General features: G+C 55.1%; 75 protein-coding genes (2 of these 75 only partly in view). 3 read left to right on the top strand and 72 right to left on the bottom strand.

What is annotated here, in order from left to right:
• From NE623_RS01945 to NE623_RS02190, 51 genes are all read right to left on the bottom strand, one after another.
• Positions 1-660: the 5' portion of a DUF7698 family protein gene (locus NE623_RS01945; protein WP_256270888.1), read on the bottom strand. Its footprint begins 90 nt before the window's first position; 660 of the gene's 750 nt are visible here — the first part of the coding sequence; the start codon lies at positions 658-660; its stop codon lies off the left edge, out of view.
• Positions 661-792: 132 nt separating this feature from the next.
• Positions 793-921, bottom strand: coding sequence for a hypothetical protein (locus NE623_RS01950; protein ID WP_256270887.1), 129 nt, complete (start codon positions 919-921; stop codon positions 793-795).
• Positions 922-1,285: 364 nt separating this feature from the next.
• On the bottom strand, positions 1,286-1,765 hold the full coding sequence (locus NE623_RS01955) for a hypothetical protein (protein WP_256270886.1): 480 nt from the start codon (positions 1,763-1,765) through the stop codon (positions 1,286-1,288).
• Positions 1,762-1,956 carry a hypothetical protein gene (locus NE623_RS01960; RefSeq protein WP_256270885.1) on the bottom strand — a complete coding sequence of 65 codons (195 nt, stop codon included), beginning with the start codon at positions 1,954-1,956 and terminating at the stop codon, positions 1,762-1,764. Before NE623_RS01960 ends, NE623_RS01955 begins: the two co-directional genes overlap by 4 nt.
• Positions 1,957-2,560: 604 nt before the next feature.
• Complete coding sequence (locus tag NE623_RS01965; protein WP_256270884.1) at positions 2,561-2,995, bottom strand: phage holin; 435 nt, start codon at positions 2,993-2,995, stop codon at positions 2,561-2,563.
• On the bottom strand, positions 2,985-3,287 hold the full coding sequence (locus NE623_RS01970) for a hypothetical protein (protein ID WP_256270883.1): 303 nt from the start codon (positions 3,285-3,287) through the stop codon (positions 2,985-2,987). The genes NE623_RS01965 and NE623_RS01970 overlap by 11 nt, the downstream gene beginning before the upstream one ends.
• Before the next feature lie 13 nt (positions 3,288-3,300).
• Positions 3,301-4,308, bottom strand: a complete 1,008-nt coding sequence (locus NE623_RS01975; protein ID WP_256270882.1) for a peptidoglycan recognition protein family protein — start codon at positions 4,306-4,308, stop codon at positions 3,301-3,303.
• Positions 4,309-4,444: 136 nt separating this feature from the next.
• Positions 4,445-4,618 carry a hypothetical protein gene (locus NE623_RS01980; protein WP_256270881.1) on the bottom strand — a complete coding sequence of 58 codons (174 nt, stop codon included), beginning with the start codon at positions 4,616-4,618 and terminating at the stop codon, positions 4,445-4,447.
• A gap of 23 nt (positions 4,619-4,641) precedes the next feature.
• A complete protein-coding gene (locus NE623_RS01985; protein ID WP_256270880.1) occupies positions 4,642-4,815 on the bottom strand; it encodes a CD1375 family protein in 174 nt (57 codons plus the stop codon).
• Between the two features lie 12 nt (positions 4,816-4,827).
• On the bottom strand, positions 4,828-5,193 hold the full coding sequence (locus NE623_RS01990) for a hypothetical protein (RefSeq protein WP_256270879.1): 366 nt from the start codon (positions 5,191-5,193) through the stop codon (positions 4,828-4,830).
• Positions 5,190-6,419 carry a reverse transcriptase domain-containing protein gene (locus NE623_RS01995; RefSeq protein WP_256270878.1) on the bottom strand — a complete coding sequence of 410 codons (1,230 nt, stop codon included), beginning with the start codon at positions 6,417-6,419 and terminating at the stop codon, positions 5,190-5,192. The genes NE623_RS01990 and NE623_RS01995 overlap by 4 nt, the downstream gene beginning before the upstream one ends.
• A gap of 458 nt (positions 6,420-6,877) precedes the next feature.
• Positions 6,878-8,611: a hypothetical protein gene (locus tag NE623_RS02000; protein WP_256270877.1), complete on the bottom strand. Its 1,734-nt coding sequence runs from the start codon at positions 8,609-8,611 to the stop codon at positions 6,878-6,880.
• Positions 8,612-8,615: 4 nt separating this feature from the next.
• Positions 8,616-8,876, bottom strand: coding sequence for a hypothetical protein (locus NE623_RS02005; protein WP_256270876.1), 261 nt, complete (start codon positions 8,874-8,876; stop codon positions 8,616-8,618).
• 12 nt (positions 8,877-8,888) lie between these two features.
• Positions 8,889-9,065, bottom strand: coding sequence for a hypothetical protein (locus tag NE623_RS02010; protein ID WP_256270875.1), 177 nt, complete (start codon positions 9,063-9,065; stop codon positions 8,889-8,891).
• Between the two features lie 12 nt (positions 9,066-9,077).
• Positions 9,078-9,530 carry a hypothetical protein gene (locus NE623_RS02015; protein ID WP_256270874.1) on the bottom strand — a complete coding sequence of 151 codons (453 nt, stop codon included), beginning with the start codon at positions 9,528-9,530 and terminating at the stop codon, positions 9,078-9,080.
• Between the two features lie 31 nt (positions 9,531-9,561).
• Entirely contained in the window at positions 9,562-9,753 is a 192-nt protein-coding gene (locus tag NE623_RS02020) for a hypothetical protein (RefSeq protein ID WP_256270873.1), read from the bottom strand.
• A 12-nt stretch (positions 9,754-9,765) separates the two neighbouring features.
• Positions 9,766-10,668: a hypothetical protein gene (locus NE623_RS02025; RefSeq protein WP_256270872.1), complete on the bottom strand. Its 903-nt coding sequence runs from the start codon at positions 10,666-10,668 to the stop codon at positions 9,766-9,768.
• Positions 10,658-12,004, bottom strand: coding sequence for a radical SAM protein (locus tag NE623_RS02030; RefSeq protein ID WP_256270871.1), 1,347 nt, complete (start codon positions 12,002-12,004; stop codon positions 10,658-10,660). Before NE623_RS02030 ends, NE623_RS02025 begins: the two co-directional genes overlap by 11 nt.
• Complete coding sequence (locus NE623_RS02035; RefSeq protein ID WP_256270870.1) at positions 11,973-12,326, bottom strand: hypothetical protein; 354 nt, start codon at positions 12,324-12,326, stop codon at positions 11,973-11,975. The genes NE623_RS02030 and NE623_RS02035 overlap by 32 nt, the downstream gene beginning before the upstream one ends.
• Positions 12,319-12,870, bottom strand: a complete 552-nt coding sequence (locus NE623_RS02040; RefSeq protein WP_256270869.1) for a hypothetical protein — start codon at positions 12,868-12,870, stop codon at positions 12,319-12,321. The genes NE623_RS02035 and NE623_RS02040 overlap by 8 nt, the downstream gene beginning before the upstream one ends.
• A 12-nt stretch (positions 12,871-12,882) precedes the next feature.
• Entirely contained in the window at positions 12,883-13,854 is a 972-nt protein-coding gene (locus NE623_RS14845; RefSeq protein WP_370866662.1) for a hypothetical protein, read from the bottom strand.
• Positions 13,855-13,858: 4 nt separating this feature from the next.
• A complete protein-coding gene (locus NE623_RS02045; protein WP_256270868.1) occupies positions 13,859-15,010 on the bottom strand; it encodes a hypothetical protein in 1,152 nt (383 codons plus the stop codon).
• A gap of 14 nt (positions 15,011-15,024) precedes the next feature.
• A complete protein-coding gene (locus NE623_RS02050) occupies positions 15,025-15,600 on the bottom strand; it encodes a DUF2612 domain-containing protein (protein WP_256270867.1) in 576 nt (191 codons plus the stop codon).
• Entirely contained in the window at positions 15,590-15,841 is a 252-nt protein-coding gene (locus tag NE623_RS02055; RefSeq protein ID WP_256270866.1) for a hypothetical protein, read from the bottom strand. Before NE623_RS02055 ends, NE623_RS02050 begins: the two co-directional genes overlap by 11 nt.
• The gene (locus NE623_RS02060; RefSeq protein WP_256270865.1) at positions 15,834-17,360 is read right to left on the bottom strand and encodes a hypothetical protein; all 1,527 of its coding nucleotides are present in this window, start codon (positions 17,358-17,360) and stop codon (positions 15,834-15,836) included. Before NE623_RS02060 ends, NE623_RS02055 begins: the two co-directional genes overlap by 8 nt.
• Positions 17,357-17,710 carry a hypothetical protein gene (locus NE623_RS02065; protein ID WP_256270864.1) on the bottom strand — a complete coding sequence of 118 codons (354 nt, stop codon included), beginning with the start codon at positions 17,708-17,710 and terminating at the stop codon, positions 17,357-17,359. The genes NE623_RS02060 and NE623_RS02065 overlap by 4 nt, the downstream gene beginning before the upstream one ends.
• A gap of 4 nt (positions 17,711-17,714) precedes the next feature.
• Positions 17,715-18,671, bottom strand: a complete 957-nt coding sequence (locus tag NE623_RS02070) for a Gp138 family membrane-puncturing spike protein (RefSeq protein ID WP_256270863.1) — start codon at positions 18,669-18,671, stop codon at positions 17,715-17,717.
• The gene (locus tag NE623_RS02075) at positions 18,671-19,558 is read right to left on the bottom strand and encodes a hypothetical protein (protein ID WP_256270862.1); all 888 of its coding nucleotides are present in this window, start codon (positions 19,556-19,558) and stop codon (positions 18,671-18,673) included. Before NE623_RS02075 ends, NE623_RS02070 begins: the two co-directional genes overlap by 1 nt.
• Positions 19,555-19,881 carry a phage baseplate plug family protein gene (locus tag NE623_RS02080; protein WP_256270861.1) on the bottom strand — a complete coding sequence of 109 codons (327 nt, stop codon included), beginning with the start codon at positions 19,879-19,881 and terminating at the stop codon, positions 19,555-19,557. The genes NE623_RS02075 and NE623_RS02080 overlap by 4 nt, the downstream gene beginning before the upstream one ends.
• Positions 19,882-19,891: 10 nt before the next feature.
• Positions 19,892-20,485 carry a phage baseplate protein gene (locus NE623_RS02085; protein WP_256270860.1) on the bottom strand — a complete coding sequence of 198 codons (594 nt, stop codon included), beginning with the start codon at positions 20,483-20,485 and terminating at the stop codon, positions 19,892-19,894.
• Between the two features lie 6 nt (positions 20,486-20,491).
• Positions 20,492-22,537 (bottom strand): tape measure protein, encoded by a 2,046-nt coding sequence (locus tag NE623_RS02090; RefSeq protein WP_256270859.1) that lies wholly within the window; start codon positions 22,535-22,537, stop codon positions 20,492-20,494.
• A 7-nt stretch (positions 22,538-22,544) separates the two neighbouring features.
• Positions 22,545-22,691, bottom strand: coding sequence for a hypothetical protein (locus NE623_RS02095; RefSeq protein ID WP_256270858.1), 147 nt, complete (start codon positions 22,689-22,691; stop codon positions 22,545-22,547).
• 8 nt (positions 22,692-22,699) lie between these two features.
• The gene (locus NE623_RS02100) at positions 22,700-23,266 is read right to left on the bottom strand and encodes a phage tail assembly chaperone (RefSeq protein ID WP_256270857.1); all 567 of its coding nucleotides are present in this window, start codon (positions 23,264-23,266) and stop codon (positions 22,700-22,702) included.
• A 12-nt stretch (positions 23,267-23,278) separates the two neighbouring features.
• A complete protein-coding gene (locus NE623_RS02105) occupies positions 23,279-23,704 on the bottom strand; it encodes a phage protein (RefSeq protein WP_256270856.1) in 426 nt (141 codons plus the stop codon).
• A 14-nt stretch (positions 23,705-23,718) separates the two neighbouring features.
• Entirely contained in the window at positions 23,719-24,786 is a 1,068-nt protein-coding gene (locus NE623_RS02110) for a DUF3383 family protein (RefSeq protein ID WP_256270855.1), read from the bottom strand.
• Between the two features lie 5 nt (positions 24,787-24,791).
• Positions 24,792-25,379 (bottom strand): phage neck terminator protein, encoded by a 588-nt coding sequence (locus tag NE623_RS02115; RefSeq protein WP_256270854.1) that lies wholly within the window; start codon positions 25,377-25,379, stop codon positions 24,792-24,794.
• Between the two features lie 3 nt (positions 25,380-25,382).
• Entirely contained in the window at positions 25,383-25,730 is a 348-nt protein-coding gene (locus NE623_RS02120; protein ID WP_256270853.1) for a hypothetical protein, read from the bottom strand.
• Positions 25,730-26,218, bottom strand: a complete 489-nt coding sequence (locus NE623_RS02125; protein ID WP_256270852.1) for a hypothetical protein — start codon at positions 26,216-26,218, stop codon at positions 25,730-25,732. Before NE623_RS02125 ends, NE623_RS02120 begins: the two co-directional genes overlap by 1 nt.
• An 18-nt stretch (positions 26,219-26,236) precedes the next feature.
• Positions 26,237-26,641, bottom strand: coding sequence for a DUF4054 domain-containing protein (locus NE623_RS02130; RefSeq protein ID WP_256270850.1), 405 nt, complete (start codon positions 26,639-26,641; stop codon positions 26,237-26,239).
• A gap of 3 nt (positions 26,642-26,644) precedes the next feature.
• Complete coding sequence (locus NE623_RS02135) at positions 26,645-27,007, bottom strand: hypothetical protein (RefSeq protein WP_256270849.1); 363 nt, start codon at positions 27,005-27,007, stop codon at positions 26,645-26,647.
• A 15-nt stretch (positions 27,008-27,022) separates the two neighbouring features.
• Complete coding sequence (locus NE623_RS02140) at positions 27,023-28,042, bottom strand: DUF2184 domain-containing protein (protein WP_256270848.1); 1,020 nt, start codon at positions 28,040-28,042, stop codon at positions 27,023-27,025.
• A gap of 14 nt (positions 28,043-28,056) precedes the next feature.
• Positions 28,057-28,554 carry a structural cement protein Gp24 gene (locus tag NE623_RS02145; RefSeq protein ID WP_256270847.1) on the bottom strand — a complete coding sequence of 166 codons (498 nt, stop codon included), beginning with the start codon at positions 28,552-28,554 and terminating at the stop codon, positions 28,057-28,059.
• Complete coding sequence (locus NE623_RS02150) at positions 28,554-29,993, bottom strand: DUF2213 domain-containing protein (protein ID WP_256270846.1); 1,440 nt, start codon at positions 29,991-29,993, stop codon at positions 28,554-28,556. The genes NE623_RS02145 and NE623_RS02150 overlap by 1 nt, the downstream gene beginning before the upstream one ends.
• A 37-nt stretch (positions 29,994-30,030) precedes the next feature.
• Entirely contained in the window at positions 30,031-30,939 is a 909-nt protein-coding gene (locus NE623_RS02155) for a phage head morphogenesis protein (RefSeq protein WP_256270845.1), read from the bottom strand.
• The gene (locus tag NE623_RS02160) at positions 30,932-32,935 is read right to left on the bottom strand and encodes a phage portal protein (RefSeq protein ID WP_256270844.1); all 2,004 of its coding nucleotides are present in this window, start codon (positions 32,933-32,935) and stop codon (positions 30,932-30,934) included. Before NE623_RS02160 ends, NE623_RS02155 begins: the two co-directional genes overlap by 8 nt.
• Positions 32,936-32,946: 11 nt before the next feature.
• Entirely contained in the window at positions 32,947-34,335 is a 1,389-nt protein-coding gene (terL, locus tag NE623_RS02165) for a phage terminase large subunit (RefSeq protein WP_256270843.1), read from the bottom strand.
• Entirely contained in the window at positions 34,316-34,798 is a 483-nt protein-coding gene (locus NE623_RS02170) for a helix-turn-helix domain-containing protein (RefSeq protein WP_256270842.1), read from the bottom strand. Before NE623_RS02170 ends, terL begins: the two co-directional genes overlap by 20 nt.
• Positions 34,799-34,802: 4 nt before the next feature.
• Positions 34,803-35,705 carry a ParB N-terminal domain-containing protein gene (locus NE623_RS02175; protein WP_256270841.1) on the bottom strand — a complete coding sequence of 301 codons (903 nt, stop codon included), beginning with the start codon at positions 35,703-35,705 and terminating at the stop codon, positions 34,803-34,805.
• Complete coding sequence (locus NE623_RS02180; RefSeq protein ID WP_256270840.1) at positions 35,672-37,072, bottom strand: putative antirestriction adenine methyltransferase; 1,401 nt, start codon at positions 37,070-37,072, stop codon at positions 35,672-35,674. Before NE623_RS02180 ends, NE623_RS02175 begins: the two co-directional genes overlap by 34 nt.
• A 193-nt stretch (positions 37,073-37,265) precedes the next feature.
• The gene (locus NE623_RS02185) at positions 37,266-37,748 is read right to left on the bottom strand and encodes a DUF488 domain-containing protein (RefSeq protein ID WP_256270839.1); all 483 of its coding nucleotides are present in this window, start codon (positions 37,746-37,748) and stop codon (positions 37,266-37,268) included.
• Positions 37,738-37,983: a hypothetical protein gene (locus NE623_RS02190; protein ID WP_256270838.1), complete on the bottom strand. Its 246-nt coding sequence runs from the start codon at positions 37,981-37,983 to the stop codon at positions 37,738-37,740. The genes NE623_RS02185 and NE623_RS02190 overlap by 11 nt, the downstream gene beginning before the upstream one ends.
• Before the next feature lie 507 nt (positions 37,984-38,490).
• Between NE623_RS02190 and NE623_RS02195 the strand changes: the two genes are divergently transcribed.
• Positions 38,491-39,597 carry a hypothetical protein gene (locus NE623_RS02195; protein WP_256270837.1) on the top strand — a complete coding sequence of 369 codons (1,107 nt, stop codon included), beginning with the start codon at positions 38,491-38,493 and terminating at the stop codon, positions 39,595-39,597.
• A gap of 68 nt (positions 39,598-39,665) precedes the next feature.
• Here NE623_RS02195 and NE623_RS02200 read toward each other — a convergent pair whose 3' ends face one another.
• The 14 genes from NE623_RS02200 to NE623_RS02265 form a co-directional block, all read right to left on the bottom strand.
• Positions 39,666-40,271 (bottom strand): hypothetical protein, encoded by a 606-nt coding sequence (locus NE623_RS02200; RefSeq protein WP_256270836.1) that lies wholly within the window; start codon positions 40,269-40,271, stop codon positions 39,666-39,668.
• Positions 40,272-40,313: 42 nt separating this feature from the next.
• Entirely contained in the window at positions 40,314-40,619 is a 306-nt protein-coding gene (locus tag NE623_RS02205) for a hypothetical protein (protein WP_256270835.1), read from the bottom strand.
• Complete coding sequence (locus NE623_RS02210) at positions 40,600-40,794, bottom strand: hypothetical protein (RefSeq protein WP_256270834.1); 195 nt, start codon at positions 40,792-40,794, stop codon at positions 40,600-40,602. The genes NE623_RS02205 and NE623_RS02210 overlap by 20 nt, the downstream gene beginning before the upstream one ends.
• A 2-nt stretch (positions 40,795-40,796) precedes the next feature.
• The gene (locus tag NE623_RS02215; RefSeq protein WP_256270833.1) at positions 40,797-41,594 is read right to left on the bottom strand and encodes a hypothetical protein; all 798 of its coding nucleotides are present in this window, start codon (positions 41,592-41,594) and stop codon (positions 40,797-40,799) included.
• Between the two features lie 104 nt (positions 41,595-41,698).
• On the bottom strand, positions 41,699-42,157 hold the full coding sequence (locus tag NE623_RS02220; protein ID WP_256270832.1) for a RusA family crossover junction endodeoxyribonuclease: 459 nt from the start codon (positions 42,155-42,157) through the stop codon (positions 41,699-41,701).
• On the bottom strand, positions 42,135-42,308 hold the full coding sequence (locus NE623_RS02225; RefSeq protein WP_256270831.1) for a hypothetical protein: 174 nt from the start codon (positions 42,306-42,308) through the stop codon (positions 42,135-42,137). Before NE623_RS02225 ends, NE623_RS02220 begins: the two co-directional genes overlap by 23 nt.
• Entirely contained in the window at positions 42,305-42,991 is a 687-nt protein-coding gene (locus NE623_RS02230) for a hypothetical protein (protein ID WP_256270830.1), read from the bottom strand. Before NE623_RS02230 ends, NE623_RS02225 begins: the two co-directional genes overlap by 4 nt.
• Positions 42,992-43,022: 31 nt before the next feature.
• On the bottom strand, positions 43,023-43,946 hold the full coding sequence (gene bet / locus NE623_RS02235; protein WP_256270829.1) for a phage recombination protein Bet: 924 nt from the start codon (positions 43,944-43,946) through the stop codon (positions 43,023-43,025).
• A 3-nt stretch (positions 43,947-43,949) separates the two neighbouring features.
• The gene (locus NE623_RS02240; RefSeq protein ID WP_256270828.1) at positions 43,950-44,690 is read right to left on the bottom strand and encodes a hypothetical protein; all 741 of its coding nucleotides are present in this window, start codon (positions 44,688-44,690) and stop codon (positions 43,950-43,952) included.
• Between the two features lie 10 nt (positions 44,691-44,700).
• The gene (locus NE623_RS02245) at positions 44,701-45,342 is read right to left on the bottom strand and encodes a hypothetical protein (protein ID WP_256270827.1); all 642 of its coding nucleotides are present in this window, start codon (positions 45,340-45,342) and stop codon (positions 44,701-44,703) included.
• On the bottom strand, positions 45,335-45,496 hold the full coding sequence (locus NE623_RS02250; RefSeq protein ID WP_256270826.1) for a hypothetical protein: 162 nt from the start codon (positions 45,494-45,496) through the stop codon (positions 45,335-45,337). Before NE623_RS02250 ends, NE623_RS02245 begins: the two co-directional genes overlap by 8 nt.
• A 55-nt stretch (positions 45,497-45,551) precedes the next feature.
• Positions 45,552-45,842, bottom strand: coding sequence for a hypothetical protein (locus NE623_RS02255; protein ID WP_256270825.1), 291 nt, complete (start codon positions 45,840-45,842; stop codon positions 45,552-45,554).
• A 135-nt stretch (positions 45,843-45,977) separates the two neighbouring features.
• The gene (locus NE623_RS02260) at positions 45,978-46,466 is read right to left on the bottom strand and encodes a helix-turn-helix domain-containing protein (RefSeq protein ID WP_256270824.1); all 489 of its coding nucleotides are present in this window, start codon (positions 46,464-46,466) and stop codon (positions 45,978-45,980) included.
• Positions 46,447-46,743 (bottom strand): helix-turn-helix domain-containing protein, encoded by a 297-nt coding sequence (locus NE623_RS02265; protein ID WP_256270823.1) that lies wholly within the window; start codon positions 46,741-46,743, stop codon positions 46,447-46,449. Before NE623_RS02265 ends, NE623_RS02260 begins: the two co-directional genes overlap by 20 nt.
• 143 nt (positions 46,744-46,886) lie before the next feature.
• Here NE623_RS02265 and NE623_RS02270 point away from each other — a divergent pair, with 143 nt between their 5' ends.
• Together NE623_RS02270 and NE623_RS02275 are read left to right on the top strand one after the other, a co-directional pair.
• Positions 46,887-47,288, top strand: coding sequence for a helix-turn-helix domain-containing protein (locus tag NE623_RS02270; RefSeq protein WP_256270822.1), 402 nt, complete (start codon positions 46,887-46,889; stop codon positions 47,286-47,288).
• 38 nt (positions 47,289-47,326) lie between these two features.
• Complete coding sequence (locus NE623_RS02275; RefSeq protein ID WP_256270821.1) at positions 47,327-49,048, top strand: recombinase family protein; 1,722 nt, start codon at positions 47,327-47,329, stop codon at positions 49,046-49,048.
• Positions 49,049-49,240: 192 nt separating this feature from the next.
• Here NE623_RS02275 and NE623_RS02280 read toward each other — a convergent pair whose 3' ends face one another.
• The 7 genes in view from NE623_RS02280 to NE623_RS02310 are tightly spaced (at most 11 nt apart) and all read right to left on the bottom strand, a layout consistent with a single transcriptional unit that may run on beyond the window.
• The gene (locus NE623_RS02280) at positions 49,241-49,510 is read right to left on the bottom strand and encodes a hypothetical protein (protein ID WP_256270820.1); all 270 of its coding nucleotides are present in this window, start codon (positions 49,508-49,510) and stop codon (positions 49,241-49,243) included.
• A gap of 5 nt (positions 49,511-49,515) precedes the next feature.
• Positions 49,516-49,713: a hypothetical protein gene (locus NE623_RS02285; RefSeq protein ID WP_256270819.1), complete on the bottom strand. Its 198-nt coding sequence runs from the start codon at positions 49,711-49,713 to the stop codon at positions 49,516-49,518.
• A gap of 11 nt (positions 49,714-49,724) precedes the next feature.
• Positions 49,725-49,889 (bottom strand): hypothetical protein, encoded by a 165-nt coding sequence (locus NE623_RS02290; protein WP_256270818.1) that lies wholly within the window; start codon positions 49,887-49,889, stop codon positions 49,725-49,727.
• Positions 49,889-50,221, bottom strand: a complete 333-nt coding sequence (locus tag NE623_RS02295) for a hypothetical protein (protein WP_256270817.1) — start codon at positions 50,219-50,221, stop codon at positions 49,889-49,891. Before NE623_RS02295 ends, NE623_RS02290 begins: the two co-directional genes overlap by 1 nt.
• Complete coding sequence (locus tag NE623_RS02300; RefSeq protein WP_256270816.1) at positions 50,208-51,197, bottom strand: phosphoadenosine phosphosulfate reductase family protein; 990 nt, start codon at positions 51,195-51,197, stop codon at positions 50,208-50,210. The genes NE623_RS02295 and NE623_RS02300 overlap by 14 nt, the downstream gene beginning before the upstream one ends.
• Entirely contained in the window at positions 51,188-51,544 is a 357-nt protein-coding gene (locus NE623_RS02305) for an ASCH domain-containing protein (protein ID WP_256270815.1), read from the bottom strand. The genes NE623_RS02300 and NE623_RS02305 overlap by 10 nt, the downstream gene beginning before the upstream one ends.
• A protein-coding gene (locus NE623_RS02310; protein ID WP_256270814.1) for a hypothetical protein crosses the window boundary here: on the bottom strand, positions 51,544-51,646 show its 3' end. It continues 137 nt past the right edge of the window; the window shows 103 of its 240 coding nt (coding positions 138-240); its start codon lies off the right edge, out of view; it ends in the stop codon at positions 51,544-51,546. The genes NE623_RS02305 and NE623_RS02310 overlap by 1 nt, the downstream gene beginning before the upstream one ends.

The raw sequence follows: 51,646 nt of genomic DNA on the forward strand, positions 1-51,646 counted from the left end.
TACCAATCCCTCAACCTCGCAGCCGTTCATTTTGAACAGCCATGCGGTTTTGACAGCGCTGCTCCATGTAGAAGAAAATGTGAAGTGCTCAACGCCAAAATCCCGGAAACATCCGACAAGAGGAAAAACGTCAATGTCCCCAACCACATCGTCGATGTTGATGCAGTCGTTACCGTTATCGCGGGATACCTCGTAGTATCTCCAAACTCTACTTGCGACGTTGCCCATGTCGTCGATACTCTTCTCGATTTTTCTCCACTTACTACGGATACGGCTATCGGTGTTCGGGTCACAATCCTTTGACAATTCATTCCGTAACTCCTGCACCTTTTCGTAGGTTCTTTCGAGAAAGCCTTTCATCGTCTCAACATCGTCGATTTCGTACACTTTCTTGGTGTTGTCGTTCAAGTAGCCGTAGCCATTGTCATCAAGGAGTTTGACGTACTTCTGCACCAGCACATCGTCCCAATCACTACCAAGGTCGAGCAGCTGTTCGATGCACTCACATACTTCCCTCACGATTCTGTCATCGTGGGCCACGGTACCGTCACGCAGGATGCCGTCGAGCTTTTCATCAACCGCGTTCCATTTTTCAGAACCGCACTCAAACAGGCTGCGTTCATCGAGGGCTTCCCGATACTCTTTCATGTAATTACGCATTTTCATTCTCCCTTGCTTTTCCTGCCCGTTTCTGATAAAATAAAGGGCGACGATGATGGCAGGCTCGTCGCCGCCCTTATTGTTCACTTGGCTTTTCCCTTTGCTTTGGTCGGCGTGGGGGAAAAGCCTTTTTTATTTCTGCACTTTGGAATCCCGCACGATCTGTGCGGCTTCTTCAACGGTCTTTGCGTTTGCTTCAATGAGTTTTGCGATGTTTTCGAGAAATACGTTGTACTGGTCGTTATTCATGTAATCGTCCATTTCTAACCTCCTGCCCGGTTCTGTGTGGCCGTCATCTCACTGGCCGTCCGTCTCTGTAAGTTTCCAACTGGAAATTATTTTGTATTATCATTATACTATTTGACAGCTGGAAAGTCAATAGTTTTTGTGTCCTACCTACGATATTTTTTGCGTTTTTGTGTCACTTAACGAGCTCTATGTTCCACGCTTCTCTGCATGCTGGCTAAATAGGCTCTAAGCCCACGAATAAGGCCCTGTGGCGCGTTTTATGTGTCAAGTGATGAAAGTATATTGCCAGCTGTCAACTTTTGCGTATGGTGTGTCTATGCCGCAAATAGAAAATGCCGGGCGCTCCTTTTTGGGGAACGTCCGGCAAAAATATTTTTTAGACCATTTTGGCCTGTTCTTCCAGCAGATTCAAAATCAGCCGTGCCTGCTCGATGTAGGACATAAGCAACGCCCTCGGCTTGTTGCTCTCGGGCGCTTTCTCGGCCACTTCCGTCTCCTGCTTCTGCTCGTAGGACATAGCGGGAACAATCTCGGTCTGAATCCAACGCACAATCTCCGTATTTTTCCTCGGGTACCGGGTTCTGATGTAGCCGATCAGCAGACGCGCCGGGGCGAAGATGGTTTTCTTAGCAACGCCGTTTCGGCCGCGCGGCGCATCGAAGCAGACATAGTGCTTTACATCCTCGCGGCGGCAGCTGTCCAGCGAGAATTGCTCCCCGAAGCAGCGGCACACATCACAGCAGGCGAGCATAACCTGCCCCTCGACCGTGATAGCCATAATCTGATTTCCGGCCCGGCTGGTGAAAACCGCGCACTTTGACACCTTGCGTCCATCCACATATCTGTCCAGTCTCATTCCGCACGACCCCTTTCCATGCTGTGCTCCAATTCTGCAAAGCGCAAGTTAAATAAATCTCGCAATGCGCAAATAATGGAATCTGACTCCTGTACGGTCTGCGGCGGCTTTTCGGCGGCCAGTTGCAAAAGCACACCCACATCGCGCAAGGCATCCGCCCTCGCCTTGATAAGAATTTCTCGTTCACTCATTGATTTATCCCTCGCAGTTTGGTATACTGTGGGTACGATGTTGGTACCATCGTACCGCCGTTTTCGGCATTTTTCATCTCCGCCCGCTGGTTTCTCAGGCCAGCGGGTCTTTTTATTTGCAAAACATAACGTGTCACCGTCCTTTTTGTATGTTTTGGTATCATTATATAGGACAAAATCGACGTTGTAAAGTGTTTTTTGCCAATTTAACCGAAAATAGAGTGATTTATTTGTGCAATATTGCCAATCGGAATGTTTTCTCGATAAGTTGACGTTTGGAAGATTTTGTGCAGCCTTATTGCGAGTTTTTTTCTGCAAACAGGATGAAAAAAATCTCGCTTTTCAAATCTTTTTCCTCTTAATGTTAGGTACGGTATGGTGCTGGTATGGTGCTGGTGCTGGTAGTGACGGATTTTCCGTGGACATTTTATAGTGTGTCCATAGGACATTCCATGGACAGTTGCAGATTACGCAGGATTTACGCAGATTTCCGGCCTTTCTTCCAGCATCCGCAGTTCGTCCTAGGATGCGTCCGCGGACATCTTTCGGACAGCAAAAGGGCGCCCCAGCTACTCGGATTTCTCCGGGCAGTCGGGGCGCTCAATTACTGCTTATTGCCTACGGCTTTCGCAATGCGAGTTGCCAAAGTCTCGACGGTATCATCAGGCCAGACGTTGACACCAAGGCTCTCGGCCATGGCGGTCAATTCCTGCCACGATTTGTTTTTGAGGTGCAGCACCGTGGAATCTTCCTCTGCGGCGGCCTGCGTTTCAATGACGCTGGATTCTTTGGGGTACTCATAGGTCAACGCCTGGGCGCTGTCGCTGATGCCCGCCGTGGTCGGATCGGTCACCACGCCAAGGATTGCCAGCACAGCAAAAACTGCGTTGACAACCGACAGCAGCTTGTTGCCGAGGTCACCGAGGTCGAGCGTGTAGCCGAACACAGCGGCTACCACCTGTACAAGCAGCAGCACCGCCGGGATAAGGGCCAGCCAAAACGACTTGTTCTTCAAACGGACTTTCCAGTTAATGTTCATGGTCGATTTCTCCTTTCTCGGGATAATGTACAGGACGCGGGGCATGACCCTCCAAAATTTGGATTCTCGTCTCGTGGTTATGCAGCGTGTTGTCCTGCGCTTCTTCGTGTTCCCACAGGCGTTTGTGGGAATCGTGGTTGCTTTCGGTCACATCGGTGAGCTTGCTATCCAAAGTCTCGAACTTATCGTTCAGCTTCGTGAGCGTTGTGTTCAGCTTAATCATGGGGGCTGTCACCGTGCCAAGCAAGCCCAGCAGTACGACGATTACGCCTACGACGGTCCATTCATTCATCGGTGACACCCCCTTACGCCGCGACTTTGTACTCGATGCCAGCTTTGTCGCACAGGCGCTTGATGACCTGTGCATCACCGCTGCTGATGCGGCCAACCTCGATGTACTGCACCGTGTTCGCCGCGTCGATAAATTTTGCGCGGTAGTAGCCCGGGTTCACGAGGTCAAGCTGCTTGCACAGTTCGTACAGCGGCATGGCCGTTACCGTGCCGACGGCATCAATGACAATCGTGGACAGGCCACGGCTGTCATTCAACTGATCCTTGATACCGGCGGCCGCCTTTGCGTCATCGTAGGAAATCCAGCCAGTGACGCGCCCGGCCTTGCCGACATTGCTGGTCGTGTTGGTGATGCGGACGCGGCCGTTCACGACTTCCTTGCCCCACAGGTAGAAAACGCCCGTGCGCACACCGGCAATCGTAAGCGACGTGCTGGCAACGTACAGGTTTGCCCGCTCCAAGTGAAGCGCCGTGCCAGCCCGCATTTCGACATTCTCCTGCCCAGTGCCGAGCAGACGCTTGTTCACCTCACCGGCCAGCCACGCGAATTTTTCTCCGAGGTAGTTGCCCGGGCAGGCGGTTGCCGTGAAGTAGCTGTGCTTGGTGAGGTTGCCGCGCGCGTCGCCCGTGTAGTTCAGGCCGTTTTTCAGCCCGGGGTTGCGCTGGCAAATGTCCACGCACAGCTTCACGAGGGATTCCAAGGCCGCGTCGCTGACGTGCCAGTTGGTGCTCGCGCCGCCGTCGTTCGCCACCTCGATAGTCACCGCACGGTGGTCGTTGTAGGGGCTGCTGCTGCACCACGATCTGTTGTCCTCGTCGCAGAACGCGCCGATACTGCCGTCTTTTGCGATGGCGTAGTTGGCCGACATCTGCCGAGAGGGCTTTGCCACCAGTGCGCCAAACTGCGGCAAGGACAGTGACCCGGCCATGTGATGCGGTGTGATGCGGGAAATAGGATTCTTACGCGGCTTGTTGCAGTTCGGAGACAACTCCGTGTAAGTCGCAAGAGCAGAAATACTCATTCGTCCTCAACCCCCTTGCCGTCGCTCATTTCAGCTTCACACTCTGCGGACAATTCCACATCGGTCATGTTTTCGTCTTTCATGGGTTTATTCCTCACTTTCCATAAAAAATCGGCGGCATTTCTGCCGCCGTGATTCAGACCTGCATGGTGTCAGGTCGTTCTCCTACTTTCTTGCCCGAATAAAGCATTTCGTCATAATGCAGCTGTGCGTACATTTCACTTGCCCACAGTGCATCAATCTCGTTTTCTTCCAGCACTTGAATCAGTGCATCGACCAAGTCGAGCGCAAGGCCGAGCGTTCTTTTCAAGTGCCGCTCCTTTGCCCGGGCGCTCATGCGTTGGCAAACTTTTCGTCGAAAAGTTCCTGCGTAAGAATGATGCCGTTCACGTCGGTGCCGATGCGCTTCTTGGCTTCGGCAATGACGGCGGCGGGGCCGAGTTTCGCGGGAACCTGTTCCAGCGTGCGACGACCGTGGACAATCAGAACGACGTAGGTGTATGCCATGATGTACCTCCTTTACAGACTCGCGGTTTCGTACAGGGAGGCGATAGCGTCATAGAGGTCAAGCTGGCCGGATTGCAGGCTGTTGAAGCCCTCAGTCAGTTCCTTGTTGTCCATGATGCCCTCGTCCTGCACACCGGGCTGCCACGTCTCGCCGTAGGACCAGTAGGTATCCTTGTCAGCCTGCACCTCGTCCAGCGAGTGCGAAGTCTCGAAATAGACCTCGTCTGCGGTGTACTCGGTGTAGGCATCGCCCTCCTCGGGGGTGACAGTCTGCTTTTTGATGTTGCGGCGCATCCACACCTTGTTCGGCGCGGTGCCGCTGAAATTCTCGAAGTAAATTTCTTTCGGCTTTTCGGTGAAATGAGTTTCCTGTCTCATGCTGCAATCGGTCCTTTCTGATGATTCACAAGGGTGTAGAACGAAACATTTCTCTTTGCGACGGCAAAAATCGTCTCGACGTTCAACTTCGCCTTGATGTGCGTGGAATCGCTGTTCTTGAAGTAGCCGTAGTAGCTGATGACGTTCTGTGCGCGGCGCAGCGTCAGCCGCTTATTGTGCCGCAGCCACACCGCAGCGCGGAGGTAGTGCCGCCGGGCGCGCAGGAAAATTCTTGCGCGAATCGTCGTACTCTCGTAGCCTATCACATAGCCCATCATGTCCACGGCGTTCGTGGCAAAGCCCAAAATCTTGAACTCGTCATGCAGGGAGATACCGAGCATTTTCTTCGCCCAAGTGGCGGCCTTGCGGAGCGCACTCTGCACATCGGCTGCCCGTAGCCCGGTCACGAATATATCGTCCATGTAGAACAGGATGTGGTACACCAGCTTCACCTCGCGGATTTCTCCACGGCGGCGCTGGGTGCGCCTTAATCCCTGTACATAGCGGAACAGGTAGCTCAACGCATAGTTGCATAGCCATTGCGAAAGCAGCGTACCGATGACAAGGCCGAGGATGACAACCTTGCCGTTCTCGATACGCCAGTAGGTGGACAGCAGCGAATCCACGAGCCATAGGAGCGTGGCATTTTTACGGATGTCACGCCGCAACAGCCGCATGATGACACGGCGGCTCAACGATTGGAAACACTTCTTCACGTCAGCCTTGCCGCAATATCTGCACCGTTTATCCCTGCGAATCCACTTTGCAATTTTGTTTGCACCGGCCACTTGGCCGCGATTTTTGATACTCGCGTACTGGTGCGGCAGGATTTTGGCCTTGAATAACGGCATGAGCGCGTACACCGCCACGGCATCCATGATTTGCTGCATGATGCTTTCGTGGCTGATGTCGCGCTCCTTCAGACTTATCCCGTCAATTCTTTTGAAAAATTTGATAGGTGCAAGCCGTAAATCTCGGCGGCGGATCCGTGCGCATACCTCACGCGCTATATCGTCGCAAATTTCTAAGAGAATATTGTGGTTGTGGTACTCGACCGCCAGCTTGATTTCGCCCAGCGAGTAGCAGGACCACTCCACCATGAACAGCTGGTAGTCCTTTCTGCGCCACTTCGGCGGGCGATTCTTCTCGCCGTGCAAATAGTCAAATATCCACCCGGAAACAATCGCAGGGTTCTCAATATCAACGTGCTTGCAATAGGTTCTCAATCGTTCACCCCACGAATAAAAAACTCTGGTGAGAATGAGGGCTTTCGGTTTTGGCTACCGCCTATTCTACTAACCCAAGCCACGGTCGTAAGCCGTGGGCTACCCCGTTGCCGGGGCCACCTGCTACACTCCATTTTAGGCGGTGGTCTCCCCCGCCAAGGCGCGGCGCTGCCGCGTCTGCATATTACAGCAGAGGATTACGGCGCAAAGATTAAAACCATATCACCAGATCGCGCCCGCGAGGATGTTCCAGTTCGCATTGCCAAGCCCGTTGTTCAAATTCGCACAGGCCAAGCCGCAATTCGCACCGTCGTTGAGGTTACTCCAAGACAGCCACTCATACGTCCCGCCAGAGGTCGGCAAATTGACCGCAGACTCGCACCGTAATTCCCTTATTCGATTTTATTTCAGCGTTCTAAAAGGGGCTGATGCCCCTCTGTTCGGGCTGACCGTAAAGGTCAGCCCGCCCATTCACCCCGGTTTGCAGCACTACCAGGCGCGCCCGCGAGGAAGGACCAGTACGCATAGCCAAGCCCGGAGTTCAAATTCGCACAGGCCAAGCCGCAAGCCGCACCGTCGTTGAGGTTACCCCAAGACAGCCACTCATACGGCCCGCCAGAGGGCGGCAAATAGACCGCAGACTTGTAGCCGTTGCCGGAGGATGCGCCGTTGTCGATGACGCTCGGCGTGGTAAACTCCGGATGAGCCTTGCTGATAGCGAGATCGCCGATGTAGTGCCAGTTCCAGTTTGTAGGCTTCGGCACAGTCAGCGGCTTATCGGTATCAATGTAGTTGGCAGACTTGCTCTGCGCAATGTTCTTTGCCAGACGAACGGTCGCAGGGGCAATCGTCATGGTGTTGGCATCAGTGTCCACAGACAGCGTGTCGATGATGTCAGCTACAACGGCATACGCGCCGGGCTGAGACTCCAAGCCCTGAATGATGAACGGCTCTTTGCCGTTGGTGCAGCTGGTCGGAGAACCATCCACGCCCTGCACATCATCACAGGAACCAGACCACCACGGCATGGTGCTGATGTAGGTGTCGGTAGTCACATCAAACGGCGTGTCGGTGTCGAGGTTGACGGCCTTATAGACCGTGCCACTGACGGTGACGCTGACAATGGACTTGATGCGCACATTCTTCGCCAGCTTGTACATGGACGCGGTATTGCGGTCGGTGCTGGTGCCGCCGCCCACGTCGCCAACTATGACGGACGAGCCGACGAGCAGGTTGCCCGCCTGCGCTTCGGTCAGCAGGACGCGGGTAACGCCAGTCTCGGCCGCAGCGGCCTTGTACTGGAGGTTGTAGCTGGTGCAGCCCTCCAACGTGCCGGAGTTACCCTTTTTGCCGTACTTCAACTGGAACATGTGGATGCGGAACGCGATGTCGCAGATAGAAATACCGGCGTAGTTCGCGCCGCGCTTGCGCCACTCGGCAATCTGCGAGTTGTGGCTGTAAGTGTAGTTCAGCGGGGCAAGGCCGGACGCGGACGTGGGCTTGCCAGCGGCATCCTTGCCAGCGAGGTACTTTGCGTGAACCATGAACGCGCGGATCGTGCCGTCGGGCGCGACGCACTCCGGCAGTGGGAAGTAGCCAGCCTTGCGGGTGGTGCGGTAATACTTCCACCAGTTCACGCCGTCATCCACCAGCGACATCCACGCGGATTTCTGCGCGACACCGACCATGCCGTTCGTACCGGCGCGGGTGAACGAACCGTCCACCTTGTCCACGGCCTTGATTTCGATTTCGCCGTTGGTGTCGATTTCGTACTCGACCTCGATGGTCCAGAACGCGAACTGCTTGCAGTACGGGTCTTTGCCGATGACGGTGTTGGTGCTAGGCGTGGCCGCGCCAAGTTCCTTGCTGTCCTCGACGAACTCGCCCTCGGTGGTCTGCGAGGTGCCGAAATCGTAGAATTTGACACCAAAGGTCTTGTCGCTGTGCAACAGATTGAACCAGCGGGCAAGAAGCTGGGTCTTGGTGTAGTTGCCGTCATCAGCGCCATGCCACCAAGACACGAACATGTCGTCGATGTTCTCCGGCGTGACGCTGGATGCGTAGAAGCTGTCATAGATGGCGGCACCGGTAGTGCCGGCCAGCTCGGCGGCTTTCAGGCTGTTGCCGGCTTCCAGCGCGGCGGCGACTTTCTGCAACGTCTCCTCGGTTGCGGGATGGGAAATGAGTTTCATAAATTTACTCCTCCTCGTTCATAAAGAAAGAAAACAGCCCGTTTTCATCCGGGCCAAGGGCATAGGTTGCGGCTCCGGCATATCCGGCTGCCTGTTGCGCAGCTTTGGCGGCGGTTTCAGCGAGAACCTTAACGCGGACTTCTGTTGCGTTGGATTCCTCTGCCGCCGCGCTGGCGGCATTGGCGTAGTTTTTCGCCACCTGTGCCTGCTTCTGCGCTTCGGCGGTAGCCTGTCCTTTTGCTACCGCGATTGCTATAATGTCCATGTTTCTGCTCCTTTACATATCGCAGAACTTGCCACTGGAATCGGCAATGACGATACGCTTCTCGTGGATGATGTAGGCTTTCGTACCCATCGGCGGGTTTTTGATGTCTTTCAGATCCTCGCTGTCATCGCACCAATACATCGTATCGGGCTGGCGGGTGACACCGTATTGTTCGCTCAACTGCACCATTGTTCACACCCCCTATCCCTCGTCCTCGTTCAAAAAGAACGAAAATTCGCCATTTTCATCAGCACCAAAAGCGAATGTGGCAGCCCCGGCATAGCCCATGCACTGTTCAAGGGTTTTGTCGGCAGCAGCCTTTATCGCCGCAACCTCAACTTTGACTTCCGTGACCGTTTGCAGGTCATTTTTTACGGCGGCTTGCACCGCCAACGAATTTTGGTAGCTGAGAGCCGCCTTTTGAGCGTTCTCGGCAGCCAAAACGCCTTGTTCTTCCGCCTGTTTGACCTTAGCGTAGTCGTACACGACTTTCAGCTTGCTATACGGATTTACGCCGTCGCCCTGCTTCATGCGGAGGTTGCCGTCGGTCATTTCTTCGACAAGCAGTTCGCCGTCGTCGTAGATTTTGCCGTTCTTCTCGGCGGTTTCATATCCCGCAGTAGTGCCGTGGCGGGGAATAATTGTAGCAGCCAAAATACCATCTCCTTTCTACCGAGCGCCGCGATTACTCGCTATCCTCGGTTTTTGCAAGCACTTTGAGTTTGCTGTACGGATTCACGCCGTCGCCCACTTTGAGGGTAAGGCCGCTTGCCGTTTCTTCCAGCAGAAGTTCAAACTTCTCGTAGATTTTCCCGTTTGCTTCGGCCTGTGCATACTGCGCAGTTGTGCCGTGGCGCGGGATTGCAGTAACAGCCATTTGTATACCTCCTCAATCGTCCGGGCCGCCGCCATCAATGACAAGGGAAGTCGTCGTTCCCGGGCCGCCGCCTGTCAGCTTGAATTGGCTGACCTCGTTGGCTTCACCGCCGTCGAGTGTTCCGTAGTCTACCCAGTTCACGCGGGCGGCCGCCTTGGACGCTTGTGCGGCGCTGTTGGACGCAGCAACGGCCTGTTCCTTGGCAGACGATGAACTATCCTCTGCATCGGACTTTGCCTTTTCTGCGGCTTCCCTCGCGGTTTCTGCGTCGGCCTTGGATGCAGCGGCCTTGTTCTCCGAATTGAGCGCGGCGGCAGCATGGGCGGCGCTCTCGCTGGCCTTGGAGCCGGCCGTCTCGGCGTTGCGGGATGCTGTAGCGGCGGATGCGGCGGCGGAATTCTCGGACGCTTCTGCTCTTTCGGCGGCATCGGCGGCGGCGATTTGATTCTTGCCGGACAGCGTTTCAGATTCCTTGGCGGCGTTCTCGCTGTTTTTTGCAGCGGTTTCGCTGGCCTTGGCGTTTTTCTCGCTCGTCGCGGCGGCGGTCTTGCTGTCAGCGGCGTTCCGTTCACTCTCGGCTGCTGCGGCCGCGCTGTTGGCGGCGGCGGTTTTGTATCCCTCCGTCGTGGACATGATTTGCCGCATGGTCTCGACGTTGTGTTCAACAGCATCTTCGACCTCGGTGCTCATGTAGAACAGCGGACACCACACGTTGGACGGAGACAGAACATACCAGCGGCCAGCGCCGATGACACGGACGCATGAGCCGACCTTGGCAAACCAGCGGATGTTCGTCTCCTCGCCGGCCCGTTCAAGGTTCGGCAGATTTTTCAAATCGTCAACGGTGTCGGCCGCGAACATATACAGGGCTTCCGTCGAGGTAGTCAGCGCGGATTGAATCAGCTTAAATGCCATCTTCCCCACCCTCTTTCAAGAACACCTTTTCGGCTTCGGTCTGCAAGCGCAGCAGATACTCATACTCCTCGCGCGGGATAATCTGCAAGGCATCTTTCTCCGGCAGGAGTACCGCTTTCGGCGTGGTGTCGCGCAGTTCGAGGTAGCGCTTATTGTGGTAGTAGCACGACGCGAGGGTTCTCCCCTTGTGCGCCCAGCAGATGTTGGTAACGCGCCGGTTGACATCCCCTGTGCTTTCGTAGTTGTAGGCGCTGCACCACCCGCAGCCGACACCTACCGGGCAGTTGATGCACTCGGGCGTGGACTGGCTGGACAGCGTAATCGCGTCGAGGTAATCGCGGATCTTCGCAGTATGCGGGGTGTTGTAAATTCCCTGCATATCCCCGATGCAGATTTTCTCGGCCTTTTCCTTGCCGATACTGATTGGGCAGTACCGCAAGCACGGATAAGCCTTGCCCTGCGTGTCAAAAGCCAGCATACCGCCCGAGCCGCCGCAGTAGTTCTTATCATCCTCTTTCGCCACGGGGTATCCGATGTTGTGGTCGAGAATGGAGCACGCGATGACCCGCTTGGTGGCAATCAGGTGGTCCGACACGATTTTCAGCTGGTCGTACAGCACCCGGGCATCCTGCGGCGTGTAAATCGGCTCGTAGGCGTAGTTGGCCGCAATAAAATCCGGGTTCTGTTCCAGCATGAACAGGATGGCCTCGGACATCTGCGGGAAGCTGGCCGGAACGAACGTCATCTTCGTCTGCTTACCGCCAAGCCCTGCGGCCGCGTGGTATGCCTTGATGGCTTTGTCGAAGCTGCCATTGCCAGCGGCATCGACGCGGTGGGCATCGTGCAGGGCTTTGTGACCGTCGATGCTCACATTCAGGCTGAGGAACGGTGCAAAGCGCTTCACGAACGCCTGCACCTGCGGCTCGAAATAGTTCTGCCCGTTCGTGCTGATGCTGATACGAGCGCCACTCGCAAGGGTGCAGCCTTTCAACGCGCACTGCTTGAAAAAGTAGTCGCAGATGTCAGAAATCAACGGCGCTTCCAGCAGGGGCTCGCCACCGATGAAGTCGAGGATGACGGTTTTCGTCTTTTTGCTGATGAAGCCGCCAGGCTTGTCGTCTTCCCACATGCGGATAAGCAGATCGACAATGCGCTTGCCGGTTTCAAGGCTCATGGATTCCGGGCCTTTGTGGTGTTCGTAGCAGTAGTCGCACCGCAAATTGCACTGGTTCGTGACTTGGAACGTCACCTCGCGCACCAGCGAACGGTCAGCCACACCGGGGTACAGCCTGTGGATGAAGTCGTTATAATTCGGCAGACGCGGCAGTTCCCTCATGGCTGAAAACGATCTCCTTTCTCTCGAAGTCGATGTAGAAGCCGGTGTCCTGCTTATCCCAGCCGAGTTCGACCGGGAAATACTGGTCCACCATCTTGTTCATCAGCATTTGGCGGTGTGTCTCCGCATGGGCAAGGTCGCTGCGGTACTGCTTGATGTAGGTGTCCAGCATCTCCCCTGCATCCTGCTCCTTGCTGAGATTGACGAAAAAGCCAATCAGGTTCTTGGCGACGCTCACCTCGTAGGAGCAGCGCTCCAATTCCGCAAAATGCGCATCCTCAACAGGCACGTTGACGTGCTTCTTCTCCACGATTTTATCCATGACACTTATCCTTTCCGACGAAACTAATTCCGTCATACCGTTCTTGGTATTTGTTCATCTTGCCAACGATGTCGTAGGCAAGGGTCTTTTCCTCGGGAAAATGCTCGATAGCGCAGCGAAGAATCCCGCTGCACACCTTGTAGGTAAAATAAAAAACCGCATCGTCGCCGCAGTCGTCAATGAGGTCCGCCTGCGCTTTCATGCGGTTTAACATATCGGGATTGCTGAAAATATCGTAGTTGCGGTAGGCCGCCTGTACAGACGAGACGAACGATTCCACCAGTTCCAGTTCGCGGATTGAAAACTTACGCCCGAACACATCCTGCGCGTGGGTGAAGTATTCCCCAATGTAGGCGCACACCTTGCGGTCGTCGTAGTTCTCCACGACGGTCGCGCAGAAAATTTCTGCAAGGTGAATTGCCGCCATAGGATATTCCACGCCTGCAAGGTTTGTGCGGCAAAATTCAAGGAACGTCGCCCTCGGGATAGGTTTCAAATCCGCGATAGCCAGTGTGACCGTTGCTTGGAGCAAATTTTTATCCATAAAAGCCTCCCATTACGCCCATATAGAGCCCGGTCCTGTACAAGTAGCGCTGCAATTTACCAGTTCACACGCAGAGCCGCAGCCAGTAGAGCAGGAATTTCCGCATCCCGAGCAGCCCTTGCAGTCTCCCCCACATCCTTGACAGCCACCGTGGCAGGTTCCTGTGCAGCCGGAGCAGCTTCCCGAACATGTGCCGCTGCAATTACTGCAACCGCCAGTACAGGACGAGCAGCCCGAGCACGTTCCTGTGCATGTTCCTTGACAGCCGCCAGTGCAAGAGCCGGTACAGCCCTGACACGTTCCTGTGCAAGTCCCTTGGCACGTTCCTGTGCATGTTCCCGTACAGCCCTGGCAGGTAGTCTTGCACGACCCCGAGCAAGTGCCGGTACAAGTACCTGTACATCCTTGGCAGGTGGATTGACAGCTACCAGTGCATGACCCCGTGCAGCTGCCTTGGCAAGTGCCTGTACACGTTCCCGTGCAGCCCTGACAAGAGCCCTTGCAGCTACCGCTACACGTCGTTTCGCACGAGCCAGTGCAAGAGCCTGTACACGACCCCGAGCAAGACCCTACGCAAGACCCCGTGCAGCCGTTACAGGTGGTATAGCACCCGCTGGCGCAAAGTCCTGTGCAGGACGCCGCGCAGCCCGTGTCCGTCATTGACACAGCGTCCTTTTTTCCTAGTTCTGCAATGCGCTTTGCCATTGCATCCATGCGGATATAACTGCCCGACTCCACCTTGTCGATTCCTGCCGGGTTGATGGCGCGGAGCGGGTCTGCGAGTTTTTGGCCGTGTTCTGCGAGGATGTAGCCGCCGGGCGCAGGCTTTGTCGAAAACTGGTAGGCGCTCCCTGCATAGCTTTGCACAGAGCCGACACCGCGGCGGCGGTTGCATTCGTTGTTCAACAGTTCTTTCAGGCCGTTGAAGTCCTCGGCTGTGACGAACGACACACCATCGTAGTTGTCCTTTGGCGTATATGCCATGCCATCACCTCCCCAGCCTTACTCGGACGCGGCGGATCCCGTTTTCGTCCGAATTTTCCACAGCAAAACCCACTGCGAACGCCGCCTGTGCCGGGTTGGAGACGGCAACGCCGACACCGGGGTATTTCTCACTCGGCACGATGTAGTCGCCCTTACGCACCCGGCCAATGACCTTTACGCGGCATCGGCCAATAAGGCCGACGGGGATAAAGCGCCCGATGTTCCACTCGAAGTAGTCGAAGCCGTCAGGCGGGGCATCGCCGCCGATAAGCTGGCCGAACTCGTCAGAATGAACACCTACAACGTGGCCGCCGTATGTGGCCTTGACGTACTGTTCCCGGTCAGACCGTTCATCCAGAGCGATAATATCTCCGGGTTCCGTACTCTCGCCGCGCGGGAAAAACTCGGCGTAGTCGTTATAAATCGGGTGGTACGTCTTGTTGCCCGTGATGTTCCCGCGACAGGTCATCGTGTTCATGTAGACATCGCCCGCCGTGTTGACGTAGTTGTTATTTGAGCCGAACGAGACAACACCTGTGAACTTGCCGCCCTCTTTCTTCATGTACTTTTGCGTACCCATGCCGAAGAAGTCAATCATGCTGCGCTCTTGGTCGTATGTGAAAGCGTACCAGTGGCCGCCAGCAATTTCATCCACGAGGTCGCCGCCGGCGTAGACGCTGCACGCATTGCCGTTTACCGTGATTTTTTGCCCGGAGGTATAGCTTTCGCCCATGTAGACGTAGCCGTGAGAGTTGCCGTTGCCCGTAAACCGGTGGGTGCTGCCGCTGAGGTAGTCGGTATAGCGGCAGAACGCCGCAGTCGCCGGGGCAAAATAATCTGCCGTGTGACCGCCCAGCATCCCGGCGTTTAACTTCTCAATCAGCGTTCCATCCGCGATTTTCGAGATGATAGTCTCTTTGTTGAAGGACTTCGCGGGTACGGCATCGTCGGCCTTTTTGTCTGCGGATTGAATGGAACGCTGGTTGGCAAGAATCATTTGCTGAAGCACATTGCAGACCTTGTTGAACTGCTGCGCCGTAGGCCGCCCATGAACGCCGCCGACGATGGACACCCAGCCGCCCATCCATTCATCAAGGTTGATTTCCGCGAGCGCACCATTTGTCGCAAATAGCGTACTGGTGCTAATATCGTCCATTTGATTTTCCCCCTTTACGTTATGGATTGGGCAAATTCACCCATCCCGAATCCCAGCGCGGCATCGTCGCAATCGGCAAAGCCGAAGAACTGCGTGTCCGAGCAGGAAATTCTCGCCGTCACGCCGGACGGGCGGATGACGATGCTGTGGCTCTGCAAGAGCGAGAGGACGGCATCGGAAAAACTCGCCGTTATAGTGACATAAAAAGTGGCCGGTATCGTTGGGATTTCCGAGTAAACCACGGAAACCGCATTGAATACCAGCTTGCAGGCTGTAATCACATCTTCCACGGAGCAATCCGACGTGTTGAGCATGGCCTTATATTTCAAAAGCATCCTGTACACGTCATCATCCTCGGCCAGCTTTACATCCGAAATCATAATGCCCGCTTCGTGGCGGCTCAAATTCACGATGGTTCCGATTTGGTCGAGCTGCTTTCCTGTGCAGTTGTCAATCTGCCGCGTGATGAACAGACTGTCAATGGCAGCGTGCAGATCCTCCATCTGCTTTCCGAACGCTTCAATAAAGCGCCGGATGTTCGTCTTATATATGGTGTCAACAGGCGTTCCAATAATGAGGTCAACTGCCATCCTCGTTCACCCCCTTGGCTTCGGGCTGCGTCTGCAACACCCATGTTGTGGTCGATTTCATCCACATTTTCGGGGTGTTGCTTCGCAGTATGGCAACCGAACCAACGGAGCAACTGGGCATCTGTAACAGTTCGCTCTCGTCGTCGATTTCATAGAAATTCAAGTTTTCCTTGACAATGCGCTCGGGTCTGAACTGTGACGGCAGACTGCCGAGCCAATCCTCGCTTATGTTCCTACTCACTGACCGTCACCTCGATGCTGTCGTTGGTAATGGTCGGCTGCTGGCGCAAACCGACAACAATGGTTCCGTGTTTGTACACGCCCACCGTTTTGCCGCCGGTATCGTCGAGGTAGCCTGTCATGTCGATGTAGTTTATCCCGTTCACACCTTTGAGGATGGCCGGAATGAGCGTTTCCTGCATCTTGACGTTGCTGCCTGCCGTGAGTTCTGCGGTGGTGAGAATCGACTGAATTTTCTCCAAGTAGTTGTTGTCCAACTCGCTCTTGGTTACTTCCAACACGACTTTCAAGTGCAGGACACAGTTCTCGATGCGGGAGAACTGCACATACTGGCGGACACCCTCGGAGTCGGTGATGTAGGCATAATGTGAGCCATAGGGCCGGATGCCCGGAGCTTTGCCGTTCCATATCGTTTCGGCAACTTCCGTATCGTCACCGCCGCGAACGACGATTTCGATGCTGTGCGGCGGGCGGCCCTCTGCATCTTCTTTGTCGGTGTAGTTCTCGTATCCGCTGGCGTAGTCACAGCCGTCCACATCCGCAAGCAGCGACGCGCAGATTCTATCAATCGTGTTGCTGCCGCGGATAGCGACGCTCTGTGCATAGCGAAGCCGGACCTCGGCATCGCTTTCCGCCAGCCGCCCGGGCGAATATTTGACCGCGTTGTTTACCGAGGTCAAGCCGTTCACGCCCGTGACGATTTGGGTTATCGTACCCAGCGGGAGCGAGATGTCGCCGTACTCGACGGTTTCATACGACAGGTTCGAGGTCACCTGTTCCACCTGCACGTTCGAGGTCAGTTCCGCATAGAACGAATCGTCCTCTTTGGTTCCCGTCGCCACAATCAGCTTTACGAGTGCGCCTGTGTCATCCATGTCATCGGTGATTTCCTCGGTAATGGTAAGGCCGATTTTCTCGCCAGCTTCCACGAACGCCGCCTTCATGGCATCATAGGCCGCCGCGTAGGTAGCGCACCCGCTGATGGTCTTTGTGTAGGCTTGGACGACGGTTCCGACGGAGCCGCTGTCAATGTTCTGATGCAGGGTAATCGTGTACTCCGTCACCTTGGACACGTCGGTTAAGACGGGCCGTACCTTGATGCGCCAAAAGTTTTCGCGGCTGATTTCTTGGTTGGCAGACGCTTGCAGCTGGCGTTCCGGCTGTGTCGTGGACTTCACAAGGCTGCCGTATGGAATGAGTGTGCCGTCGTCGCCCGTGCAGGCGAGGACATAGCGACTTCTTTTCCGGGCCTTGCGCATGAATCCCGAAATCTGGATGTCATTGTCCAAGTTTACCCCGTCAGCGCTGCCGGGATAAAGCTGGTAGTACACATTCTCGACTTCTTCCCACAACTGTTCCTGCTGATCGGCAAAGGACTGGACGATGACCGCGAAAAACGACTGCGGGTGTTCCGACGGGTCTACGCCGATAGTTCCCTTGAAATACTCGCACAGTTCGGAGAAAATCTCGTCAAGGCGCTTTCTTCTAAAGCCTGTGGGCAGCGCGCCGTATTCGCTCATGTGTACTCCACCTCACTTTCGATGATTTCGTCACTGGTTTCTACCGTGAACCGGCAGGTGCATTTTCGCTCGTCCTCGTCAAATTCAACGACGCAGCTTTTCACGTTCTTTACCTCGTCAAATTCCATGAGGGCAGAGCGGATGATGTTGGCAATTTCCTGCGTGTTCGGCTTTTTCACCAGTATTTTTTCAAAGTACGGGATACCGAGCTCCTCGTTATACTTCCACTCGGCCAGCGACCAGCGCAGCTTGATTTGTATGGCTTGCCGCAGGCTGTCGGTAACAACCACATCGCCGTCCTTGGTGAAATACAGGTCGCCGCTGGTGTCGAGCGCAAGATCCTTTATCATCGTGTCACCCTCCAATCAGCGAGCCGCCGACGTGCAAATTACCCTCGACGTAGGTTTCGTCGGCCTTGGCTTCGATGTAGTGGCCGCCGTCGTAGTAGATGCCGGCGGCGCCACTGCCGACCTTGATGCTTTTCTCGCCCACGGACACCTCTCCGGATGTCTCGGTAAGTTCGATTTTTGCATTTCCCCCGACCGTTGCTTTCAGGTTTCCCTCGGAAATCTTAATGCCTGTGTCCTCGTTCAGCTGCAAGGACGCTTCATCCTCGCTTACAGTAGCCTGCGCGTCCACGCATTTCAGCGTCGCGCCGTCGTTCTTGATGACAGCGCTGTGGTCCTCGTCTCCAGCTTCCGCCGTGACCTCGTTTTTCTTGATGGACACCTTAGTGGTGTCGTTCAGACTTGCGAGAATTTCATCTTCCTTGACCGACACATTGGCAATCTTGTTCACATCTCCAACGATGCCGTCGTCGTCGATTTTGACGTTGACCGTATCCTTGAATTTGACGTGAATCTCGTCCTTTCCTGCGAGGATTTCGTTCTCCTCGGAAAACAGGATTGCCGCGTTCTTGGCCTTAGCCTTGGACACCGCAGCGGGCGCAGACTTCAACAGGCATGGAACGCAGATTGCATTGGACAGGCCAAACCGCAGGCCGCTTGTGTAATTGCCGCTCTGCCATTGCGACAGGGTGCTTTCGCAGCAGACAATAAGACAGGCATCCCCGGCAGACACCGGGAACGCCACGCCTATCTTGCCATTTGCGGACATCGGCAAAACGATGGGGCAGCCCGAAATACTCGGGTACGTCATGCTCTTTCCGTCGGCTGTCCTAAAGGTCACAGACGGCTTAACCGATGCGGTCATACCGTTTGCCGAGGTGATGGTGCCGGGCATAGCCGTATGTACCCCGGACAGAGTATCGTCTATCAGACGTTTTATCTCGTCGAAAAGGCGCTGGGCCATTATTTCACCTCCAATAATTCAGCGACGCACACCCAAGAATCTTCACCGCTGCCCTCGCTATCCCCTTTCGTGTCGATTTTCGAGACACGGAAAGCGCCGGTCGCCAGCTTACTCGAAAGCATGACGTAGTCGTTCGCCTGGATGTGGCCGTTCATCAAAAACGTGACCTTCCACCCGGTTTGTGTTTTTCTTTTCGTCGTGTTGGCATTTTGGCTGTTGGACGTGGATGCGTTATCATACAGCCGCTCGGGGTAGCCGATAAGTCCCGTCTCGGCGCTGAGGACATAGGCCATAGCCGTAATGGCCTCATTGGCCGCGCAGACCTGCACGACCCCGTTTTGAATGGAAAAGTTCGTGTTGCTTGCGCCACACACCTGATGGAACAGCGTTGTCGCGCTTCCCACGAAGCTGAAATTCTTGAACGACGGAAACGTACAACTCGGGCTGAACAGAATCGCACATCCCATACTGGCGGCGGCATCGGTAAGAATCTTCTTGCCGTTCACACTGCCACGGTACGAAACGCTGACGTTGGTATCTCGTGTCGCCACAAGGCCGTCAACGATGCTGATTTCCGTACATGTATCAGCGCCCTCGTGCGCGGAATCAATATGACTGACCGTTCCCTGTATGATAGTAGCCATATCGCCGTCGTACCCAGCTTGCAAATCCACGACGCAGTTGATTTGCTCCAGCACCGCAAGCGACTGCGGCGACAGGTTGTAGATTTTTATGGTGGCCGTGTTGTTCGATTCGCTGTCACCGCGCTCCACCTCGAAGTTGATGCGAAGCGATCTTCCCGTCACGACATCCGGCGCGCCGATTTCAAATCCCATCGTGCCGGTCGTTCCGGCTATGAGCCTGTACGCTCTCTTGAAATTTTTCATTCCAGCAACTCCCCTGTCGGGATATAGCACAGCGAAGCGCTCCCGTCATCGAAAGAATACCGCGTGATTCTGGCCTCCGTTGAGAGCACCACGAGCGCCCCCTGCGGCACGCTGTACGACGTGTACCACACGTTCAATGGAAAGTTAGGCACTAGGCGTATACCGTCCACGATAGGCTCTCCCTCGTCGTTACAGAAGCCTATCGTCCAAAAGTCACCTGTGCTGTTGTATGAGAGGTGCAGCACACACAACTCACCGTCGAGCATTGTGCGGCAAAGGTAGTCGTTCTGCCCGGTTGGCAGGATGATTTTGTAATAATCCATGTCTGCCCCCTTAGAACAACTTAGAAACCCTGTTGAGCATTCCCTTGGCTATCGAACTGCCCTTGCTGCTACTGCTGCTCGACGAGCTGGACTTAGAACTTGCGGTCTTGCTCGTGGTCTTTTTGGTGGATACGCTGCCCGCGTTGGTTTTCGTGGTGCCGCCGCGTGGGAAAGATACGACCACAAGGGCCGTTTTCTTCTCCGTCACGGTTACTTGGGTAAGCGAAAATTCAACGGTCACAGAATCGCCGCTCTCGGCATCATCCGGGATTTTCAGACCCGACAGGGCCATATTCTCCCATGTGTCGCCGTTCGCAATGTAGGTCACCAGCTTCCTGCTGACAAACAGCTTGCGAAGCTGGCGCGTGACTTCTGCTACCCGGTTTGCGGATGAACCGTGGCGGCCGTACCACGTCACAGGGCGGTTGGCAATGGTCGCCGTCACGGTCAGCGTAGTTGCTTTTACGATGATGTCGTCGCTTGTCGTGTAGCCGCTTTCCGTGGCGTACTCCGGCACCTCTGCACTAAGCTGTTCATCCTTGGTTTTTACGGAGTCAAACTCTATACCGCCAAGGCTGGCGGGTGACGAAGCCCTCACTCCCATGCGACATCACCTCCCCGTGTGGGCCATCTGGTTCGCAAGCTCGTCCGCAGCGTTCTTGCTGCTGGTCTTGATTGCTCCCCCGGCCTTAGTGGCCATATCCTTGTCGGTGCAGTAGAACGTATTTTGAACGTGCTGCTCCACCGAATTGTTGTTCGTGTTCGTGGTCTTGCCCGCAGAAACCGTGTTCCCGAGCGTGGCCGTTTTCGTTTTCGTCGTAGGCTCAACACCGAAGAAGCTGGACACGCCATCTACCAAACCGCTCAGCGACGGGAAGTTTTGGGTAATCCAGCCGAACAAATCTCCGAGAACGCCCTTTGCGGAATCCACAAAATCCGAAATCGCACCGAGAATGTCGATGCCGAACGCATCTTGGAAAATGCGGTTGATGTCCTGCACGACCTTGTCTACGGTCTCTTTCAGCGACTCAAAAGCCCCGGCTGTATCGCCGTTGATGATTTTTGAGATGAACTCGAACAGGCCGCCGAAAATAGTCATCACGAGGTCTACGGCCGCACTAATCGCATCGACGATGGAATCGCCGTATTCCGACCAAAACAGCTTCATGCCCGCTATGATAAGGGCCACGAACTGCGAGATGCCCTCAAAGGCAGCTTGTATCCGCTGCCAAATCCACATCGCAACGGCAACTACGGAGTCTCCGTATTCAGACCACCACGCCTTGCACTTGCCGACGACTTTGCCGACCAGCTGGTAGATGAAGTTGAACACCTGCTGCACGACGCTCCAAATCGTTTGGAGCACCGCCTGCACTTTGCTCTTATTCTCTTCCCACCATTGGCCTACGGCTTTTAGGACATCCTGCGCTTTCTGCTTCAAGTCGCTGAAAAAGCCCAAGATTTTTTCTCGGGCTTCGTCGGCATCTATGCCGGCGCCCTCAAGCAGATCCGCGAAGACGGAGTCCTTACCCTGCAAGAACGAAACGAAGTCCTCGACCAGCAGGAACACCGCGAGGATTGCCCCCGCTATAAGCGCGATTTTTGCGCCAGCCGGGTTTAGGAGCGAAAGAATCTTCTTTATGCCGCTGATAATCGTAGGCCCTTTCCATGCTGTGAAAATGGCCGCGACGGCCAACGCCAGCAGCTTCAACATATTCTCTGTGCCACCTACGGCACTCGAGATTTTGTCAAGGCCGGATTCGATAAGGCCAAGCACCTTTTCCACGGCACCGAAGCCCTTTAGCATGACCTTAGCCACGGTTTCTGTGATTTTGAACTTCTCGTTCATATCGGTAATTTTCTTACCGAATCGGTTGCTGATAATCGTCAGCGCGTCGCTCACGCTCGCTGCGGTATCCTCGTACTTTTTGCTGATGGAGTCTGCCGCTTTCGTGTAGGCTTCTTTCACGCTCTTAGCCGTGAGCGTGCCGCCAGCAGCCATAGATTCCAGCTGCTTTTCGGTTTTGCCCAGTCCCTCGGAGAGAACGTCTACGACTTCCGGGGCCGTCTTTTTCAGCTGCGCAAACACAGTGCTGGAAACCTTGCCCGTGGAGAACACGCTTTTGAGCATCGTCTGCACGTTGCTCAAATTGCTTGCCTTGCCTGCGACGGTTTCGTTCTGCGAGAGCAGCTTTGCAAATTCCCGCGCATCGTCGATTGGGAACAAATCTTTGCTCTGCGACGAGAGATCCGCAACATAGGTGCCGAACTCCTCGTAGCTGGTGCGGCACTCATTGGCCGACTGCAAAATCTTGTCCTGTATCGCCTGTTGGTCTTCAAGGCCGTCCGACGCATACTTGATTTTGTCGTTGACCTCGCTGAACGACTCGACGATTTGGTTCATCTTCGTCAAGCTGACCGTGATGCCGATAAAAGAGAGCAGCTTTGTAGCCTGTGATTTCAGCTTGCCCAACTCACTCAGCGCTTCGTTGGACGATTTCTCGTCGAGGTGCGGGTGAATCTTGTGTTCGCTGCCCTTTTCCGCAGTTTCCTGCATTTTCTTGACTTCCGAATCGGTCGCGGCCTGGCTCGCCTTGTCAATCATAAAGCGAACGACGTTGACGAGGTCAGACAGAACCATTGTGCTCGCTGCCACTTGCTACTCACTCCCCCTCTTGACGCTTGCTGCGCTGATATTCGATGTCCTGTGCCATGTCGTACAGCGCGTACAGCTTCAGTGCTTCATCCAAGGTGTAGCAGTTTTTCAACTCATACATCGTGGCCTTGCCCGCTGAAATCAGCGCGTACATTTTCAGTTCTAAATCGCTGCCGAAAGCGGCTGCGTCAAACTCTCCGTACTCTGCGAATGCTTCTCCTTGACGGCATCCATGAGAGAGCCAAATGGGATGCCGAGACCATCGAAAAAATTTCCGAAGTTCACCGTCAGCACCTTGACGCTGAGGCGCACGGCGCTCCCGAGGTCTTGGCAGAAAATCTCGTTGAAGTAATCAAGGTTCAGCACCTTGTAGCGCTTCTCGCGGTCTACCTCGTCATCGTCCACGAACGTGATGTTGCCATAGGCCAGCAGCAGATCCGTGAACAGCTTTTGCAGGTTTTCGCCCGACAGGCCGTTGATGGCATGGGCGAGGTTGTCGATAGAGATATTGCCAACGGCCTTTTCAAAGTTGATGTCCTCGTCGTCCTTGCCCTTTACGGAGTCGATGTACTGCTGCATCGCCGGAACGAACAACTGCAAGACCGGCACTAAAAGCACCATCAACGTACCGCAGACGGCCACGGAGTCCATAGCCGCGAACGGATGAATCTGGTACTGGATGCCCGCCACCTCATACGGCACCGGGCGAAACTGCTTTTTAAGCTGCATAACGCCCTCCTATTAGGTGTCGTAGTCGCCGTAGGCAACAAGGATTTTCCAAGTGTGCGTGGCGGCGGTGCTGCTGTACCCGTTCTCGGGGATGTTGGCAATGCTGCATCCCTGCCCCTTGAACAGCGGGTTACTGCCGAGGTCACGAATCATCATGTCGAACATCCCGTCGTAGGTGTCGCGGTCACGCTTGTAGCGGTTCATCAGCCACTCGTCCGTGGGGCTGCCGTAGTCGGTCACAACCTCGACTTCGTACATGCGGCTGGGGTCCATACTGCGGACGACCTCGCCGTAAGCGCCAGAGGTGTAGGATGTGCCGCCGCCCGACGGGGTAATCTTGATGAACGAATCTTTCGTCAGGCCGCTGGCGACGTGACTGTTGTCGAGGATGCACTTCACGCGGTCGGACGCATAGGTTTTAACTTTCGTCTTATTCATTGCTCACATCTCCTTTACGAAGCCAGCGTGCCGCGTACCGCGACATTGTGGATAGCGCCAGCCAAACGAGCCTCAAAGGTGCAGTTCTCCAACACGCGCTGGTGACGCTTCGCTTCTTCCAGCGAAGAACCGCGCGGCACGGCGGTGGTATAGCCCGGGATAGTCACATCACCCTGCACCTCGTCATCGGCAATGCCGCCAGCGGAGCGGCCCTCCTCCAGCGCAGAAATCATGCAGGACTGAATCATCGAAATGCCGGTGTCGGTGAACGGCACCTTGTCCATCTTGATGAACAGTTCCGCGACCTTGCGCTGGATACGGTCAACGAGCCAATCCTTGAACAGCACCACATCGGCCCACTCGCCGCTGCACGTCTTGCCGCCGTAGGTGACGTTGTTGCCGTACAGATTCACATAGCAGGCGGTGTTGATTTTGTCCATAGCCACAATCTCGCTCTGGGTAAGAGACTGACTCGCCAGCCCAGGGATGTTCTGATACATGAACGTGGCAGAACCGGGGTCCAGCGCGAGGACGGCGGCGGCTTCGCCCACGTTGGCGTAGTCGGTATCCTGCGTCTGATGGAACACGCGGGTGCGCTCGGGGTCGCCGGAAATCACCTTGTCGCCAATGGCCGTAGTGCCGACAAACAGCATCGTGCCAAGGGTAACGGCTTCGTTGGCTTCCGAGAGCGCCTGCAAATCGGAGTTGGAAATGCCCACCGGGCAGATGCCCCAAAAGTCGTTGGTGTAATCCAACGCGCGCTGGAGCGTTTCAGAGATTTTCTCCACGCCGGAACTGGTGTTCTGCTGGACGGCGACGTAGACGATGTCCGGCAGCTTGTTTGCTTTCAGCACCATCTGCATCGCGCCGTACACGGGGTCAGCATCGGTAAAGCCCGCCGTTTCCAGTTCTTCCAGTGCGGTCATGGCGGAATATGCACCGACCGGGGGCGTACTGGCGCTGCCGGGAGTTTTCGGTGCGGGGCAGATAATCAGCATATGGCCAAACCGCGTTGCAGACGCGACGGTCTTGGAGACGCTGATCTGAACATCGACGATGTTTTCAACATTCAAAGAATTCAAAACTCTCACTCCTTATATTCGATTTTTGCACCGGTAAAATACCCGGCTTCTTCTTGTGCAAGGCCCGCATCAGCGCCGCTATCCGTCTGCGTGTACGGAGCGCCGGGGCTGCGTATCAAGGCCATATCTTCCAAGGTCTGGTAAAAGCTGACTGTGAGCATCTGCTGGGCGCGGAACGGAACAGACACGCCATTCCGCAGATTTACGATAGGCAGACAATCTCCGCTCGTGGAAACGTCGATGTCGTTGTCGTACATGAAATCCCCTGCATACTCGCTGTTGAGGAACAAGCCAAGCTGCATGAGGTCTGCCACCGCTGTGTTGAGCGGCTGCATTCCGTCCCCCTGCGGTGTGCCGAGGGTCACCAATTCTACCGTGCAAGTAAACTGCATAAGGAACGTGTGAACCTCTTTGCCGTCCACGACGTTGAGGAACGCAGACTGGCCCGGGGCCTTTGTCGTAGCCCCAAACGAAACAACGACATACGGAACACTCGGCATCGGTGCGTTCTGCCCGCCAACGACCACGGCTGCCTTGCTGTACACCAGCGAGAGAAGCTCTATGACGGCCTTTTGCGCTTCAAGTGTATTCAATGTTTACCTCTGCATTTCTGTCTCAGGAACGGCGGAGAAGCCGGCTTGCCAGTGCGCAAGAATCGTGTTTCTCCACTTTTGGCAGGACGTGCAGGTGTACCACACGCCATCCACGAGAATCAAATCAGCCTTTGTGCCTTTCTGCTGGTCGTCAACGCGAAGTTCCGAATCGCAGTAGACCGTCAGCTTTTTGTAAGCGCGGCGGCCCTCCGCCGTAACTTCCACGTCATCACCGGCCGGCTGGACATCCAGCTTGATTTCCGATTCTGTGTAGCTGCTCTTGGCGTACCCGCCAACAAACTCCTGCTTGGCGTACCGCCGCAGCTTATATTTTCTCTTGAAAATATCCACTATTCGTCAGCCTCCTTGATGAAGAAATGAACCGACTGGCGCATATGGCTGCTGTCAATCAGCGGCTTTGACGAGCCTTTCTTGCGGATGGTGGACGGTGCGTTCGGCTCAAACTCACCGTCGCGGATCTCATTCTGCGTTACGCCTACCAGCATATCGCCTATCGAGGACAACGCCTGTTGGGCGCTCATTTGCCCGGAGCCGACAGCTTTTGCCGCAGCACCACAGGCTTGCGTTATCTCGTCCACATGGTTCTCTACGGATTGCCGCATAAAAGGACGGCTCGGCGAATGAACCGAACCGTCCTCATTCAGCGTACCGAACTCGTTACAAAAAGCGACTTCCACAAGCGGTGTTCCATCCTCATAATCATCTTTGCCTACTTGGAATCCGACGCAGACTTTTTTATCTGCCAACTCCTGCAACTGGGCAAAATACGCTCGCGCTTCGGGCGTGAGGTTTACCCCAACTGTGATGTTGTTTGCCATTGGTCGCCTTTCCTTTCATCAGTGCCGAATCATAATCGGCGTGATAGCAAGGTTTCTGAGAGCCAAAAACTGAGCGCCATAAGAGGTAAGCAAATACTCTGCATCAGTGTTCGCCCCGCCGGAGGATGCTGTGGTAGAGCCGAACGAAATACTCTCGCCGCCCTCTGTCACGCTGGCAAGTCGGCCGGTCTGCGCAAGAGAACCAAGGCTTGTATCGCCATACCCTGCCATCTTCATTCTATGGGCCGTGAGGTACGCCATCGCTTGGATGTAATACTCACCGAACCGCTCGGCGCTCACAAGGGGCGCAGACAGCTTGATAAACTTCCCGACGAATTCATCGGTGCATTTCTCGTCCTCGGAGAACTCCGGGGCAATCAGACGTATGGTTTCCAAAATCTCGGCTTGCTGTGCCTCTGTCATCGTTTAGTCCTCCGTGGCCGCAGCCTTTTTGCCTTTCTTGGCAGGAACAGCAGACGGGGCCACATTTACCACGTTCACCGTGGTTGCTGCGCTTTCAGCCGCAGGGGCATCGTCTTTCTTCTGCGCTTCCTCGGCAGCCTTGACGGCGGCGGCCAGGGCTTCCTCCTGCCGCTTTGCCGCCTTGGCAGCTTCGGCATCCGCCTGCACCTTGACATCCTCGGTGTCGAAAGCCAACTCACCGTTGCGAACCATGTCCGCAATGATGGGGTTGTTGCCGAAAGACACGGGCAGTTCACCGCTCCCGTCGGGCAGCAGGGTCAAGGAACCGATACCAACAACCTTGCCGGTCTTGTTGATGATTTTCATGGCGCTTCTCCTCTCTTATACGCCCTTGGCGATCAGCATGGACAGCGGGAAGTAAATCATGATACCGCCGGTGCGGGCTTCGCACGGAACGGTAATTTCCAGATTCTTCGGCTGAACCGGGTACTGGTAGAACATCAAGGGCTGCTCGAACGTGAACTTGTCCGGGTCTTTCTTGAACATGAACGCGCAGTTGACATCGTAGGGGTTGATGTCGCTGTCAGCGGCCAGCTCGGACGCGGGAACGATGCGCTTCAAGTACGGAGCGTTCTCCATGATGAACTTAGCCACCGTGTAGCCAGTGTTCGGAATCTGGCGGGTGCTGATGTCGATAAACACATCATCGGGCAGACAGAGGGTGTCCGGGCGCTCCACATTCTTGGTGATGCGGGCGGTGTACTTCTGCATACCGTTGATGTCCACCATGATCTCCTCGGCAGTCTTGCTGTTCCAGTCGGTCTTGCCGCTGGCACCAGCAGGGATGACGTACAGCGGCACGTCATTGCCGGAGGAGAGAACACCCTGCAAGCCCGTCTCGTCGTCGCCGGCCCACGCAATGCGGTTCAGCGTGTAGTCGATAGCGTAGCGGGCAGCGTCGGCCTTGCGGGCATCAAGGTTCTTGCCCGCCATGCGGCTGGCGCGCATTTCCTGCACGGAGTAGCCGTAGCTTGCGCCGACGCTCTTGACCTGTGCGGTGTGGGGCTCGCCCTTGACATCAGCGCGCGGCAGGTCCGTCGCGTAGTTGCTGATGATTTTTGCGATGCCCGTCTTGTCGTAGGCGTAGTAAGTAATCGACTCCGCGCCGGGATCGACCTCGTTGGAAACCGGGAACAGGCCCAAAGCAGTAAACTCGGGGTACTCCTTGTCGTAGGCGTGAGACTTCACGAAGTCCAGTTCACGGGCGAAGAACACGCTCGCATCCTCGACACTGTCGTAACGCTTCCCGGAAGTGCCGAGCAGAGACGCGGCAATGTTGCTTGCGCGGAGAGCGTCAGCGTCGGCGCGGTCATAGCGCCGATTCTTCTGATTCTTTTTCATGGCTTATACCTCCTTTAGCCCTGCGCCTGGTTGTACAGTTCAACAGGCGCAATCTCGCCGGTACCCTTGCTGCCGCAGAAACGGCCTTTCAGCGCGACGGTAGTACCGTCACCCGCCGCGTTGGTGAATTTGCCCGCGTCATCGCCGGAGATGATGAGGTAGAGCGCGTCACCGAACTCCGGGGTAACGGATTTCGGGATGCGACCCCATGCACGGCCATAGCGCATGACGCTGACAGCAGCGCCCACAGACACAGAAACAGCGCCGTCGAGGTCGTGCTGCTGGGTGAAGCTGTTCAGAGCGATGCCCTCGAACTTTGCGGCGGTGTCGCCGGTCTTGGGAATGCGGATGTTGCTGCCCTTGCTGTCACCGGTGATGACACCCATGCCAAAGAGCAGCTGCCCCTTGTCCGCAGCGTTCACGCGGGAATCGGTGGCGTAGTCGGACAGGTCATAGAGAGAACCCGCAACGCCACGGGGCATTGCGTAATTGTAAGAAGTCTGGACACCCATTAGTCGTTACCTCCATTCATCATCTTGTCGATCATGCGCTGGCGGGCCTTTTCAGCGCCGGAAACGCCGTCGTAGCTGTCATTGCGGCTGGTAGCAGCGCCCATCATCTGGCGACGCTGGTAGTTGGTATCCTTGCGGGTGGACACCTCGGCCTTTGCCATGTCATAGACCGCGTTGATATAAGCCGCAGACTTGCCATCAAGGCGCATATCCGGGCGCAGCTTCTTGATGACGGCTTTCTTGCCGGCCAGCAGAGACATATTCTCCACGCCGTCGATGTTCAGACGGTCGGCCACGCGGACAACGTCAAGGCGCTGGCGGAACGCGCGGTCGGCGGCATCGGCATTCATGGACTTGGAGCCAGCCTGTGCGACATCGTCCTCGTCATCGTTGCACTCGTCATCGTCGTCCGCGTTTTCCTCGGTGTCGTCATCGTCGTCGTTCTCGGTGGCGGTGTCATCCTCGTCGGAATTGGTATCCTCGGTGTCATCGTCATCCGTGTTCTCGGCGGTGTCGTCATCGTCGGTGTGGGCCGGGGCGGCGTTGAAATCGTTCTGCGCCTGCATCTGCTCGATGCAGTCCAGCAGAGTGCCGATGTCCTCGTCCTGATTGGCGATAATGCCCATAGCGCCCTGAATGTCTTCGGGGTCGCCATCGGAATCGCGGCGGTCACGGCGATCCATAACGGTCTTGATGATGTCGCTCACCGCAGGAACGGCGGGGTTGACATCGTCATCATCCTCGGTGGTCTGCACGGCGGCATCGTCATCTGCGGCCGCCTGCATACGCTGCTGGCGGCGCTCGTTGTACTGCTGAATCACAGCTGCCAGTTCCTCCGGGCTTGCGCAGTCCTTGCGGGCGGCGCGCTTCGTAGCTTTCTTCATTTTGGCTTTTCCTCCTTTGAGCGGTTTCGGGTCCTTGCTGTCGATGTTCAAGCGGGCCTGTTCCCCTGCTCTTGCAGCATCGACCAGCGCAAGGTGGTTGATTTCGATATTCCTCTGGATGGCATCGTAAGGTTGCCCATCGTACACGCCGGGGGTTTCATCCAGCGTCAGCGCATAGCCAAGGCTCAACTCCCGCAAACCGCTCTGTTTCATGCGGTTTGTGTCGTGGATGATGATTTTTGCCCTTACATCGTCGCCATCCCTGTACCCCTTGGAAAGAATCGTGCCGATGGTTTCGCGGTGGGCGTTGTCTTTGTTGACCTCGCCCGCGTCATGGGTCACGATGATAGGCTTGCCCTCGTAGCTTGCCAGCGACTTATCATTGAACACTTCCTCCGGCAAGCGGAGTTCGCGCCGAATCGAGCCGTCCGGATTGGCATATTCAAAAATGCCGCATGAGGTCAGAATCGGGTGGTCTACCAAATACCCTTCCTCGGTGTAGTAGGTTTTGTCCAGCGGAATACTGTCAAGTCGAATTGCTTTCGTGATCGTCACTCTCCTTTCATCGAACCTTGCAGTTCGTATCACACAGTCAACTTTCATCACCCCTCCCCAGCGGCAAATTCAGTTCTTCTATATCAAAAACAGGGATGGCGACACAGCGGCAGTTATAGTCCTGCCCGGGATTGCATCGTCTCCCTGTCCTTGAATCAACTACCGGCGGGTCATCATACGAAAACTCCCGCCCGTCCAGCTTTTTGTGGTCTGAGCGAACGCGCTCGTCGCCCGATGTGGACCACTTGTAGCGGCGCACACCAGCGTCTTTCTGCTGGCGTTCCGTGATGGCGGCGTTCAACTTGGCCGTCTGATCCCGGGCGATAAAGGCCGCATGGCGCTTGTCTATTCCGTACTGCGCCTGTATATCTCGCTGTATGTCGGTAAGGCTTTTTCCGTCAGTGAAGCCGTCCATGACGATGTTCTCCATTGCGTCCAATGAATCCTGCGGAATCGTCTTTATCAAGGAAACTCCGTCATTCACCCACTGTTCCAGTTCCGTCGAGAAAAACGCGCCGGAGTAGTAGTCATCCAGCAGATCGACACCAAGCGTCCGCTTCACGAGCCGTTTCCACTGCTTCGTACTCAGCTTTTTGCCGTTCTCTCCTACCTTGCGCAGATGTGCCAGCAGGTCAAAGGCATCTATCCTTTCCTGCAAGCGCTCTCGCATTTCTTGGAACGTATCGGCAATCGCCCTCTGCAAATCAAAAAGGCTGTCGTTCCGCTTTGAACTTTCCTGCTCATTGCGGATGGCAGCCTTTATGCGTGGTGCATATTCCTTGAACGTCTCCTGCACCAGCTTCATATATTCGTTGGAAACGCGCTTGTACTCCCGCTGCGTCTGCTCCGGGTATTTGGGAACAGTAGCAGCGGTCACGGTCTTGGCTTCGCGGATACGCCGGGGCATCGCCTGTTTCAGCGCGCCGTTGTAGGCATCCTTATCCATTCACATCACCCTCTGCGTCGGCATTGCGCGGCGCAAGGTACGGCAAAATCACGTCCTTATACCGCACCAGCGAATCATAGAACGGCTGGAACACGTTGCCGCCGGGTACTTCGCAGCGGAGAATTTCATCCAGCGAGTACAGGGCGGCATTCGACATTTCCACGTCGTCCGCATGGGGCAGCCCGTAGAAATCGTCGCTGACGTAGATGTAAATGGGCTTGTCCTCTCCAGGCAGCCCATAGCCCGGGCCGAGAAATTCCAGCTTATTGACGACCACGCCAAACTCCTCGGCAGCTTCACGCACAGCGGCCTGTGCAGGACTTTCGCCCTCCTCGATGTGGCCGCCAGCGCTGCACCAGCCACCGCCGTTCTTGCGGTAGCCGACCAAGATGTGGTGCTGCATCACGAGGATTACAGCCGCCGCAAACGGTTTTTGCTCGTCGGATTCGTCCTCTTGCGTCTGAGAACGCGAGGGGCGTTCTGTGGAGGGCGTATTTACTCCAAGCGGTGAAGTTATATTCTTTTGCGTTACGCCGCTTGTAGGGGCGTTTTCCTCGCCCAAACCGAAATCGTCAGATTCACCGCCAGCGCTGCCCACTTTGTCCAGCAGATCCTCGGGGTCGAGCGCTTCGCTGCTCTGCAACCCGGCGCGGACTTCTGCGGGGTCGATAGCCTGCATATCGACGTAGGTTTGAATCGTCTGCGCCGTTACCAGCTTCGTGTCGGCTTTCATCTTGTCGATGTTCGCCTGCTGCTCGTCGTTCATATTCCACAACGGATTGAACGTGATTTGGTAGTCCGGCATCTCCTTGATTTTGTGCTGGTACACGCCGGACAGCAGAATCGCATCCAGCAGGCGGCGCAGGTTCGGTTTCAAGTTCTGCTTTTGGTCTCCCTCAACATAGTTGTAGAAGTTCTCCATGTCGCTCTTGCCCGTGGCGTTCTCGCCTGTCGGGCTTGCGCCGAACAAAAGCGTCTGCGGAATGTGCGACACCGACGAAAGCAAATTGCACTGTGCATCGAGGATGTCCTTAACACCGCTCAACTGGAACGTCTGGAATGAGTAATCCTCGCCGTCCGAGTCGATGATGATGCTGTTCAGAATGCCCCGGGCCATGTCGATGGCATCAATGCGCTTTAGCACGTCATCCTCGCCGCTGGTCGTGGACAGCTTCGAGGACAAGCCTTTCATCTTGTAGATGGCCTGCACCGAGCGTTCCAGCATACGGACACCGTCGCCGTGGGCTGTCACCGTCTGCTGCAAGGCGCGCTTAATGCGGGTGTACTCCGGCGCACCCCAGTAGCGGTACACATTGGACGTACAGTTCTCCGGCAGACGGCCATTACGGAATACCAAGCAGCGGCTCTCGTGTACGGTAAACGACCCATACGACGAGAACACATAGAAATACTCGGGCTGCCCAGTCTTACCCCTGCGGTAGCTTTTCCTGTCGCCGGGGTTGTTATTGTACAGCGAGTTATAGTCCGGCTGAACGACGGCGCGCTCATACACCAGCAATTCGTCGATGTTGCGCACGTCATCCCAATTCAGTGGTTCATCCAGTCCTTTTCCGTCATCTACCATCATTACGATGATAGAGCCGCCGAACAGCCGCGACCACTTCAACGCGGTTGCAAGGTTGCCCTCAACATCGAGTTCGTCACTCTTTTCTTGCAGGTACTTTGTAACGTCCTCGTCGTTTACGCCGATGTCGTAGCCGTGCTTTACGGCTTCCTCGGCCGGCACGTCGATGATTTTTGCGAACAGGCCATCGCCCTCGTAGGCGGCGCATAGCTTACTGTCCAGCGTAGCGCCCTCGGCCATAAACTCGAACTGCTCCGAGCTGTCCTTGGCCGTGCCGTACCTCGTAACCATGTTCACATAGCCGTCGCGGTGCAGCAGCTTTTTGCCCTCTTTTTGGGCATCCAATTCTTCAAGAATCTCCTTGCCGCGCTGCACGAGGGCAAACGTGCGCAGGTTTCTTTCGTTTTCCATGTGTTCCGCTCCTAAATCAGAGAATCCAAATTGAAGATGCCGCTTTCGATCTCGGAGAAAGCGTTAGCTCCAGCATCGACCATATCCTTGAACTTTGATTCCGGGAAAGATTCAAGCTGGCTGACGAATGGGTCGTTCCACGGGCCGAGCATGAGGTCGAACATACCAAACTGCCACTGGGCTGCCCACGGTTCTGCGCGGGTCTCCTTGCTGCCTGTCTCCTGCTTCACAACGACCGGGAAGCCCGACAGGTACTTCATGTAGCTTTCGGCCTGTTCCTTGCCCGCCTGCCCGGGGTCTTGCGGTAGACGGGTCACGACATAGCCATACCGCGACCTGTCCATAACGCAGGTGTTGTAAATGGTCTTGCGGACATCAGCGGCCGCCAGGCGTACATTTACCACGTCTGCGATAAGGTAGCGGCCATTGCGCCGCTTGCCCATGAGGACACCAGCGGTAGCAGCTGGTTCAGAACCATTCTCGCCGCTTTCGGTGGCGGCAAGGTCCCAGCAACGACACCAAGTAACGACATCGTCCGGGATCTGCTCCAAGAACGCGCCGATTTGACTCCGCTTGAAGTACAGACCGGCGGCGGGCTTGATTTTCCAGTTGCCTTTCAGCAGACGTTCGCGGTCAATCAAGGCCAGTGACTTCAAGTTCGCCATGTACGCCGGGTCTTTCTCCAGCAGTATTTGATTATCCTCGATGTTCGACGCAATAAACGTGCAGCTTTTCACGCCGACGCGCTCTTTATCCGTCCGCAGGTCGAATTTCTCGTACAGTTCTTCCCTGCTGTCGCCCCATTCGATTTTCTCGCTGTGGCGGATGAAGTATCGGACAACGCCGGACCGCTCCTGTATCGGGTAGCCCGTCTCTTTGTCTATCCACCACGAGATGAAGTTGGCAACCCAGCTATCAGCGTCCGGGTTGCACGTCGCCCGCACATAGGGCTTTACGCCGCACGTTGTACGACAGCGGGATTGCAGATAGAAAAACGCTTTCTCGGTGAAGTGCGTCAACTCGTCAAATTCCAGCAACGCAATCTGTGCGCCCTGCCACTTGAACAGTTCCTCGTCGCGCTCTTGGTGTTGAAAGCTGACGCGAGCACCGCTCTTGAACACCCATTGCAGTTTGGGGGATTTTCTCGGCACAGCACCCTTGATGCCGCCGTAGACCTCGAAACTTTCATCCCACAGGCCGCCCTCAACGGTTATCTGTACCGCGTTCTTACGGAGAATGACCGCACCAAAATTTTTATTTCTGATGTGGCGCAGCGGCTCCATGAGGATAGCGAACGTCTTTCCCCCGCCAGCCGCGCCGCCGTAGATGATGATGTCGGCATCCGAGGACATGAACTTTTCCTGCGGCCCGCGCTGGGGCTTAACTACCGTCTGAGCCATTACCATCACCGTCGTTTCTGCCGTTATCCGGCAAGTAGAACACAACATTGTTGGCATCCTCGGCGGCGGGAACAGGCTCTTGTCGCTGCCCCCACTCGCCGCGCCGTCTGTTGTTCAGCCAGTACATTTGTGCCATCGTGTCCGGCGCAATGTGCTTTTTCGTGGTTTTCACACGAACAGGCTTCACGGATCCGTCCGGGTTCACATCAACGATGCGTTCCGTTTCCTCTACGTCATAGCCGAGAGCGCGCTTATACAGCATCTTCTCGACCTTGGCATCGGCCATGTCCTTTCCGTTGGACAGGGATTCTAGGAAAGACGGATACTCCTTTTTCCAACGATGGAACGTGCGCACGGAAATCCGCATTGCTTTGGCTATTTCTTCGTCTGTCGCACCTTTTGACGCAAGCGACCACGCCCAATCGTCGTGATAATCCTTGTTATACTTCGAGGGCGGTGCCATGCGCTCACCTGCTTTCGTTCAGGTAATCTTCGCACAGACGCTCGATAAGTTCCCACCTATTCTTGCTGCTGACGATGCCAGCCTTTTCCGCTTTCTTGATGGCGCTCTTGATGGTATCGGCGGCATCTGCCGGAATCGCATTGCTGCCGAACAGCTTCGTGAGGTACGTCCACTCTTCATCCTCATTGAAGCCGACGGCGTTCATGCGCTCGTTGGCATTCTCAATCATGGAGTGGACGGCTGCCCCCACATTGCGGATGTCCGTAAACTGCTGATACTTGCCAAGCGTCTCGACGAATTTCTGGCAATCATCGTAGGATGCCACGCCGACGATTTCCGACCCCTGCAATGCCTTTACCAGCACATCCATGTCCGCGATCTGATGCGGCAGGAACGCAAAGGTTACATTCTTGAAGTCGAAATGCACGGCGGGCGAAGCCAGCTTCTCGTACTGTTCCAGCGGCTCCTCCATGATTTCCTTGCCGATGTAGCTTTCCAGCATGTCGTCCACGTCGGTAATCATCTTGCAAATCTCACGCAGCGTGGACTCGTCATCGAAGCCTGCAATAGCGTTGTGGGCCAGCTGCTTCGCAGCGATTTGGGAGCGGGTCAGGCCGCTCACGTCGATAATGGCAATCAGTTCTTTGATGCCGGCGGCGCGGGCGCTCTTGATGCGGTGATGCCCGGAGACAATCTCCAACCTGCCATTGGACAGAACAAGGAATGGCAGGCTCTCCAACTGGCCGCGCTTCTTGATGTTCTGCGTCAGCTGGTCCTGCATCTCGTTCTTCATAATGCGGGCGTTGATGTCCTGCTCTTTCACGAAGTCGATGTTCACCTTGGCGATAACAAGGCCCGAACCCATGTCATAGATTACTTCGTAGTTTTTACTCTGTTCTCCTGCCATTGTTTTTCCTTTCTAAGCCACTCCGTGAGCGTTTCTTTCTCGCTGCGGGTATTGATGATAGGCGCTTCATACGTCAGCTTGTAGCCCTGCTGCTTGTCCACAGCGCGGGAACACAGCTTCATAATGCCGCGCACCTCTTTGTTCTCCGGGTACTTGGTAATCATGGCCGTGCGGATTTTCGTCACCTTTTCGCGGTCAAGTTCATCAAGCAGGGTGTCGCAAAACTCCCTGTTCTGCGCCAGCATATAGCAAAGGCGGCCGAGCCTGTATGTCTTATGCGGTACTTTCATCACATACCAGACAAACAGCGAGTCAGCCGCCATCTTGGAGATGCCGAATACTGCGGCAATGTAGCCGTCAATGAGGACAGCCCTGTTCCACGTTGCAGACGAGCCGACGAAGTTGTGCGTCCACAGTTCACGGTAATACTGCGCTTCGGCTGCCTTTATCTGAATGACGCGGATTTTGCTGTCCTCGCGGATTTCATAGTCGCGCGGGAGCATGCTGCACTCCAACGGTTCCAGCTTGCTTTCCGACGGGCGCTTAATTTTCTTACCGTGGGCCAGCGCTACGGCTTCTTCCTCGCGGTTCGTGGTGATGTAGCTGTTGAGGTCGGCGCGGGTACCGGCCCGGGCAAATATGGTATGCCCGACGGCTTCCCCTGTGCGCTTCTCTTGGTAACACACCACAAGCGCCTCGGAATTCATGCACAGGTCGTACAGCTGCTGGTGGCCCGTCGCCGGGTCGAACATCTGATACGGCGGCTCTTTCCACGTCATCTTGCCCTGCGTGTCGTAGAACTTCTCATACCCCGAAAAGTATGTAGGCGGGTTGGCAATAACCAGCGCATGCGGGTCGTCAAGAACCTCGCGCAAGTGGTCCCACATATCGAGCGGACGATAACTCATGCCGTGCAGCAGTTCCCTTGTCGCGTCGATCTGCTTCTGTATGCTGGCGATATGCTCCGCCCTGCGGTACTTCAAATCCACAAGCATATTGTGGAAATACTCGGCACCCGCGCTCTTAGACGTGCGGAGATACATCTGCGCATACAGCGCCGTGGCCGGGTCGAGCAGTTCCTCGTCGCTGAATCCCTGCGCGTGGATTTCCAGCGGCGCAAGCGACTGGTCGGTAATCGCATACCCCAGCACCGATGTCATCATGGACACGTCGCTCGTCTCGATTTGCTCGGGCTTAAAGCCGTTCCGCACCGCAAGGTTTGCCATTGCGAATGTACCGGCGCACGGCTCAACAAACCTCGTGTAGCCCGACTTGGCTGCCGTCTGAATCAGAGTGACGAGAAAACGCTGCTCCGCTGTGCCGAGACAGCCGAGGAACATCTCGCCGGGGTCTCTAAAGAACGCCATTGCATCGAACCTCTTTCCTCAAAAAATGGGCAACAAAAAAGAGCCACACAATCGTGTGACTCTCTATATGGACCGAACACGCGGCTTGGGCGCGGCCTCTGCATTGGATACGCAGCGTGCTACTGTACACCATGTTCGGATATAAAGTGGGCTGTAATCGGTCTAAGCGCTTCATACAGCCCACCGGGGAGCCTTAGAAGAATGATAATTGCTCGGGTTGTTTGGCCCTCTCTGCGGCTTCCTGCTCGGCCTTGATGCGTTTCTGCACAGCGGCGGGCAGCTTGGGTTCTTGCGGGTTGAATAACTCGCAAATCTCTTGCCCGGTTTGCAACTTCCACCATTCGGCGAACACTGTTCTGTGACACCATTCACCGGGAACGCGAACGTCCTCATAGCAGCACAGGACAACATCTTTGCCGTAGGACAGATAGTTCTCCAAAATCCGCTTGATTTGGAACGGGCCCGTCTTGTCGAGGTAACGGAAGTACGGTGTTCTGAACCGTTCCACGTTTGTCTCGCTGAACAGCCAGCCCGGGGGCGCAATCTCCGCAATGTTGCCTTGCAGCTGATACTTCAAGGGGAATTTAGGAGGAGTGCGCGTTACCCCGACCACCGTGTACTTATCACCGGCAAGTTCCGGGTTTGAGTAGCGGCTGGTGAAAATCTTAGGCGGCATCGTTCTTCACCTCCCCGTACAGCTTCTTGACCGTATCGACACCCTTGCGGATCTCGTCGTTCAGATTGTAGCCGAGGGATTCATAGAACCGACCGTGTACCATGCACTCATAATCGCGCTTCATGGTGTCGGCCTGCTGCTTAGTGATTCCCAGCCGAAAATCCTTTGCGATTCGCAACGCTTCTTTGTACTGCGCACTTGCGACGTACTGGCGAACCATATCGGACTTCTTCATTTCCATCGCTCTCTTTCTGGCAATTTTAGCAGAAAACTTTCCAACTGTCAAGTTTCTGTATTATCATTATAACTTTTTACGTACTCTAAGTCAATGATTTTTGACTTCTCTACGCTGTTTTTTCGCCAGTTTTACCGCTCTGAAAATCTCAGCCGGGGTCGCGCGTTTTTTGGTGTGACAAATGCGAGAGAATCGCGGCGCGCTCATTTCCCGCTCATTTCTCCCTGCCCTGCTCCTGTTCAACGTTTTATCGCGCTTTTGCAAAACAGGCTCTCGGGCGTCTGCCGGGGCTTTCCTGCGGCGTACCGGGGTCTTGCGATGTGTCACTTTGCGCTGCTTTCGCGCGTCTTTACGCCCTGCGGGCGGCTGTCGCCGCCCTCTCCCCACCTCCGGTGGGTGGGCGTTCGTGTATTCTCTGTGACATATTGCTTCCTCACTCCTTGACATACTGACACAAATTCCCTACGATAGAATTACCGTGAAACACTTTCGATAGGAGATTTCATCATGGACGAAAAACTCTACCGCATGGATGGCAATAGCGTCTCTCCTGTGTCTTACAGCTTCTTCGATACCGAGGACAAATTGCAAGCGCTCATTGCCGAAAACCCCGATTTACTTCTCCACGAACTTTACAGCGCCGAGGACATTTCCGCCGGGCGGCGGCTTTTCCTTATTGGCCGCGAAATAGGCTTGCGGAAATCCGCCGATGACAGCGCTTCGATGTGGCTCGACGTGCTGTTCGTCGATGATAGCGGGCTGCCTGTTCTCGTCGAGGTCAAGCGCTCTGTGAACCCGGAGATTCACCGCCTTGTGGTCGCGCAACTTATCAACTACGCCACCTTTGCTCGCCTGTGGAACAAGAGCCTGTTGCAGAACGGATTCCGGCAGAACAACGGCGCGGAGATTTTGGCTGAGTACGACACCGATTCGTTTTGGGATACCGTTCTCACCCATCTGCGCGAGGAAACCTACACGATGGTCGTGGCCGCCGACAAAATCAACGGCGAACTGGCCGAGATGCTGGCTTTCCTCGACAGGAAGATTCCCGACATTACCGTATGCGGCGTAGAGGTCAACGCTTACGAGGGCCTTTGCACTACCCGCTTCATCGGGAACAGGGCTTCGCAGGCAACTAAGGCGGCGCGCTCCTACAAGGAATGGGATGCAACGTCACTTCTCGCAAAATGCAATGAGGTTCGGCCGGATCTTGCCGCCTGCACGGAGAAGCTGGTAAACTACGCGCTTGGCTGTGGGCTGCCTATCCACTACGGCCGTGGCATGATTTACGCTTCTATGGACGTGTCCATCAATGGGGCTTGGCTTTATCAGATTCAAAGCCTTGACCACGACATCGGCCTTTTCGTCTCCTATGCAAACCTGTCCAGCAAACTCGGCGGGGCGCTGTCTCCCGAGCAGATATTGGAAATGTTCTCACCGCTTGGGCGTGACGGGCATCCGCTTTCCTACTCGATGCTGTATATCAAGCTGCGTGTCAGCGATTTGGCCGCCGGCGACAACTTATCCGTTTTCCTCTCCCAGTGTGACCGCATTCTCAACATCTACCGAGAACATTCTAAATCTCTTATACCCCCCCCCGCTTTACATCTCTAAAGCGAAAGAGCAGTCTACCCAACCGGGTCGGCTGCTCTTTTCTTTGTCAATTTTGCGATGCTACCACTTTACACCTTTACGGCTTCACTTTCAATGACTTTTACTTCCACTTTGTTGCTTTTTGTTTCTTTTGCTTTCATACCGTTGTCCGGCGTGGGCTTTGTCCACTTCGGCAGCAGGATTTCCTGCATCTCCGTCGCCGGATTCGGCCTTTGCTGAGAGAGCCGCGCGTTCAAAGTGTCGATGGCTTCGCGGTGCAGCTTGAACGTGCGACGCAGATACTTCTCGTCGGAATCGTCAAAGTCCGGCTTGAATGAGAACAGCATTTCCGCAATCTCCCGCCACTCTGCGCCGTCGAGGTAGCGCATTTCAAGGACGGAACGCTGGTCGGGCTTGTGGATGCACCCGATGATGCTCCGCAGCTCGTCGCGCTCTCTGTCGCGGTCTGCGATCAGTTTCCGGATGTCGGCTTCTAGCTTTTCCTTGCGTTCCAGCATTTGGCCGATTTTGTCCACATCGGATGACGGGTTATGCGGCATCCCGGACAGGCTCGGGCTGGATACGCCTTTCATGCGGAGAATAAGAGTTTCCAGCCGTTCTATCTGATTGTCGATGTACCTGTTGTCGTCGCGGTGACGTTTCAAGCGCGCTTCGATTTCCGATACTTCTCTCAATGAGTCCATCCCCCTTTTCAGCGGCATGGACTCGGCCACGCCTTACGACGGTTTCTTGGCTTCTTCGCGGACAATCGGCTTGTGCAGCAGGTCATAGTTCTGAATCGCAATCTGAACGACAGCCAGCACATCGTACATTCGGACGGTCACCATACCACCGTTTTCACGCGACAGGCTGATAGTGTCATCTTCTGCGTCCACCATGATCTTGACGGTTTCCGGCTGCTGCGACTCAATGCCGGTCTTTCGGCCATCCTCAAAGGTGAAGGTGGTGTAGACCCCGTCGGTGCTGTACTCCATCTGTGCCGGGGTCATACCGTGCGACCGCTCAATCTTCCGTTCCGACATTTTCAGACTCCTCTCTGCGTTTCGGACACCATAAAGGGCTGTACTTCATGGCTTCGCCGTAGATTTTCTTTTCATCCATGATACCGCACACTCGCATCGGGCGGCCCTTGGCAGGGTTCTTGTTCACCACCAGCAGGTGGCTGCACTCCTTGCACTTTGGTACTCTCCTGCGCATGCTTACTCCTCCGGGGCTTCGTCGCTGTCCTCTGCTTCCTCGCCGGGGTTGTTATCGGCGGCACAATTTTCGGAATTTTCCTCGACCTCGTGGAATTCGGCATCCACCGCGTCGTCATCCTTGCCCGCCGTGGCGGCCTTTTCTTCGGTGGGTACGCGCTCGACACCGCAGACCCAGCTTTCAGCCTGCTCCTTGATGTCCTCGATGTGCATTGCCGAGATGGTACACTCGACAAACCGGCCGCCGTCCGTGATTTCATACTTTGCACCGTAGCCTTGCAACAGGTCAACGATGGCCTTTCTCGCTTGGATGTCGTAGTCGTCGGCATCGAACGGGCCGAACTTGACATTGTAGGCATCGTTCTCGTGGCCCTGCTTGGATTCTTCCGAGCCGTCACCCAGCATAGCCACGGGCGCGGAGGGTGCGCTTTCCGGGCTGCCAGGCTGCTCGTTGTCCTTTTCCTCGGTGTCGAACAACGTGGTCTGTGCGCTCTTTACCGGGCGCAGGACGTATTCGCCCTCCTCCTCGTCGTAGACCATCTCGGCGTTCGGATTCACCATGCCGCTTTCCCGCTCCTTGATGGCCATAACGCTAGACACTTGATGCTTGAACTTCGGTTTCAGCTGACCCTCGTTCTCGCCGGTCGCGCTGATCGTCAGCTTGAGGTTGATGTCCGCCTGCCCGGACTTGCCCTTGACGATGTTGCCGAGGGCCTTTTTCAGAATCGCGTCGAAGTTGTCACGCATCTCGTTGAACACGCTGCTGCTGAGGTTGATTTCGGTACAGTTTTCTTTACACATATTGCAAATTCTCCTTTATTTCGGTTTTGTATTTAACGAAAAAGGGCCTATTCCACGAAATGAACCCAACTTTTCGCGGTGAAAAAGTTGAATTCATTCCAAATTTAGCCATTGACCCATCTGCTGGTATCGGTATCGTTTGTCAGCCAAACCGATACTTTCACCATCGGGTTATCCGAATATCGCTTCACCACGCGGGCATCCACGATTTGGGAATCATCCCTGTACGCAATGCCGTTCAGCGCGTCCGAGACGATTTTGCCCACGTTATCCCAATCCGGCTTGGTTATCGGCCGCTCCGCTCCTGCGCGCATCAGGCTCTTTTTCTTCGCGCTCGCGCTCTTGGGGATGGGCCGATAGGCCACAACCAGCATGGACAGCGGCTCGTTGTCCGGGAATCTCGCGCCGTGGGCTGCCATCTGATAGCACCACTTGACGGTTTCCTCGTAGTTCTTCGTCTTGGCGGGCGTGTACACTACCCCTGTCGCCATGTTCGTCCTCGGGCGCTCCTTGGCAACCGGCTCGCCGGGGACCTCAAAGCTAATTCGCGTCAAGGGATTCATCCTTGGAAGCCTCCTTGTACTCGACCCACCAGTAGTAGGCGTTCGACTTTGCCGTTTTCTTGTACCGGGTCATCTTTACGATGTACCCGTTTCGCGCAAGGATGGCCGCCAATGCGTCGCGGTCAGCCTTGTCATCCACGCTAATTTTCAAAATTCCACCTCCGGGATGCTGAATTTAGAACCGCCAACCTGCTTTTTCTGAATTGCAGCGGGGTCTTCCTTGCTTACTTTTTCGACCACCCATTTGAGGATGGCGCTGTAATCGTCGTGGTACACCTTGTTCGTGCGGCCTTTGTACTCGTCCAGCACATAGACGAACTTGTTAGCCGCCATAGTGCCGTATTCCTCAGCCAGCGAATCGAACTGCTGCTGGGTCAAATGCACATGAGGGGCAAACTCTTTCTTGTCTCCGCCCGCCTGTCGTTCCTGCCCATTTGCGAGGGCTTCTTCCTCAAAGCGCTTTCTATGGCGCTCGACGCGCTTGCGGTCTGCGTCCTTGCGCTTCTTGGTCTGAAAATCGTACCACTGCTTTTGCCAGATTTCCCAATCATGGATGTACAGGGTGTCGCCGTCCATGTCGAGAAATCCGATGTCAAGCATGGCGTCCACGATTTTCGACGGCACAAGCCCCTCGCTAAGCCCCGAGGAAATCGCATCGGCAACGTCGGACTTGTCCATTTCATCCAGCCGGCCGACCGCGTCGGCATTATTGATGCCCCACAACCACATACCGACCAGTATGCCGAGGGCTTCTTTTTTGGAGCACCCTGCCCGCTTTGCAAAGCGATGCAGCTTCCCGCCCATCACCTGCTCGTGGACGCTTATCCATGCCAAAATTCATCACCTCGCTTTCACGGATTCTCCGTCAGCTTTCTACCACTTCGGCATCAATGACGGTTTCTTCCGTTTTGGCGAGTTCTTTCTGAATCTCCACTGCGGCCAATTTTTCAACGGCATCCAGCGAACCCACGGTGATGCTGTGCGTACTCTCAAATCCGAAATTGGCGCAGATCTTCTTGATGATGACCTCGGCCTTGCTACGGCCCACGCCTTGGATGATTTTGTTCAACAGATTCTTCCGCTGCTCGCTGCTGATAACGTCCGATGCAGAGGAGTCGCCGTTCTCGGGCCCGGACTGTGCTTCATCGCTCACCTGCCCGCCCTGCGGCATCTCGCGGAAGTTTGCGGGAACAGCGCCGGATGCAACCATCTCGTCCTCGGAATACGTTCCCTCGTAGTCTTTCGGGAACGCTTTGCGGAGACACTGGCTGATGGCGACCTTGTTAATCATCGTGCTGGGCTTGGACGACCAGTTCGCTTTGCCGCTGCTGTACTCGGCCAGCGAGACCTCCACATAGGCATCGCGCTCTTTCTCGTTGCGGATGTAGTGGATTCTGCACCAGCCACCGACCAGCGTTTCCCCGGGATACAGGCAGCAGCCGGGCTTAGAGATGATTTCCTCGCCACGCTTGATGATGATACCGTCCTCGCTATCGAGGTAGTTCGGGTTATCGTAAGCCCTGCGGAGATAAGCGTCCTTGCCGACAACCATCTGCGCCGGTGTCGTGCCGAACTTGATAAGATAGACCTCCCCCTGCACAAGTGGGTTGAGTTTCTGCGACTTGCAGGTATTGAGAAAGAACACCAGCTCTTGGTCCGTGATGTTTTCCGCGTTGCCGCGCACAAGGTAGCTTTTTACAAAATCAATGTCAATGTCCACATGGACACCGTTGACATCGTAGCTTGCCACGAGAGCGCTCCGCTCATTTTTTGTCATTTCACTTTTCATGGCTTACGACCTCCCGAGCGAAATTTTCGTGGTTTTCTTGTAAACCACACCGGGAATCTGAACCGAGCCCTTGCTCATGCGGATAAGGCGCTTGACGGCGGCTTCATCGACCGGGCGGATGATGACACCCGCGACCTCGGTAGGAACCTTGCTCACGTCGATGCTCTCGATTTCCCAATCAGTGCTGGCTGACACGCCGGAAACTTTCGGCGCAGGCTTGCCCTGCACGACGGTGGACGCAGTAGCAAGGGTTTCTGCGTACTCCATGCGGGCCGCCGCTTCCTCTGCGTCACCGTTGCGCTCAGATTCGACCGCCTCGTTCAAAAGGCGCTCGGCTTCGGCTTCCTGCAGGCGGCGCATCCGCTCCTCCTGCTCCAACCGCTTCTTTTCCTGCTCCATGAGGTAGCTGCTCATAGCGCCTTTCAAGGTGCTTTCGGCTTCCTGCAAGGGGGCGAGCATTTCCTTTTCCCGGGCGCAGATTTCTTTGTGCGCCTTGGCGGCGTTCTCTTTCAGCGGCTTCCAGTAATCCTTGACCGCTTTGATTTGGGCTTTCACCCGCTTGCCGTACTCGGCCGCTTCGCCGTAATCCGCTTCGGTCTCGATGATGATGCTGCCCACCTTGCCGGTGATGTCCTTAGACCCGGCTTCGAGAATTTTTTCCTCGGCTGCCGGCGCGGCGGCTTCTTGGGGCTTGCGGCGCGGCGGGATGACCGCCACGACGTTTTCTTTGACTGCTGTGTTCATGGTATCCTCCTTACTTGTATTTCTGCTTGTGGTTATGTATCGTCAGGCAGGCCATAAAGACCCGCCACGATTCAGCGTCGTTTTTCCTGTACACCGGCATCTGATACCTGCCGTCAGCTTGCAGATGCACGATGGCCTTTTGCTCCACCTGCAATCCCGTGGCCGCAAGCATCTGCTCGTAGGCTTCCAACTGTACCCCTGTCAGCATCTTATTGACGGTTGCGCTCGTCTTGAAATCGACCAGCGTAAGCACCTGCGGATCGGTGTCGCTCTTGGACAGCGTACACAGCATATCCAGCGTACCGGCATACCCAAGCGCCGGGTGATAGGCCCTGTGTTCAACCGAGAGTGGCTGCACGTTGTAGTCTTTCATCCACCGCAGGAAAGCCTCGAAATAACCCCTGCGGGCTTCGGAAATATCCGTGATGCCGAGGGTCACATAGTCCTCAATGGTGCTGTGGACTTCCGTTCCTCGCTCGGCTGCCGCTTGCAGCGTCTCCGGCCGGATTCCTGCATACAGTGTATCCGACAGCGGTTTCATCAGCGTTGTGACGCTGGGCAGCACCTGCGTTCCGTTCAAAATGTACTGGTGGGTCTTTTCCTCAAATGCCAAACCCGGCTGCTGCGGGATTTGGTCTACGAATTCAGCCATAGGCGTTCTCCTTAATCTCAAAGTCGAAAAGCTCTGCCAGCTTCCCGGCGCTCATATCTTCGATGCAATCCGCGTGATACATCTTTCCGTTGATTTCGGCATAGGCTTCGCCGGTAATGATGTCTTCCTCGCACCATGCACAAGTGCCAACCACTTCGGGTTCAGGCGCGTTTGGGCAACCCGGCATGTGCGGGTAGGTATGGCAATACTCACACATCCTGCTCCTCGCTTTCCTCGTCCACGCACTCGGCCAGCATCTCAAAAAGCTGCTTTACCAGCGACACCAGCTTTACCAGCAGGACGAACAGCGGAATCAACAGAACCTCGCCGCCGATTGCCCTGTACCCCCGGGCCGCGTAGGCGGCCTTGACGGCCATAGGCGTGAAGAACGCGCCCAACAAGACCGCGAGGATGTACCAGCGGTAATACCAAATTCCAATAGCCAGCGTATAAAGAACTGTCCGTGCGCCGCTGTTGCGGCGCTTCTTTTTAGCCTGCATGGGGAACCTCCTTTACAAACACACTTATGTTGACTTTTTCCATATTTGCAATCGCAAGGTCAAGTTCATGCTCATTGTGGATGCCGAACTCCTCTTGCAACAACTTCATAACTTTTTCTTCTCGGGTCATTGCTCTCACCGCTCGCATTTCTCCGCGATGATGCGGATCTCCGAGATGGAATGTGACAGCTTATCGAGAAAGCCCATAATTTTCTTGAAATCGGCTTTCTCGTCGTCGTCAATCACGCCATCAGATGCAATTTCGACCAAGCGGTCTTTTACCTCGTCGATTTTGCCCTCGTCGAGCGCTTTCAGCATCCGCAGGGTTGCAAGCTCAATGCTTGTTTCCTCTGTGGCGACGGGCATCTCGCAGCCTATCGGGCAGACGTTCTTGCAGTAATGCGGTTTCAGCTGAGGGGCATTGTAGACATCAGCCATGCGGATGACGTTCTCAACCGGCACAAATTTTGTCAGTCCCAGTTCATAATCCGCGAGGGTCGAGGGCGAAATTCCAAGGGCTTCCGCTGCCCCCTCTCTGCTGGATAGCCTGTCGTTGTACATTGCGGCCTTTTTCCTCGCCTCGTAGTACACATTACCTACCGCTTTAGTTGCAGCTGCTCCCATTTAATTCACCCCCATTTCTCGGTAAAATAAGTTCGTAGTGGAAAGAATCACCAGCAAAGTTTCCATCTGTCAACTTTTGGTCGCAAAAAATAGCGTTGAACTGTGCCATGTCCATACCCGTGTAGTTCGCAATCTGGACCGCCTTGTTCAACTGGATTCCTGTCTCGTTTTTCAGCCACTTGTTGATAGATGCCCGCGGTATATCCAAATCACGCTCAATGTCGCTGATTTTCAGCCCCTTTGCAACCAAATGGATACGGAATAGCGTCTCGTTCATCGTCTCACCACCTTGTTTTTTAGGTTAAGTTTATTATAACTTGCCAACTGTCAAATGTCAATGGAAATATTGACGTTTGGCAATATTTATTTACATATCGCAAAATTTTAGGTATTCTATTACATATAAAGGAGGCTTTGTCCATGATAAACAACATTGAAGAAAATTTCCACTTCGACCAAATCCTGGCGCATGCTATGGATGAGCGCGGAATGAACGCCGTACAGCTGGCTTCTCTAACGGGCCTGTCCTCCGGTGCGATTTCTCGCTACCTTGCTGGCGACAGGCAGCCCACCGTGTACAGCATTCAGCAGATTGCCAAGGCTCTCGGAGTTTCTGCCGACTACCTCGTAGGCATCGACCCCGTGCTGGCCCCTCCGAAGAAATCCGGCGACCCCGAGGAAATCATTCTGCTGAACGCATTCTCCAAGGTGAGCGAAGATGACCGTGCCGTCCTGTGGGCGCTGCTGCGGAAATATATGACTCCGCACGACCGCGCCCTGCTGGAAGCCCTTAACCAAGACAACGAATCCGGCGCCGTATAATTTACCTGCCGTATTCGGACTAAGGGGAGGGCTTCATCATGCAAAAGAACCAGACGAAAAAAGCCGCTCTCTATATCCGAGTTTCTACCCACTACCAAATCGACAAGGATTCTCTACCATTCCAGCGCAACGAACTGATAAACTACGCGAAATACGCTCTCGGCATTGATGACTACGCCATTTTCGAGGACGCTGGCTACTCCGGCAAAAATACGGACCGCCCGGCGTACCAAGACATGATGCGCCGGATCCGCGCCAAGGAATTTTCTCACCTCTGCGTTTGGAAAATTGACCGCATCAGCCGCAATCTTCTTGACTTTGCCGCCATGTATGAGGAGTTGAAGAAATTCAACTGCACGTTCGTCTCCAAGAACGAGCAATTCGACACGTCCAGCGCCATCGGCGAAGCCATGTTGCGCATCATCCTCGTATTCGCCGAACTCGAGCGCAAGCTGACCGCCGAGCGTGTCACGTCCATCATGTACTCCCGCGCCAACAAGGGCCTTTGGAATGGCGCTCCTATCCCGTTAGGCTACAAATGGGATGCCAAGGGCAAATACCCCGTCATCGACGAGGATACCGCCGTTGTGGTGCGCTATATCTACGACCAGTACGAGAAAATCCACAGCACCATGAAGCTGTCCGACAAGCTGAACCGCGAGAACATCAAGTCGGCGCGCGGCGGCGAGTGGACGGGTACAACCGTAAAAGGAATCCTGCGGAACCCGTTCTACAAGGGAACCTATCGGTACAACTACAAAACGCAGACCGGGCGCATCAAGCCCGTGGAGGAGCAGATCATCCACGAGGACAACCACCCCGGTATCATCGACAAGGAGCAATGGGACCGTGTGAACAAAATTCTCGACGAAAATTCCACCCGTTCCGTCGCGCAGCTGCGCTCAAACGTAAAGTACACGCACATCTTCTCCAAGCTGCTGCGGTGCGGCCAGTGCGGCCACACGATGGGCGGCGGACTTGACCGGGCGCGGTCTGACGGATACCGGCCGTCGCGCTACTACTGCACCTCTCACACGAGCAAGTCAGGATGCACAAACGGCGTTTACAGCGACGTATACCTCGGGCCTTTCGTGTTCAACTACATTGCAAACCTTGTGCGGGCCCAGCGGGCGCTCACCGACAGCCAAAAGCCGCGAGATTTGGAACGGATGCTGCTCCGTGGGAAATTCTTTGACAACGTCGCGGGCATCGAGCAGCAGGGTTTGCTCGACACCTATAACACGATTCTCTACGGCAGCGGTGAGGATGTCATGTTGCAACCCAGCCCGGAGATTGCCGCGCAAAGCGCGTCCGAACTGGAATTGCTGGACCGCGACCAAAAGAAATACGAGCGCGCGCTGGAGCGCATCGAGCAGCTGTATTTGTACAGCGAGGAATCCATGCCGGAAAAAGACTACGTTCTGAAGCGGAACGAACTCAAAGCCATGCTGGACAACATTGCCGAGCGCCGCGCCGAGGTAAATTCCCGTCTCGGCCTTGCCCCAGCCAGCAGCGATTTTTTGGAAAAAGCCACCTACTTCTATCTCACAAACAGCTTGAATCAGAAGCGCTCTCTCGACTTCCGCAAGATGGTCGATACTTTCGAGCCGAAAATGCTACAAGACTTCCTGTGTTCTGTGATAGACCACATCGTTGTCGTAGACGGTCATGTAGCATCCATCAGCTTCAAGAACGGCCTAACGAATAAGTTTATATATAAGGCCACAAAGCCCCCTAAGAACGCTTCTACGAAGCCGTGACATAGCAATAGCCGCCCGACGAATCGGGCGGCTATTTTTATCCATTTTTGCACTTGCATCCGCAATTTCTGCATGTCTCGGCGGAGACCTCTTTTCCCGTGCGCTTGCAGTAAAGCCGCTGGTCGCTTCCCTGCCGTATGTGCCGGCAGTTCGGGAATCCTCTGTCCGCCAGGACACTTTTCTTCGGCTTCTCTATTTCTCGGCACCTGCCTTTCTCGACCTTTCGACCAGCATTTTCTCATACGCTATGCAGCGAGAGCGCCAGTAGGCCATCATGTTCGCCATTTCCCGGTACTTCGCGCTGGTCGCTTGCAGTTCTCCCTCTAGGCGGCGGATCCTCTCGGCATCGCTTTTCCTGCCCGCTTCATCTGCCGGGCGCATCACCAAGGCAAACAGCATCATCCCCAGCCCAAAGCCCAAAAAGCCGCCCACACACATAGCCAACACCATTTCATCCGACATATTCCCTACTGATTTCCTCCCTTGTACCGCTTTTGGCGGTTCTTCTTTTCCTGCTCATGCGTCAAGTTCATTGCATCTATCGGCGCAAATTGCTTGCTGTACGCCTTTTCGGCTTCGAGTTCTTTCTTCCAGCTGATGTACCGTTCGCATACGCTGTGACACCCTGCCTGTCTGTACGCACAGCCATAACATGGTGCAGTCATCTCGCTCCCTCCTACTCTCCATGACGATGTTCCATTTCGATGGGACCGTCATCCTCGGTGTGCTTTTCGTGCTCGATTTGCTCACCCTCGCGGAACCCTATCTGATAGCCCAGCGCCATGCACAACACGCAGGCTGCCGTCTGAATCAGCGCAGCACACAGAATAGCCAAGTCCATCACTCCACCTCCTCAGACCAATATTCTTCGCGGCATTCGCCGCAGGAGATATTCCTGCAACTTTTTTCTTCCCTGTAACCCGGGTCGAAACTGTTCGGGCAAAAAGACAGCGCCCCATCTGTTATTTCCGCTCGCGGAAACATCTCTAAAAATTTCATCTGACGGGTCACGATAGGGTTTTTCTTTCCCCACTTCTCGACGATTTCGACCCGCTTTTTGATTTCTCCCGCATCTTTCGTAATATCGCACCCGTTCGGCAGAACGCAATGCGCGCAATCTGCCTGCTTATTGTGCATTCGCGCCAAGGTTTTCAAATATTCAACAGCATCCAAGTCTAGCAACCTCCTTCTTAAACTCTCTGTATGCCCGCGTGTACTCATACGACGGCTCAAAGATGTGCGATACCGCATTGCCCAGCTTCGGCTCGAACTGGTTCAGCATGAGCAATTCGTCCTCAAACCGCCCGGCAAATGGGCAGCCAGCGCAGCCGGTCCGCCTACACCCATATAGCGTGTAGGCTTCGCTGTGCCGGATTCCGTAGCATTTCTCGAACAGCGCCTTGTCCTCGCTTTTCCACCAAAACAGCGGAAAATGCTGCAATCCGTGCCGTCCGTCGGTCATGCAGCTTTTGTAATTTGTGGAGCGAGCCCCCCCTTCGGCCTTTCTGACCCCTATAAACTGGATGCCCGCCGCGTACTTTTTCCTTGCCAAGTCTCCGGCGCTTTTCTTCGCCAAGTCGCAGCATTTTTTCGATATGCTGAACGTGGGCGGATTCAGCACCATAAACTCTTTCAAGTGGGCCGCCGACGCGATTTCCGTCTGCAACGGCCTGTGCGGCTCGTCTTTCCAGCTATTACACCACCACCTAAGCGCCGCTTTGCATTGCGGATACTCCGCGTAGAGGGCGTCGAACGGCTTATCTTCCCACTTGAAATTGTGTTTTTGCAGCCGCTCTATATATTCAGAGAACTGCTTGCTGTAAAACGGATAGCCGACGGATCGGACCGCAGCAGCCACTTTCTTCTTGCCAGATTCCTCGTGTATCTCGATTCCGTACCGGCCTTTCAGATAGCGGATGTGTGCCTTGGTCGCATCCATCTCTATTCCCGTATTGAACCACACATAGTCAACCTCACAGCCGCTCCCGGGCTTCAGATGCTCCACGACATCGACCATGTCATCGCTGTCCGAGCCGCCCGAAACCGACACCAATATCCTGCTGTGCTGGTCCATTACGCTCTTGGTTTTACAGAAACCGTCATACACCGCAAACGTCGGTGCTCTCGCCATGTAGTCCTCTACTTGCATTTCTTTTTGCTTTCTGGTCCTTTCCAATTACGAATGTCTTCGACGCTTAGGATTCTGATAATGATATACTCTTTGTCCGGGTCAGCGCCCCATTCTGGCACACCGTACTTTCCGAATTGAATTGTCACCATGAGACACGCCGTAGGGCTATCCGGCTGATAACCTGCACGGATTTGAATAGGGAACATTTTCAGATGGAACGGGTCCTGCATCTCTTTTTCGGGCGCTCTACCGCGAGCCCGGAAAAGTCTCTCTTTCCAGTAGTCCGTAGGCTCGCGGTATTCCTCGCGCTTTTTTCCTGTGCAAATCATATCGAACCATTTTCTTTTGATCGGGAGCGTCAGCATTACCGTCCACCTCCGTTCATTTTTTCCTTTTGCTCGATTTCGGCCAACTTGGCCGCCAGACCCGTTTCAAAAATGCGGCGATTTTCCTCGTCACTTTTGCTT

Source organism: Gemmiger formicilis (assembly GCF_024462815.1).
Classification (GTDB): domain Bacteria; phylum Bacillota; class Clostridia; order Oscillospirales; family Ruminococcaceae; genus Gemmiger.

What these genes read in the sequence shown, in the direction of transcription:
- NE623_RS01950 (WP_256270887.1), bottom strand. Translation starts at nt 921, where the DNA reads ATGGACGATTACATGAATAACGACCAGTACAACGTATTTCTCGAAAAC.
- NE623_RS01955 (WP_256270886.1), bottom strand. Translation starts at nt 1,765, where the DNA reads ATGAGACTGGACAGATATGTGGATGGACGCAAGGTGTCAAAGTGCGCG.
- NE623_RS01960 (WP_256270885.1), bottom strand. Translation starts at nt 1,956, where the DNA reads ATGAGTGAACGAGAAATTCTTATCAAGGCGAGGGCGGATGCCTTGCGC.
- NE623_RS01965 (WP_256270884.1), bottom strand. Translation starts at nt 2,995, where the DNA reads ATGAACATTAACTGGAAAGTCCGTTTGAAGAACAAGTCGTTTTGGCTG.
- NE623_RS01970 (WP_256270883.1), bottom strand. Translation starts at nt 3,287, where the DNA reads ATGAATGAATGGACCGTCGTAGGCGTAATCGTCGTACTGCTGGGCTTG.
- NE623_RS01975 (WP_256270882.1), bottom strand. Translation starts at nt 4,308, where the DNA reads ATGAGTATTTCTGCTCTTGCGACTTACACGGAGTTGTCTCCGAACTGC.
- NE623_RS01985 (WP_256270880.1), bottom strand. Translation starts at nt 4,815, where the DNA reads ATGGCATACACCTACGTCGTTCTGATTGTCCACGGTCGTCGCACGCTG.
- NE623_RS01990 (WP_256270879.1), bottom strand. Translation starts at nt 5,193, where the DNA reads ATGAGACAGGAAACTCATTTCACCGAAAAGCCGAAAGAAATTTACTTC.
- NE623_RS02000 (WP_256270877.1), bottom strand. Translation starts at nt 8,611, where the DNA reads ATGAAACTCATTTCCCATCCCGCAACCGAGGAGACGTTGCAGAAAGTC.
- NE623_RS02005 (WP_256270876.1), bottom strand. Translation starts at nt 8,876, where the DNA reads ATGGACATTATAGCAATCGCGGTAGCAAAAGGACAGGCTACCGCCGAA.
- NE623_RS02010 (WP_256270875.1), bottom strand. Translation starts at nt 9,065, where the DNA reads ATGGTGCAGTTGAGCGAACAATACGGTGTCACCCGCCAGCCCGATACG.
- NE623_RS02020 (WP_256270873.1), bottom strand. Translation starts at nt 9,753, where the DNA reads ATGGCTGTTACTGCAATCCCGCGCCACGGCACAACTGCGCAGTATGCA.
- NE623_RS02025 (WP_256270872.1), bottom strand. Translation starts at nt 10,668, where the DNA reads ATGGCATTTAAGCTGATTCAATCCGCGCTGACTACCTCGACGGAAGCC.
- NE623_RS02030 (WP_256270871.1), bottom strand. Translation starts at nt 12,004, where the DNA reads ATGAGGGAACTGCCGCGTCTGCCGAATTATAACGACTTCATCCACAGG.
- NE623_RS02035 (WP_256270870.1), bottom strand. Translation starts at nt 12,326, where the DNA reads ATGGATAAAATCGTGGAGAAGAAGCACGTCAACGTGCCTGTTGAGGAT.
- NE623_RS02040 (WP_256270869.1), bottom strand. Translation starts at nt 12,870, where the DNA reads ATGGATAAAAATTTGCTCCAAGCAACGGTCACACTGGCTATCGCGGAT.
- NE623_RS14845 (WP_370866662.1), bottom strand. Translation starts at nt 13,854, where the DNA reads ATGGCATATACGCCAAAGGACAACTACGATGGTGTGTCGTTCGTCACA.
- NE623_RS02045 (WP_256270868.1), bottom strand. Translation starts at nt 15,010, where the DNA reads ATGGACGATATTAGCACCAGTACGCTATTTGCGACAAATGGTGCGCTC.
- NE623_RS02050 (WP_256270867.1), bottom strand. Translation starts at nt 15,600, where the DNA reads ATGGCAGTTGACCTCATTATTGGAACGCCTGTTGACACCATATATAAG.
- NE623_RS02060 (WP_256270865.1), bottom strand. Translation starts at nt 17,360, where the DNA reads ATGAGCGAATACGGCGCGCTGCCCACAGGCTTTAGAAGAAAGCGCCTT.
- NE623_RS02065 (WP_256270864.1), bottom strand. Translation starts at nt 17,710, where the DNA reads ATGATAAAGGATCTTGCGCTCGACACCAGCGGCGACCTGTATTTCACC.
- NE623_RS02070 (WP_256270863.1), bottom strand. Translation starts at nt 18,671, where the DNA reads ATGGCCCAGCGCCTTTTCGACGAGATAAAACGTCTGATAGACGATACT.
- NE623_RS02075 (WP_256270862.1), bottom strand. Translation starts at nt 19,558, where the DNA reads ATGAAAAATTTCAAGAGAGCGTACAGGCTCATAGCCGGAACGACCGGC.
- NE623_RS02080 (WP_256270861.1), bottom strand. Translation starts at nt 19,881, where the DNA reads ATGGATTATTACAAAATCATCCTGCCAACCGGGCAGAACGACTACCTT.
- NE623_RS02085 (WP_256270860.1), bottom strand. Translation starts at nt 20,485, where the DNA reads ATGGGAGTGAGGGCTTCGTCACCCGCCAGCCTTGGCGGTATAGAGTTT.
- NE623_RS02095 (WP_256270858.1), bottom strand. Translation starts at nt 22,691, where the DNA reads ATGTACGCGCTGATTTCAGCGGGCAAGGCCACGATGTATGAGTTGAAA.
- NE623_RS02100 (WP_256270857.1), bottom strand. Translation starts at nt 23,266, where the DNA reads ATGCAGCTTAAAAAGCAGTTTCGCCCGGTGCCGTATGAGGTGGCGGGC.
- NE623_RS02105 (WP_256270856.1), bottom strand. Translation starts at nt 23,704, where the DNA reads ATGAATAAGACGAAAGTTAAAACCTATGCGTCCGACCGCGTGAAGTGC.
- NE623_RS02125 (WP_256270852.1), bottom strand. Translation starts at nt 26,218, where the DNA reads ATGGCAAACAACATCACAGTTGGGGTAAACCTCACGCCCGAAGCGCGA.
- NE623_RS02130 (WP_256270850.1), bottom strand. Translation starts at nt 26,641, where the DNA reads ATGACAGAGGCACAGCAAGCCGAGATTTTGGAAACCATACGTCTGATT.
- NE623_RS02135 (WP_256270849.1), bottom strand. Translation starts at nt 27,007, where the DNA reads ATGAAAATCATCAACAAGACCGGCAAGGTTGTTGGTATCGGTTCCTTG.
- NE623_RS02140 (WP_256270848.1), bottom strand. Translation starts at nt 28,042, where the DNA reads ATGAAAAAGAATCAGAAGAATCGGCGCTATGACCGCGCCGACGCTGAC.
- NE623_RS02145 (WP_256270847.1), bottom strand. Translation starts at nt 28,554, where the DNA reads ATGGGTGTCCAGACTTCTTACAATTACGCAATGCCCCGTGGCGTTGCG.
- NE623_RS02155 (WP_256270845.1), bottom strand. Translation starts at nt 30,939, where the DNA reads ATGGATAAGGATGCCTACAACGGCGCGCTGAAACAGGCGATGCCCCGG.
- NE623_RS02160 (WP_256270844.1), bottom strand. Translation starts at nt 32,935, where the DNA reads ATGGAAAACGAAAGAAACCTGCGCACGTTTGCCCTCGTGCAGCGCGGC.
- terL (WP_256270843.1), bottom strand. Translation starts at nt 34,335, where the DNA reads ATGGCTCAGACGGTAGTTAAGCCCCAGCGCGGGCCGCAGGAAAAGTTC.
- NE623_RS02170 (WP_256270842.1), bottom strand. Translation starts at nt 34,798, where the DNA reads ATGGCACCGCCCTCGAAGTATAACAAGGATTATCACGACGATTGGGCG.
- NE623_RS02175 (WP_256270841.1), bottom strand. Translation starts at nt 35,705, where the DNA reads ATGGCAGGAGAACAGAGTAAAAACTACGAAGTAATCTATGACATGGGT.
- NE623_RS02180 (WP_256270840.1), bottom strand. Translation starts at nt 37,072, where the DNA reads ATGGCGTTCTTTAGAGACCCCGGCGAGATGTTCCTCGGCTGTCTCGGC.
- NE623_RS02185 (WP_256270839.1), bottom strand. Translation starts at nt 37,748, where the DNA reads ATGCCGCCTAAGATTTTCACCAGCCGCTACTCAAACCCGGAACTTGCC.
- NE623_RS02190 (WP_256270838.1), bottom strand. Translation starts at nt 37,983, where the DNA reads ATGAAGAAGTCCGATATGGTTCGCCAGTACGTCGCAAGTGCGCAGTAC.
- NE623_RS02195 (WP_256270837.1), top strand. Translation starts at nt 38,491, where the DNA reads ATGGACGAAAAACTCTACCGCATGGATGGCAATAGCGTCTCTCCTGTG.
- NE623_RS02205 (WP_256270835.1), bottom strand. Translation starts at nt 40,619, where the DNA reads ATGTCGGAACGGAAGATTGAGCGGTCGCACGGTATGACCCCGGCACAG.
- NE623_RS02210 (WP_256270834.1), bottom strand. Translation starts at nt 40,794, where the DNA reads ATGCGCAGGAGAGTACCAAAGTGCAAGGAGTGCAGCCACCTGCTGGTG.
- NE623_RS02215 (WP_256270833.1), bottom strand. Translation starts at nt 41,594, where the DNA reads ATGTGTAAAGAAAACTGTACCGAAATCAACCTCAGCAGCAGCGTGTTC.
- NE623_RS02220 (WP_256270832.1), bottom strand. Translation starts at nt 42,157, where the DNA reads ATGAATCCCTTGACGCGAATTAGCTTTGAGGTCCCCGGCGAGCCGGTT.
- bet (WP_256270829.1), bottom strand. Translation starts at nt 43,946, where the DNA reads ATGAAAAGTGAAATGACAAAAAATGAGCGGAGCGCTCTCGTGGCAAGC.
- NE623_RS02240 (WP_256270828.1), bottom strand. Translation starts at nt 44,690, where the DNA reads ATGAACACAGCAGTCAAAGAAAACGTCGTGGCGGTCATCCCGCCGCGC.
- NE623_RS02245 (WP_256270827.1), bottom strand. Translation starts at nt 45,342, where the DNA reads ATGGCTGAATTCGTAGACCAAATCCCGCAGCAGCCGGGTTTGGCATTT.
- NE623_RS02255 (WP_256270825.1), bottom strand. Translation starts at nt 45,842, where the DNA reads ATGCAGGCTAAAAAGAAGCGCCGCAACAGCGGCGCACGGACAGTTCTT.
- NE623_RS02260 (WP_256270824.1), bottom strand. Translation starts at nt 46,466, where the DNA reads ATGGGAGCAGCTGCAACTAAAGCGGTAGGTAATGTGTACTACGAGGCG.
- NE623_RS02265 (WP_256270823.1), bottom strand. Translation starts at nt 46,743, where the DNA reads ATGAACGAGACGCTATTCCGTATCCATTTGGTTGCAAAGGGGCTGAAA.
- NE623_RS02270 (WP_256270822.1), top strand. Translation starts at nt 46,887, where the DNA reads ATGATAAACAACATTGAAGAAAATTTCCACTTCGACCAAATCCTGGCG.
- NE623_RS02275 (WP_256270821.1), top strand. Translation starts at nt 47,327, where the DNA reads ATGCAAAAGAACCAGACGAAAAAAGCCGCTCTCTATATCCGAGTTTCT.
- NE623_RS02280 (WP_256270820.1), bottom strand. Translation starts at nt 49,510, where the DNA reads ATGTCGGATGAAATGGTGTTGGCTATGTGTGTGGGCGGCTTTTTGGGC.
- NE623_RS02285 (WP_256270819.1), bottom strand. Translation starts at nt 49,713, where the DNA reads ATGACTGCACCATGTTATGGCTGTGCGTACAGACAGGCAGGGTGTCAC.
- NE623_RS02290 (WP_256270818.1), bottom strand. Translation starts at nt 49,889, where the DNA reads ATGGACTTGGCTATTCTGTGTGCTGCGCTGATTCAGACGGCAGCCTGC.
- NE623_RS02300 (WP_256270816.1), bottom strand. Translation starts at nt 51,197, where the DNA reads ATGCAAGTAGAGGACTACATGGCGAGAGCACCGACGTTTGCGGTGTAT.
- NE623_RS02305 (WP_256270815.1), bottom strand. Translation starts at nt 51,544, where the DNA reads ATGCTGACGCTCCCGATCAAAAGAAAATGGTTCGATATGATTTGCACA.